The sequence below is a fragment of the Lactobacillus sp. C449L genome (assembly GCF_059900815.1).
Genome location: NZ_JBWXGA010000003.1, coordinates 115,343 through 173,013, shown reverse-complemented (window position 1 = coordinate 173,013; position 57,671 = coordinate 115,343). Strand labels below are relative to the sequence as shown.

Annotated in this window: 59 protein-coding genes (2 of these 59 running past the window's edge); 10 read left to right on the top strand and 49 right to left on the bottom strand. The window is 35.8% G+C overall.

Going from position 1 to position 57,671, the window contains the following annotated elements:
* From AC2JF9_RS06545 to AC2JF9_RS06485, 13 genes are all read right to left on the bottom strand, one after another.
* Positions 1-114: the beginning of a serine hydrolase gene (locus AC2JF9_RS06545; RefSeq protein ID WP_500726183.1), read on the bottom strand. Its footprint begins 807 nt before the window's first position; only the first 114 of its 921 coding nucleotides appear in the window; it begins with the start codon at positions 112-114; the stop codon falls past the left edge of the window.
* A gap of 13 nt (positions 115-127) precedes the next feature.
* Complete coding sequence (locus AC2JF9_RS06540; RefSeq protein ID WP_500726181.1) at positions 128-1,045, bottom strand: magnesium transporter CorA family protein; 918 nt, start codon at positions 1,043-1,045, stop codon at positions 128-130.
* A gap of 137 nt (positions 1,046-1,182) precedes the next feature.
* A complete protein-coding gene (locus tag AC2JF9_RS06535; RefSeq protein ID WP_500726179.1) occupies positions 1,183-2,484 on the bottom strand; it encodes an extracellular solute-binding protein in 1,302 nt (433 codons plus the stop codon).
* Between the two features lie 274 nt (positions 2,485-2,758).
* On the bottom strand, positions 2,759-4,066 hold the full coding sequence (locus AC2JF9_RS06530) for an extracellular solute-binding protein (RefSeq protein WP_500726177.1): 1,308 nt from the start codon (positions 4,064-4,066) through the stop codon (positions 2,759-2,761).
* Between the two features lie 49 nt (positions 4,067-4,115).
* Positions 4,116-5,411, bottom strand: a complete 1,296-nt coding sequence (locus AC2JF9_RS06525) for an MBL fold metallo-hydrolase (RefSeq protein ID WP_500726175.1) — start codon at positions 5,409-5,411, stop codon at positions 4,116-4,118.
* Entirely contained in the window at positions 5,395-6,219 is an 825-nt protein-coding gene (locus AC2JF9_RS06520) for a carbohydrate ABC transporter permease (RefSeq protein ID WP_500726173.1), read from the bottom strand. Before AC2JF9_RS06520 ends, AC2JF9_RS06525 begins: the two co-directional genes overlap by 17 nt.
* On the bottom strand, positions 6,220-7,086 hold the full coding sequence (locus AC2JF9_RS06515) for a carbohydrate ABC transporter permease (RefSeq protein WP_500726171.1): 867 nt from the start codon (positions 7,084-7,086) through the stop codon (positions 6,220-6,222).
* A complete protein-coding gene (locus AC2JF9_RS06510; protein WP_500726169.1) occupies positions 7,086-8,171 on the bottom strand; it encodes an ABC transporter ATP-binding protein in 1,086 nt (361 codons plus the stop codon). Before AC2JF9_RS06510 ends, AC2JF9_RS06515 begins: the two co-directional genes overlap by 1 nt.
* Positions 8,172-8,506: 335 nt before the next feature.
* The gene (locus AC2JF9_RS06505) at positions 8,507-9,379 is read right to left on the bottom strand and encodes a DNA/RNA non-specific endonuclease (RefSeq protein ID WP_500726166.1); all 873 of its coding nucleotides are present in this window, start codon (positions 9,377-9,379) and stop codon (positions 8,507-8,509) included.
* A 103-nt stretch (positions 9,380-9,482) separates the two neighbouring features.
* Positions 9,483-10,436, bottom strand: coding sequence for an exonuclease domain-containing protein (locus AC2JF9_RS06500; RefSeq protein ID WP_500726164.1), 954 nt, complete (start codon positions 10,434-10,436; stop codon positions 9,483-9,485).
* 9 nt (positions 10,437-10,445) lie between these two features.
* A complete protein-coding gene (locus AC2JF9_RS06495) occupies positions 10,446-11,270 on the bottom strand; it encodes an SIR2 family NAD-dependent protein deacylase (RefSeq protein WP_500726161.1) in 825 nt (274 codons plus the stop codon).
* Between the two features lie 18 nt (positions 11,271-11,288).
* Complete coding sequence (locus tag AC2JF9_RS06490) at positions 11,289-11,924, bottom strand: DUF421 domain-containing protein (protein ID WP_500726159.1); 636 nt, start codon at positions 11,922-11,924, stop codon at positions 11,289-11,291.
* A gap of 13 nt (positions 11,925-11,937) precedes the next feature.
* Positions 11,938-12,387 (bottom strand): DUF3290 domain-containing protein, encoded by a 450-nt coding sequence (locus AC2JF9_RS06485; protein WP_500726217.1) that lies wholly within the window; start codon positions 12,385-12,387, stop codon positions 11,938-11,940.
* A 230-nt stretch (positions 12,388-12,617) separates the two neighbouring features.
* Here AC2JF9_RS06485 and AC2JF9_RS06480 point away from each other — a divergent pair, with 230 nt between their 5' ends.
* Entirely contained in the window at positions 12,618-13,532 is a 915-nt protein-coding gene (locus AC2JF9_RS06480) for a proline-specific peptidase family protein (RefSeq protein WP_500726157.1), read from the top strand.
* 108 nt (positions 13,533-13,640) lie between these two features.
* The gene (locus AC2JF9_RS06475; protein WP_500726155.1) at positions 13,641-14,888 is read left to right on the top strand and encodes a glycosyltransferase family 2 protein; all 1,248 of its coding nucleotides are present in this window, start codon (positions 13,641-13,643) and stop codon (positions 14,886-14,888) included.
* A gap of 185 nt (positions 14,889-15,073) precedes the next feature.
* On the opposite strand, the gene AC2JF9_RS06470 is transcribed toward AC2JF9_RS06475, so the two are convergent.
* Together AC2JF9_RS06470 and AC2JF9_RS06465 are read right to left on the bottom strand one after the other, a co-directional pair.
* Complete coding sequence (locus AC2JF9_RS06470; RefSeq protein WP_500726152.1) at positions 15,074-15,628, bottom strand: hypothetical protein; 555 nt, start codon at positions 15,626-15,628, stop codon at positions 15,074-15,076.
* Positions 15,629-15,759: 131 nt separating this feature from the next.
* A complete protein-coding gene (locus AC2JF9_RS06465; protein ID WP_500726150.1) occupies positions 15,760-16,692 on the bottom strand; it encodes an SLAP domain-containing protein in 933 nt (310 codons plus the stop codon).
* Positions 16,693-17,150: 458 nt separating this feature from the next.
* Between AC2JF9_RS06465 and AC2JF9_RS06460 the strand changes: the two genes are divergently transcribed.
* The gene (locus AC2JF9_RS06460; RefSeq protein WP_500726147.1) at positions 17,151-17,396 is read left to right on the top strand and encodes a type II toxin-antitoxin system HicB family antitoxin; all 246 of its coding nucleotides are present in this window, start codon (positions 17,151-17,153) and stop codon (positions 17,394-17,396) included.
* Positions 17,397-17,513: 117 nt separating this feature from the next.
* Here AC2JF9_RS06460 and AC2JF9_RS06455 read toward each other — a convergent pair whose 3' ends face one another.
* The 5 genes from AC2JF9_RS06455 to AC2JF9_RS06435 form a co-directional block, all read right to left on the bottom strand.
* Positions 17,514-17,849: a hypothetical protein gene (locus AC2JF9_RS06455; protein WP_500726145.1), complete on the bottom strand. Its 336-nt coding sequence runs from the start codon at positions 17,847-17,849 to the stop codon at positions 17,514-17,516.
* Between the two features lie 243 nt (positions 17,850-18,092).
* Entirely contained in the window at positions 18,093-18,314 is a 222-nt protein-coding gene (locus AC2JF9_RS06450; RefSeq protein ID WP_500726143.1) for a type II toxin-antitoxin system mRNA interferase toxin, RelE/StbE family, read from the bottom strand.
* A complete protein-coding gene (locus AC2JF9_RS06445; RefSeq protein WP_500726141.1) occupies positions 18,304-18,534 on the bottom strand; it encodes a RelB in 231 nt (76 codons plus the stop codon). The genes AC2JF9_RS06450 and AC2JF9_RS06445 overlap by 11 nt, the downstream gene beginning before the upstream one ends.
* A gap of 322 nt (positions 18,535-18,856) precedes the next feature.
* On the bottom strand, positions 18,857-19,468 hold the full coding sequence (locus AC2JF9_RS06440; RefSeq protein WP_500726139.1) for a hypothetical protein: 612 nt from the start codon (positions 19,466-19,468) through the stop codon (positions 18,857-18,859).
* A 29-nt stretch (positions 19,469-19,497) separates the two neighbouring features.
* Positions 19,498-20,406, bottom strand: a complete 909-nt coding sequence (locus tag AC2JF9_RS06435; RefSeq protein ID WP_500726136.1) for an L-lactate dehydrogenase — start codon at positions 20,404-20,406, stop codon at positions 19,498-19,500.
* Positions 20,407-20,614: 208 nt separating this feature from the next.
* Here AC2JF9_RS06435 and AC2JF9_RS06430 point away from each other — a divergent pair, with 208 nt between their 5' ends.
* On the top strand, positions 20,615-21,556 hold the full coding sequence (locus AC2JF9_RS06430; protein WP_500726134.1) for an aldo/keto reductase: 942 nt from the start codon (positions 20,615-20,617) through the stop codon (positions 21,554-21,556).
* 15 nt (positions 21,557-21,571) lie between these two features.
* On the opposite strand, the gene rpoN is transcribed toward AC2JF9_RS06430, so the two are convergent.
* On the bottom strand, positions 21,572-22,846 hold the full coding sequence (rpoN, locus tag AC2JF9_RS06425) for an RNA polymerase factor sigma-54 (RefSeq protein ID WP_500726132.1): 1,275 nt from the start codon (positions 22,844-22,846) through the stop codon (positions 21,572-21,574).
* Positions 22,847-23,321: 475 nt separating this feature from the next.
* Here rpoN and AC2JF9_RS06420 point away from each other — a divergent pair, with 475 nt between their 5' ends.
* The 4 genes from AC2JF9_RS06420 to AC2JF9_RS06405 all read left to right on the top strand — a co-directional run bounded on the left by AC2JF9_RS06420 (position 23,322) and on the right by AC2JF9_RS06405 (position 27,390).
* Positions 23,322-24,296: an ABC transporter substrate binding protein gene (locus AC2JF9_RS06420; protein WP_500726130.1), complete on the top strand. Its 975-nt coding sequence runs from the start codon at positions 23,322-23,324 to the stop codon at positions 24,294-24,296.
* 399 nt (positions 24,297-24,695) lie between these two features.
* Positions 24,696-25,664 (top strand): ABC transporter substrate-binding protein, encoded by a 969-nt coding sequence (locus AC2JF9_RS06415; protein WP_500726127.1) that lies wholly within the window; start codon positions 24,696-24,698, stop codon positions 25,662-25,664.
* 27 nt (positions 25,665-25,691) lie between these two features.
* Complete coding sequence (locus AC2JF9_RS06410) at positions 25,692-26,609, top strand: ABC transporter permease (protein WP_500726125.1); 918 nt, start codon at positions 25,692-25,694, stop codon at positions 26,607-26,609.
* Positions 26,587-27,390 carry an ABC transporter ATP-binding protein gene (locus AC2JF9_RS06405; RefSeq protein WP_500726123.1) on the top strand — a complete coding sequence of 268 codons (804 nt, stop codon included), beginning with the start codon at positions 26,587-26,589 and terminating at the stop codon, positions 27,388-27,390. The genes AC2JF9_RS06410 and AC2JF9_RS06405 overlap by 23 nt, the downstream gene beginning before the upstream one ends.
* A 29-nt stretch (positions 27,391-27,419) precedes the next feature.
* Here AC2JF9_RS06405 and AC2JF9_RS06400 read toward each other — a convergent pair whose 3' ends face one another.
* The 13 genes from AC2JF9_RS06400 to agaB all read right to left on the bottom strand — a co-directional run bounded on the left by AC2JF9_RS06400 (position 27,420) and on the right by agaB (position 40,177).
* Positions 27,420-27,884 carry a TetR-like C-terminal domain-containing protein gene (locus AC2JF9_RS06400; protein ID WP_500726121.1) on the bottom strand — a complete coding sequence of 155 codons (465 nt, stop codon included), beginning with the start codon at positions 27,882-27,884 and terminating at the stop codon, positions 27,420-27,422.
* Between the two features lie 95 nt (positions 27,885-27,979).
* Positions 27,980-29,338, bottom strand: coding sequence for a DHA2 family efflux MFS transporter permease subunit (locus AC2JF9_RS06395; RefSeq protein ID WP_500726119.1), 1,359 nt, complete (start codon positions 29,336-29,338; stop codon positions 27,980-27,982).
* A gap of 726 nt (positions 29,339-30,064) precedes the next feature.
* On the bottom strand, positions 30,065-31,123 hold the full coding sequence (locus AC2JF9_RS06390; RefSeq protein ID WP_500726117.1) for an SIS domain-containing protein: 1,059 nt from the start codon (positions 31,121-31,123) through the stop codon (positions 30,065-30,067).
* Between the two features lie 20 nt (positions 31,124-31,143).
* The gene (locus AC2JF9_RS06385; RefSeq protein ID WP_500726115.1) at positions 31,144-31,953 is read right to left on the bottom strand and encodes a PTS system mannose/fructose/sorbose family transporter subunit IID; all 810 of its coding nucleotides are present in this window, start codon (positions 31,951-31,953) and stop codon (positions 31,144-31,146) included.
* Complete coding sequence (locus tag AC2JF9_RS06380; protein WP_500726112.1) at positions 31,946-32,749, bottom strand: PTS mannose/fructose/sorbose/N-acetylgalactosamine transporter subunit IIC; 804 nt, start codon at positions 32,747-32,749, stop codon at positions 31,946-31,948. Before AC2JF9_RS06380 ends, AC2JF9_RS06385 begins: the two co-directional genes overlap by 8 nt.
* A 3-nt stretch (positions 32,750-32,752) precedes the next feature.
* On the bottom strand, positions 32,753-33,238 hold the full coding sequence (locus AC2JF9_RS06375; protein ID WP_500726110.1) for a PTS sugar transporter subunit IIB: 486 nt from the start codon (positions 33,236-33,238) through the stop codon (positions 32,753-32,755).
* Positions 33,231-33,647, bottom strand: coding sequence for a PTS sugar transporter subunit IIA (locus AC2JF9_RS06370; protein WP_500726108.1), 417 nt, complete (start codon positions 33,645-33,647; stop codon positions 33,231-33,233). The genes AC2JF9_RS06375 and AC2JF9_RS06370 overlap by 8 nt, the downstream gene beginning before the upstream one ends.
* An 82-nt stretch (positions 33,648-33,729) precedes the next feature.
* On the bottom strand, positions 33,730-36,414 hold the full coding sequence (locus AC2JF9_RS06365; protein WP_500726106.1) for a sigma 54-interacting transcriptional regulator: 2,685 nt from the start codon (positions 36,412-36,414) through the stop codon (positions 33,730-33,732).
* 147 nt (positions 36,415-36,561) lie between these two features.
* A complete protein-coding gene (locus AC2JF9_RS06360) occupies positions 36,562-37,629 on the bottom strand; it encodes an SIS domain-containing protein (protein WP_500726104.1) in 1,068 nt (355 codons plus the stop codon).
* An 18-nt stretch (positions 37,630-37,647) separates the two neighbouring features.
* A complete protein-coding gene (locus AC2JF9_RS06355) occupies positions 37,648-38,082 on the bottom strand; it encodes a PTS sugar transporter subunit IIA (RefSeq protein ID WP_500726102.1) in 435 nt (144 codons plus the stop codon).
* Positions 38,083-38,098: 16 nt separating this feature from the next.
* The gene (gene agaD / locus AC2JF9_RS06350; RefSeq protein ID WP_500726099.1) at positions 38,099-38,890 is read right to left on the bottom strand and encodes a PTS galactosamine transporter subunit IID; all 792 of its coding nucleotides are present in this window, start codon (positions 38,888-38,890) and stop codon (positions 38,099-38,101) included.
* The gene (gene agaC, locus AC2JF9_RS06345) at positions 38,880-39,677 is read right to left on the bottom strand and encodes a PTS galactosamine transporter subunit IIC (RefSeq protein ID WP_500726098.1); all 798 of its coding nucleotides are present in this window, start codon (positions 39,675-39,677) and stop codon (positions 38,880-38,882) included. The genes agaD and agaC overlap by 11 nt, the downstream gene beginning before the upstream one ends.
* Positions 39,678-39,700: 23 nt before the next feature.
* Positions 39,701-40,177, bottom strand: coding sequence for a PTS galactosamine transporter subunit IIB (gene agaB / locus AC2JF9_RS06340; RefSeq protein WP_500726096.1), 477 nt, complete (start codon positions 40,175-40,177; stop codon positions 39,701-39,703).
* A gap of 154 nt (positions 40,178-40,331) precedes the next feature.
* Here agaB and AC2JF9_RS06335 point away from each other — a divergent pair, with 154 nt between their 5' ends.
* Positions 40,332-41,069, top strand: coding sequence for a GntR family transcriptional regulator (locus AC2JF9_RS06335; protein ID WP_500726094.1), 738 nt, complete (start codon positions 40,332-40,334; stop codon positions 41,067-41,069).
* Between the two features lie 208 nt (positions 41,070-41,277).
* On the opposite strand, the gene AC2JF9_RS06330 is transcribed toward AC2JF9_RS06335, so the two are convergent.
* Genes AC2JF9_RS06330 through AC2JF9_RS06300 form a run of 7 tightly spaced genes read right to left on the bottom strand, consistent with a single transcriptional unit; the run spans position 41,278 to position 46,897 of the window.
* Positions 41,278-43,122: a BglG family transcription antiterminator gene (locus AC2JF9_RS06330; RefSeq protein WP_500726092.1), complete on the bottom strand. Its 1,845-nt coding sequence runs from the start codon at positions 43,120-43,122 to the stop codon at positions 41,278-41,280.
* Positions 43,123-43,134: 12 nt separating this feature from the next.
* Positions 43,135-43,677 (bottom strand): 6-phospho-3-hexuloisomerase, encoded by a 543-nt coding sequence (gene hxlB, locus AC2JF9_RS06325; protein WP_500726089.1) that lies wholly within the window; start codon positions 43,675-43,677, stop codon positions 43,135-43,137.
* Complete coding sequence (locus tag AC2JF9_RS06320; protein WP_500726087.1) at positions 43,670-44,266, bottom strand: SIS domain-containing protein; 597 nt, start codon at positions 44,264-44,266, stop codon at positions 43,670-43,672. The genes hxlB and AC2JF9_RS06320 overlap by 8 nt, the downstream gene beginning before the upstream one ends.
* Positions 44,259-44,783: a YjbQ family protein gene (locus AC2JF9_RS06315; protein ID WP_500726085.1), complete on the bottom strand. Its 525-nt coding sequence runs from the start codon at positions 44,781-44,783 to the stop codon at positions 44,259-44,261. The genes AC2JF9_RS06320 and AC2JF9_RS06315 overlap by 8 nt, the downstream gene beginning before the upstream one ends.
* Positions 44,780-45,070 (bottom strand): PTS sugar transporter subunit IIB, encoded by a 291-nt coding sequence (locus AC2JF9_RS06310; RefSeq protein WP_500726083.1) that lies wholly within the window; start codon positions 45,068-45,070, stop codon positions 44,780-44,782. The genes AC2JF9_RS06315 and AC2JF9_RS06310 overlap by 4 nt, the downstream gene beginning before the upstream one ends.
* 2 nt (positions 45,071-45,072) lie before the next feature.
* Positions 45,073-46,425 (bottom strand): PTS galactitol transporter subunit IIC, encoded by a 1,353-nt coding sequence (locus AC2JF9_RS06305; RefSeq protein ID WP_500726080.1) that lies wholly within the window; start codon positions 46,423-46,425, stop codon positions 45,073-45,075.
* A gap of 13 nt (positions 46,426-46,438) precedes the next feature.
* Positions 46,439-46,897 carry a PTS sugar transporter subunit IIA gene (locus AC2JF9_RS06300; RefSeq protein ID WP_500726078.1) on the bottom strand — a complete coding sequence of 153 codons (459 nt, stop codon included), beginning with the start codon at positions 46,895-46,897 and terminating at the stop codon, positions 46,439-46,441.
* 180 nt (positions 46,898-47,077) lie between these two features.
* On the opposite strand from AC2JF9_RS06300, the gene AC2JF9_RS06295 reads away from it, so the two are divergent.
* The gene (locus tag AC2JF9_RS06295; protein ID WP_500726076.1) at positions 47,078-47,722 is read left to right on the top strand and encodes a ribulose-phosphate 3-epimerase; all 645 of its coding nucleotides are present in this window, start codon (positions 47,078-47,080) and stop codon (positions 47,720-47,722) included.
* A 268-nt stretch (positions 47,723-47,990) separates the two neighbouring features.
* Here AC2JF9_RS06295 and AC2JF9_RS06290 read toward each other — a convergent pair whose 3' ends face one another.
* The 8 genes from AC2JF9_RS06290 to AC2JF9_RS06255 all read right to left on the bottom strand — a co-directional run.
* Positions 47,991-48,737 (bottom strand): aspartate/glutamate racemase family protein, encoded by a 747-nt coding sequence (locus tag AC2JF9_RS06290; protein ID WP_500726074.1) that lies wholly within the window; start codon positions 48,735-48,737, stop codon positions 47,991-47,993.
* A 16-nt stretch (positions 48,738-48,753) separates the two neighbouring features.
* Positions 48,754-50,322, bottom strand: coding sequence for a UDP-N-acetylmuramoyl-L-alanyl-D-glutamate--2,6-diaminopimelate ligase (locus tag AC2JF9_RS06285; protein ID WP_500726072.1), 1,569 nt, complete (start codon positions 50,320-50,322; stop codon positions 48,754-48,756).
* 44 nt (positions 50,323-50,366) lie between these two features.
* The gene (locus AC2JF9_RS06280; RefSeq protein ID WP_500726068.1) at positions 50,367-51,521 is read right to left on the bottom strand and encodes a sensor histidine kinase; all 1,155 of its coding nucleotides are present in this window, start codon (positions 51,519-51,521) and stop codon (positions 50,367-50,369) included.
* A gap of 4 nt (positions 51,522-51,525) precedes the next feature.
* Positions 51,526-52,212, bottom strand: coding sequence for a response regulator transcription factor CroR (croR, locus tag AC2JF9_RS06275; protein WP_500726066.1), 687 nt, complete (start codon positions 52,210-52,212; stop codon positions 51,526-51,528).
* A 176-nt stretch (positions 52,213-52,388) separates the two neighbouring features.
* Positions 52,389-53,360 carry an ABC transporter ATP-binding protein gene (locus AC2JF9_RS06270; protein ID WP_500726064.1) on the bottom strand — a complete coding sequence of 324 codons (972 nt, stop codon included), beginning with the start codon at positions 53,358-53,360 and terminating at the stop codon, positions 52,389-52,391.
* Positions 53,360-54,889 (bottom strand): ABC transporter permease/substrate-binding protein, encoded by a 1,530-nt coding sequence (locus tag AC2JF9_RS06265; RefSeq protein WP_500726061.1) that lies wholly within the window; start codon positions 54,887-54,889, stop codon positions 53,360-53,362. Before AC2JF9_RS06265 ends, AC2JF9_RS06270 begins: the two co-directional genes overlap by 1 nt.
* A 332-nt stretch (positions 54,890-55,221) precedes the next feature.
* Complete coding sequence (locus tag AC2JF9_RS06260; protein ID WP_500726215.1) at positions 55,222-57,051, bottom strand: ABC transporter ATP-binding protein; 1,830 nt, start codon at positions 57,049-57,051, stop codon at positions 55,222-55,224.
* A 43-nt stretch (positions 57,052-57,094) separates the two neighbouring features.
* Positions 57,095-57,671 carry the end of an ABC transporter ATP-binding protein gene (locus AC2JF9_RS06255; RefSeq protein WP_500726059.1) on the bottom strand. The gene runs 1,148 nt beyond the window's last position, so only the last 577 of its 1,725 coding nucleotides appear in the window; the start codon falls outside the window, past its right edge — the gene reads right to left on this strand; its stop codon occupies positions 57,095-57,097.

Here is a 57,671-nt window from a genome sequence, read left to right as displayed (position 1 = left end):
CTTTTGACCCACAATTTCAACATGTGCGTTCTCTACTCGCCTAAGGTTTACTGAATATAATGCGAAGGCAAGTAAGGTAGTTATTAACGAGCCAATAAGAACTTTGTTTTTCATAAATCCGCCTCAATTAGAAAAAGTGATGCCGTTTCATCAAAATAATCAGCCAGGCCATTAAAGCGATTGTGATTACCATGATGGCAATCCAGTCTAAAGAATTGTGACCAACTGGTAGGCTGACATTCATCCCATAAAAACCAGTTAGAATAGTTGGTATGGTTAAAACTAAGGACCATACGGTCAAAAACTTCATCGTGTCATTTAAATTATTATTCATCATATTGTTAGAAGTTGCCGACAAAGTTTGGGTTACCTGCTGCGAAATTTTTACCATTTCGGCAGACTGATTGGACTCAATTAACACATCATCCAACCGTTCGCGGGCTGGCTTAGTAAAATCTAATTCTGACAGTTTCAAACTATGCAACATCATCAGGTTAGTTTGAATTGAGCTAGACAAGTATACTAAACTTTTTTCAATCGTCGATAATTCCACTAAGTCATTGTTAGAAATATCATCCGATAATCTTTGGTCTAACGTGTTGCGCTCAACGTCTAATTGTGTGACGGCACGTTGAAAATATTGCGATAAAAACAGCAAAAACTTCATCAATAGTTCGGTAACATCCTGGGCTTGCGAGAGCTCTTTTCTCATGGCTCGGTCATTAAATTCGTCAAAGACATAACTAGTAGAATCAGTATGAAAAGTGAAAATATTTTCACCAGAAACTAAAAACGTGACTGGGTGAGCAGTAAAATGTTTAATAGTTTTTGAGGGCCAGATAGGCACATCGTAGACCAACAAGTGGATATGAGTGTGTGTATCGTAGTCATAGTGCGGTCGTTCATGGCGGTCAGAAATATAAGAAATCATATCGGGCGTAAAATTAAATTCATCTTGAAGCTTAATACTATCGTCTTCACTTAAATTACTGATGTCATACCATCGGTATTGAGTTACCACCGGAAACTTTTGTTCTTTAATCACTTTTTTCACCCCTGAGCTAATGAGTTAAATTGGCCAATATCAATCGCTACGCCTATATTATCTTACCATTCATGTGAAAAACGATAAATAAAAAACAGGTGGTAAAACCTGTTTTTTAAAAAATATAAATTTAGAGCCTATTGTTTCCAAGCAGCATCGAATTTAGTTTTACCAGTGTCAATTGCCTTATCAACATTTCTGTTCTTTTGGGCAGCAGATAAAATTGTCTGCATAATTGGCGTTAGCTGACTATATGTTGCACTAGAATTTTTTATTACAGGAACACTGTACAGCGAATTAGTCGCCATAATATCTTCTAATTGTGCTGGAAGTTTAAATTGCTTATTAGCCTTATAGGCAGCAGATTTAGTTGCACTTTCATTAACAGGAATGTAGCCTGTCTCTTTAGCCCATTTAATTTGGCTTTCTTTTGATGATAAAAACTTCATAAACATAAACGCAGCTGATTTTTGCATTGCAGTTGCATGACTGAACATATAGATATCAGTCCCTTGCTGCATTGTATATTGGCTAGGACGAGCTACAACTTGGTAAGAAAAGCCTTTCTTAGCGGCTTGCTTAATCCAGGTTTCAGTCGAAGATGAAGTAACGAACATTGCTAATTTTTTATTGGTAAATGGAATATACAAGTATTTATCTGAACCAGGCATTCTGAAATAACCGGCTTTTTCACCGTCAGTGTAATAGTTCAAAACGCGCTTAGATTGTTTACCAGTAAAATCAATTTTGCTTGAAAAGTTTTGACCTTCGTTTTTCATACCTAAAACATAGTAATTATCAAGGTCATCAAAACCAGCACCGGTAACTTGATGATTACTCTTTTCATAAATTGTTTGTGCGGCTTCTTTTAATTCAGCCATAGTTGTCGGGATCTTGGTGATACCGTATTTTTTCAACATGTCCGGATTGTAAATTAATACCTCAATTGATTTATTAAAAGGTATACCGTATTGGGTACCATTAATTTTAGCGCCATTAAGCATATCTTGCTTGATGCCTGAAGATTCTTGGTTTCCCCAACCAACCGTTTTGTTATTAATGTATGGAGTTAGGTCGGCCAACATTTTGTTCTTGGCTGCACTTTGAAGCCAACCCGGATATGCTTGGGTAATAGTTGGAAGATTCTTAGGCGATTGCAGTGTCGAATTTAATTTCGCCTGTAAATCATCGTAATCGCCTTGCTGCTCGAGCTTGATTTTAATGTTTTTATTCTTGGCTTCAAATTCTTTTGCCAGACTCTTTAGACTAGCTTCTTGAGCTCCCTGCATCCCATGCCAGAAAACAACCGTTGTCTTCTTTGTAACCTTCGGAATCTTCTCAGAATTAGATGATGAAGAATTATTGCTTGAGCAAGCAGCAGTTCCAGTTAAAGCAAGTCCAGCCACCGCAATAGCAGCAAGCTTTTTACCAAGTTTCATTATTTATTTTTCCTCCAGAAAATAGATTTATTTGGTTAGCAATAAAGAGTTAACCTTTTAATTCTTATTAATTGTATAGCAGTGAAAGTGAGATTACAATAAAAAATAGCCTAAAAATTCGGTTTCTTTTAACTTATTAACCTCAAAAAGTATAATAGTTCGGTTTTTATAAGATAAATGGAAGGTATCAATTTTTTCGTTCTATTTCAAGATAATAAAAAAAGACCTGTCTTTTCCAGACAAGTCTTTTTTAAATAATTTTGCTATTTAGTTTTTATTGTTTCCAAGCAGCATCAAATTTTGATTTACCTGAATTAATGGCACTGTTAACATCTTGCTTCTTTTGTGCAGCGGCAAAGATATTTTGCATGATTGGATTAAGTTGACCATATGCAGCACCAGCATCTTTAATAACAGGAACACTATACAGATTCTTCATAGCATCTTCAAGTTTAGCTGGAAGTTTAATCTTCTTATTATCCTTGTATTCAGCAGAATCAGCAGCAGCATTGTTAACTGGAATATAACCAGTAGCATTAGCCCATTTTAGCTGACTTTCTTTTGAAACTAGGAACTTAATATACATGAATGCAGCCGATTTTTGATCAGCAGTAGCATGCTTAAACATGTAGATGTCAGTACCTTGAGACATAGTATATTTGCCAGGACGAGGAGCAACATCGTAAGTAAACTTGTTGCCTACACCTTGCTTAACAAAGCCTTCACCAGCTGAGGTACCAATGTACATTGCAACTTTTTGGTTAGCAAACGGACCAGAAAGGTAGTGCTCTGAGCCAGCAACTCTAAAGTAGCCTGCTTTGATACCGTCTGCATAGTAATTAATTACTTTTTTAGAAGTATTACCGGCGAAATCAATATTGCTTGAGAAGTTAACTCCTTCGTTCTTCATGCCTAAAACATAGTAGTTTGAAAGGGAGTCAAAACCCGCACCAACAACTTTGTGGTTACTCTTCTTGTAAATAGTCTCAGCATCCTGCTTCAATTCTTCCATTGTAGTTGGAGCTTTTTTAATACCATACTTCTTAAATAAATCAGCGTTATAGGTCAAAGTTTCAATTGACTTGTTAAACGGGATACCGTATTGGGTACCTTCAATCTTGGCACCATCCAATAAAGCAGTTTTAATGTCGGAAGCTTTAGCACTGCCCCAACCAACTTCTTTATTATTAATGTACGGTGTCATGTCAGCTAACATCTTGTTCTTAGCCGCAGTATGGAGCCAGTCCGGATATGCCTGGGTAATTGTTGGCAAATTATTTGGTGACTGCAAAGTAGAATTGATCTTAGCTTGTAAGTCACTATATTGCCCTTGATATTCCAATTTGACCTTAACTTTCGAATTGTTTTTTTCAAATTCCTTAGTCAATTCTTTTAAGGTCTCTTGCTGAACACCTGTCATACCATGCCAGAAAACAATTGTGGTGTTTTTCTTCACCTTGGTAATCTTTTCCGAACTACTTGATGAAGACGAAGACTTATTTTCGCCATTAGAACACGCAGCAGTGCCCACAAGTGTCAAGCCAACAGCAAAGGCTGCAGCAAGCTTTTTACTAAACTTCATTTTGGTAAACCTCCCAAAAATAAAAACTAAACAACATTTTTTTGATTAACTAAAGCGTAATTGTTTGGTTGCGCTCCGGTAAAATCCGTTCTCCAAAAGGGTTCTCTTCCAGCTCCGGATGCAATGTGTGCACCGGAATGAGTGTTGCTGGCTGAACCTCATTAATAATTTCCTTGAGTTCTTTTTCATCTGCATGACCAGAACAACGCAGTGGCTTAAACTCAATATTTCTATCTGCTAAAGCTTGCAAGAAAGGCTTATAGGCTGGATCAAAATCACCCAATGGTTCAGCATTGGAATGAATGTACAAGCCGCCTTCTTGCAAGTCAGTGTAATGACTAACTGCTTGCCAGAGGTATTCGCATCGATCATTTAGCAACTCATCGTAATGAACTGCTAGTTCTGGTTTTAAATCTGCAAATATTTCTTCCCCTGGCAAGTAGTAATACGGATAGTCCTCGCCTATACTCTGCTTAAGTAAGTGCGCTCTTTTAGCATGTAAAACAACGCGACGCGGCGAATCAGCAATAATACGCAAGAGCCGCTCTACATTAGTAGGATAGGTATTGAAAGTGATTTGACGGTCAGGATTGTCGCGTTGCAATTGAACAATTTGTGCTGTCAGTTCTTTTTCATTCCTAGGACCAGTGAATTCCTCACTGTTTTCATCATGTTTTTCTTCTGGCCAAGAAACCCCGGTACCTTCAATGATTAAGGCATCACATTCTTTGACTGCGCCCAAAAATTCATGCACCCAATCAGGATGATAACCATGAAGGCGAATATCACCAGTATAGGCAATCTTTTTATCCGGAGTATTAATAACTAAACCGGTCGCACCATAGGCATCGTGATCACTTGGCCAAACTTCAAGCGTAATATCCCCAACTTGGATTGGTTTGCGGTATTCAGCAGCGATAATTGGTCGAACATAATTAGCATCGTGACCCGCAGCTGGCAAAAGAAAATCGCCATGTTCATTTAAAGCTGGCATCATTTTAGCAGTCAGGGGGCCAGCATAAAGTGGAATTTCTGGGGCTAAAAAATTCATTGCTTTACTGTGATCCAGATGCAAGTGAGACATATATGCAGCCGAATGTTCCCAGCGTTCATGGTCAATAGGCTGACCAGTGATTTTAGAATCATAAAAATTAGGTACATCCCCAATTAGTTGGTTCGCCACTAAAGTTTTATACTTTTCATCCGGTAAATCTAGTTCTGGACGATAAACTTCTCCCAAGTCAAACAATACATGCGACTTTCTATAAGCTATTTCAATCATTGGTCCGCCAATAGTAGTTAGACCATTATAAAAAGTAATTGTCGTTTTATCCCTTGAGGTCATTGCGCACTACTCCTTTGATAATCTGCCTTCTAAAAATAAAGTACAAAAGCAAAATCGGCAAAACCGTTAAAGTTGCCGCAGCCAGTTGCAATTGGGTTTCACTACCGGCATCAGAAGCAAAGGCTGACAGACCGTTGTTAAGAAGCCGCATTGTATCTTCGTTAGTAACCAATAATGGCCACAAAAATGAATTCCAGCCCGAGATGAAACTTAAAAGCCCAACTGTGAATAACCCGCCTTTGGACATTGGTACAAGAATTTTCCAGATATAGTCCCAATCGCTTGCACCGTCAATCATTGCCGCTTTATAAATAGTATCCGAAATTGAACCAAAGTAGCTTTGCAAATAGTACATATAGAAGATTGAAGTTAAAAATGGTAACACCAAGCCAATATAAGTGTTGAGTAAACCCATGTGTGCAATCGTATTGTAGTTCGTAAAGATAATTGCTTCGCCCGGAACCATCAGTAAGGACAGCATCACCATTTGGATAACGCCCTTGCCTTTAAAACGCAAGTTAACCATTGCAAATGCCCCTAAAAGCGAATTAAATAAGCTGACTACTGTAGTGATTGTAGCGGTTAGTACAGTGTTAAAGAAGTAACGTGCAAACGGTGCTCGTGCAAAGACTTTGGCATAATTTGACCACTCGAAATGATGTGGAATTAATGTTGGCGGAATCGAAGTCGTTTCTTGAAAACTCATCAATCCACCCAAAATCATGTAAATAAACGGAAAAACCGTAATGAAAGCAAAGATGAATAGAATAATGTAACTGAAGATAACCCCTAAGCGAATTCGTTTCATTTAGTTTTCTCCTATCTTATTCATCATTTTACGTTGCAAAAATGTCGCAAACAAGATGATCAAGAATAAGATCACCGTTGCCGCCATTGCTACCCCCGGAGTGCCAACAGTTTGGAACTTGTTGTAAATATAAAACACAGCCGTGGTGCCTGAGTTTCCGACTCCAGCTGCGCCATTGAACAGTGCATAAACTGAAGTATAAATTTTGAAAGCTCCAATAATATTCATCGTTAGTAAAAAGGCAATCGTTGGAATCAGCTCAGGCATTGTTATTCGCCAAAACTTATCCTTGCCACTGGCACCATACATGTCAGCAATCGTATAAAAGTTAGGGTCAATATTTCTGAGAGCCCCCATTAAAATAACGATATTAAAGGCTAACGAAGTCCAAATCCCAAAAATAATGATAGTTGTCAGCGACATAGCTGGATCGTCAATCCAGTCAGGAGCAGGCAAATGTATGCTCCTAAGTAAAAAGTTCAACATCCCATAGTCACCATTGAAAATGTATCTAAAAACGATACCAATTGCGATAGTTGAGGTAACATATGGCATAAAAAAAGTCGTTTCAAACAAAGACTTATGCTTTACCTTGTCAAAAATAATCCAAGCAAGCATAATCGAAATTGCCAAACCAACTGGAACAGAAATAATTGCATATAAAAGCGTGTTTTTAATTGCTAGCCAAAATTCCGGATCATTAAAAATATACTTATAATTGTTAAAGCCAGTCCAAGTTAAGTCAATTAAGGAACCGCTTTGAAAGCTCATCCCAAAAGCTCGTAGAATGGGATAAATACTAAATAGAGTTACAAAAATGATTGTCGGGGCTAGAAAAAGCCACGCTTTTTTTTGGTTAGTTTTCATTAGTAAACCCGCTCCCCATCAGGTGTAAACAGAAATACTCGGTCAAGTTTTAGTTTAAGATTGACCTGATCACCATGTTTAATTGATGTTTCAAGGTTAATGAGCGAGCGAGCTTGAACCTGATCATGCGTGAACTTCAAAACTCGTTCACGACCAATTAGTTCAATATCATCAACGGTTACAGAAATATTCCCTTCTGGAGCCGGTAATATGTTCTCGGGACGAACGGATAAAGTATATTCGCCATCAGGAAGTGATCGCTTGAAACGGGTTTGTTCTAAAGCAGACAATGGAATTGTAAAGTCGCTAGCTCGCAACTGATCACCAGTTTTAGTTACTTTAAAGTTATCGATTACGGGATTGCCTACAAAATTAGCCACAAAATAATTATTAGGCTCCAAATAAAAGTTCTGACCCAAATCATCTTGCTGAATAACTCCATCATTGAATAAGATAATCTTGTCGCCTATCGATAATGCTTCTTCTTGATCATGCGTGACAAACAAGGTGGTAATTCCAACCGACTTAACAAGTGCACGTATTTCTTCACGGATTTTCAGGCGTAACCTAGCATCTAAATTACTCAGCGGTTCATCCATTAACAAAATTTTGGGTTCTTGAACAAGTGCCCGGGCAATTGCAACACGTTGCTGCTGGCCGCCGGATAAATTGCCCGGCTTTTGGTCAGCAAGCTCAGTAATTTGGGTCAATTCCATATATTTTTGAGCAATTTTTTGAGCATCAGCTTTGGCTTTCTTATTTTTGCCAACTATTAACGGAAACATTACGTTTTGCAAGACAGTCATATGCGGATACAATGCATAGTTTTGAAAAACGTAGCCAATATGCCGATCCTTAGGCTCGACATTTACTACTGACTTTCCATCAAAGAGAATTTCACCTGAAGTGGGACTAAGCAAACCTGCTAAAATATTCAAAATAGTTGTCTTCCCACAGCCCGAAGGTCCTAGTAAACATACCAAATCGCCTTTTTTAACTGAAAAGTTAACATCTTTAATGGCTTCATGACCATTATCGTAGACTTTTTTAAGATTTTTCACTTCAACGAATTTGCTGTTATCCATTAATTAGCACCACTATATTATATATTTGTCTTTTTACCTCTTTAATTTTATGATAAAAATCGCTTGAACACAACTTAATTCACTTAATTATAATTCGGATTTTACTAATATTATTGACGCTTCAATATTTATAGTTCGGATTTATAGCTATATTAGTTAATTTTAAACCTTTGTTTTTTATTAATGTTCTACTTTAGCAAAAGTAGTTTAAGTAAATAATCGAACTCTTAGCCAGTTTTAAACCAGAATTTCTGATTAAATAACACTAGTTTTATCCGAACAATATTTTTTGCTTTTTTCGCTAACCATTTTTCCGTGATATTTATTAAGCAAACTTAGTATTGTCCCTTAACCGTTAACTCCCGATCTACTTTTACGCGACCGTTGCTATAATTAAAAGAAAAACCAGGCTGAATATTAAATAAGTACACGTTGAAGTCTAAACTGCCATCAGTTGCTACAGCTTGAAGGTTGATTCCTCTTGCCATTAACTCGTTATCCCGAAAAATAGGTGTTGCTTGATAAATAACTCGTTTATCTTGGCGCAAGGCATTGCGCACCCTGCTTTCAAAAATAGTTTGAATTCTTTGATTAGAAAAAGCAGACTGCGTAAAGAGATTCTTGGGATTGTTTTGATCACCCGAAAGATTTTTCGGATTAAAGTCACCAGCCTGATCAATTCCCGCCGAAATCGAATAAGCAATTAAGTGGCCTCGATTGTAAATTTGAGTACCGTTGCGGTGATTGTAGTGCCAACCGGTCGGCTCAACAAATTGCCGTACACGCAGACTATCCTTTGCCACATTACGCTTTTGTAAAAAAGCCGTATTCGAATGCGAAGTTCTATTTAAATCATCAAGGTTGGAATAAATAACGCGGTTAACGCGCCAAGCGTTTTTGATCAAGGTTGACTTGTTGTTGTTAACTGTAATGTATGCAGCATTACCACTTTTAAAATTTAGTTTAGCCAACTGCTCATAATCTTGTTTTGACAAGCCACCATATACCTTAGCTGCGGGCTTAGCTTGCTTAAGCTTGGTTTTATGTGCCGGCTCGGTTTGTGTAACGCGGTTAACTGCTTGCTGACCATTTGGATCAGTACCACCTTTTGTTGAAAAAAACCATAGCAAAAATAAAATGATAATGACTATCGCCCAAAAGTCACTAACATTTGCACTCCTGCTTCGTCTTCTTCGCCTGCGTGCCATCAAATTCGCCCCTTAAATAATAATAACTAAGTATAGCTAAACGAACTTTTGTTTGCAACCGGCACTAAAAAAGCAAGGTAAGTTTACCTTGCTAACAAACTAACTAATTTCTGGCCCATTCATCAAGCATATTTAAAAAATAGCTTTCAGATAAGCGTTTAATTTTACTGCCGCGTTGGTTAAATTCTTGCGCTTGCTGCCAGGCCGCGTTGCTTTTACTAAAAAACTTCGCATCATCAATGATTAGGTAATCAGTGTCTGGCGCAACAATTTCTTGCGCTTTACCACCCATATTATTGACCATCAAACTGGCTTCCGCATTATCCATACCAATTTCATCAACAAAAGCGATTTTTTTATTATTTACAGGGTTGCGAACGCCAAGCTCCCAAGCCTCAAGTTCAGCTTCAAGCAAGTCAAAGTTCTTAACTTTATTCTGGGCTTTTAGCAACAATTCAGCAGTGAAGTTTGCCCGAAAGTCATCATAAACCTTCTTGGTGTCAATGGAATCATCTAACCCGTGATGCTGCTCAATTTCTGCAATTCCTGCCCTTTGCATGCAATCAAGCAAGCGATTATGCTGTGACGGATAATAAGCGCGAGCCAAACGTAAAACATCAACATAGTCATTATTTAACTCAGGTAACTTAAATTTTTGGGCTAAGTCATACAAAAAGTTCAAATCGAAGTTAACATTATAGCCAATAATAATATCGTCACCAATAAAGGCACGAAACTGCGTCATTGCCTCTTTAACCGGCACTCCTTCACTAAGAAGTAGTTCTTCCGTAATTCCGTTCAGCTTAGTAATAAAGGGTGGCACCTTATTTGATTTTGGATAAACCACTAACTTGCTAAACTGATCAATAATTTGGTTGTTTCGGACTTTAATTGCGCCTAATTCGGTCACATGGTCACGATATGGATTAAGACCAGTGGTTTCAATATCTAAAAGGGTATAATCATCAATAAAACCCGGCTGTTCTTCACCCTTAGCGCGGAGTTTATCTTGAGCTCCCGTGACATGAAGAACGCCATTTTTAATATAAATACTCATTGAAAGTTCCTATTTTTTGACCAATTCTTGAATTAAAGTAGTTGAATCAGCATTTGTTCCCGCAGTTCGTACTTGTATATCCAGCGGGAAAGTTTCCTGTTGGTAATCAGCTGCCACATACGACCATAAAGGAAATTCCTGCACCAGATGAATAATAGGATCAAACAATTGCGGGCTAGTTTCATCAACACCCAGTTCTAAGAAGACTACCTTTTCTTCTTCATTTCCCGTTAAAAACCAACGAAAACGAGTGTTAGCATCAGTATCTGGGTAAAAATGGTCGTTTAGCGGTAAATGGATTTCCATTGGTTGACCACATTTCTGACACTTGGGTACAAGCTGATCAATATCGTGTCCCTGTTGAACGCTTTGCAAGATTTTACTTACAGTCTCGCGATCATCACGATAGCCGTGATTAACACCACTTGAACACTGCATTCTCGTCCAATCGCCAAAAACATTAAAAATCCGCTTGTCATTAAAACCTGCAGTTTCAAAAAAATGTCCAAAGCACGTCGTGGCAATAAAGAATTTCCGTTCGCCAATTATCTTACGTAAATTGCGCATAGTCTGGCTAGGCTTGTAGTCAAGTGAATATTTTTGAATTAGCTTACTCCAAAAAAGCCACTTTTCAGCTGGCGAAGCTAATTTTTTGTCAAGGGCATCACCAACTGAATGCACATCATATTTTTGCGCAATATCAGGAAAGCTCTGATCAAAACTACTTTGACCGAGAAGGTCAAGACCCTCGCCCTTTGCAAAACCGGCTCCGGTGGTCACAATCACAACGTCTGCTTCATTTACAAGGCGCTTGGCCTTACTCAAATTTTCCATCTACCCCAATTACTCTTCCTATTTTTGGTCATAACTAGTAAAAGAAATCTTGCCGTCTTCAATGTCAGCAAGAAAAATATTGCTGATATCATTGTAGCCGGCATCCTTAGCTTCTTTTCTTAGCCATTTTTCGTCCTTATCAATAAATTCAAGCACTTCTTGGTTGATTTGACCATCGTTTATTAACGGAAAACGCAAATTTTTTTCATCTTCTTGAATAACAGTTAGTTGACCATTTTTTTCAAAAATACAGTTTTTTACTTCGCCAACTGAGTAAACTCCTTGACTACGCAATTTGAACATTAACTCATTAGCAGAAAGCCCCGCTGACAGGCAGTTTTTCACCAGAACGCGACCGTTTTTAATAATCTGCACCGGCTTACCGTCAATCATCACGCGTACAAAGTTACTGTGTTCACGGGCAAATTTCAAGATAAAGACCACTAAAGTCCAGACAATTAAAACAAGGAGAAATTGCAACACCGTAATGCTGGAATTATAGATAACACCGCCGATAATGCCACCAAGAACATAATTTTGCAGTTGATCAAGGGCGGTTGTTGGTGCAATGTTGCTCTTACCAAAGACATTAATTTGAAAAATTAATGTTAACACACCTAAAACGAATTTAATAAAAAGTTGAGTATAATCCATTTTATTTCCTCCCTTAATCCTTGATGTTGACTTGGTGATTAATCACGTGCGCCTGCTTTAAAGTATAGCTATTGTTATCATCATTTAGTTCCAACTGATAATCAATATCTTTAGAATGAAGTCTGACAATAAGTCCATTTTGCAGTGTGGTGGAATTTACCATAACGTCTTTAGCTGGTACTCCATAGTCTTTAGCAACAGACTTAATGAACGGCACAATCTGCTCGGATTGTGATTTCACAACGTTAGTTTGTACATATTTTTCATATTGCGTACCAACGAACAAGAGTAAAAATAATAAGGCAATGATTCCTAAATCACGGTAACGCGTATTAAAACGATGTCGTAAGTAAAGTACTGTAAAAGCAATCATAGCTAAAGCCGCGATTGCAATTAGCACATATAAAATTGTTTTGCTCGTATTTTGATTTTGTTCAATATACTTAAGCGTGTAAAAAGTCATATTACTCATCACCTCTAGATAAACTTCTGTTGCACCGGGTAAACAGGACGATGCAGTTTTTGCTTTAAGTGTAGCTTAATTTGCTGTGCTTATAAGTCTACTTAATATCAGTATAACAAAAAGTGGTCAGAACCTGCTTAAACACTGCTTGGAAATATTATGCATAAATAGTGCTATAACGAGAATGATAAGTTAAAATAGAAGATAGTATAACTAAAAAGGAGAACAACATGAAAACTGGCTCAAAAATAATCACTTTAGATAACGGTTATCACTTATGGACAAATACACAAGGCCAAGGGGACATTCATTTGCTTTGTTTACATGGTGGGCCTGGTGGTAATCACGAGTACTGGGAGGACACTGCTGACCAATTACAAAAGCAAGGCTTGAACGTTCAAGTAACAATGTATGATCAGTTAGGCTCACTGTACTCAGATCAACCTGATTATTCTGACCCAGAAATTGCCAAAAAATATCTGACTTACGAGTATTTTTTAGACGAGGTTGATGAAGTCAGAGCAAAGTTAGGCTTAGACAATTTTTATTTAATTGGTCAAAGCTGGGGTGGTCTTTTAGTCCAAGAGTATGCCGTTAAATACGGACAGCACCTAAAGGGTGCAATTATCTCATCGATGGTCGATGATATTGATGATTATGTTCAGGCAGTCAACCGGCGTCGCCAGGAAGTTTTGCCTCAAACCGAAATCGACTTCATGCATGAGTGCGAACAAAATAATGATTACGCCAATGAACGTTACCAAGAAGACGTCAATATTTTAAACATCAATTTTGTTGATCGCAAGCAACCTTCCAAACTCTACCACTTAAAAGACATTGGTGGTAGCGAGGTTTACCAAGCTTTTCAGGGCGACAATGAATTCGTTATTACTGGTAAACTAAAAGACTGGCACTTTAGAGAGCAGTTAAAGAAAATAAAGGTGCCTACACTTTTAACCTTTGGCGAAGACGAGACAATGCCAATCACGACCGCAGAAATTATGCAAAAAGAGATACCAAATTCTCGTTTAGTTACTACTCCTGACGGAGGACATCATCACATGGTAGACAATCCCGATGTTTATTACCGACATCTAGCTAACTTTATCCAACAAGTTGAAAATGGTACTTTCGCAGGAGAATAGCTTTTTTTGAAATTGCTTTTTTTATACTTTTAGAACTATAATATTTAAGCACAATTGTGCACGAATTACTAAGTAAAGAACATTTTTAAATAACTAGGAGTTGATGTAATGAAGATATTTATTGCAGCTATGCTAATTATTAATAGCTGTGCTTTTATCTTTAATATGTGCTTTGGACTTTATTTATCATTTAGTCCTAAAATTAAACAAGAAGAATATAATGGAGATTCCCGAAAATTTCGTAACCTAGTCTTGTTAATTCCTGCTATGAACGAATTTTCTGCTTTAAAGCGTAGTTTACCAAAACTGCTCAAACTATATAATCAATGCAAAAATTTTATTAATTTAGAACTTGTACTTGTTGATGACGATTCTTGTGATGGTACGACAGAATTGCTAAAGAAATATGCTAATTTTAATAATGTACATGTTATTCACCGTGTAAAGCCGAACGCCCAGCTTGGTAAGGGGCCAGCTTTACAGGATGCTATCAACCAAGTTGTACAAATGAAATTTCCGATTAATGATACATTAATCGGAATTATTGATGCTGACAGTCATTTTGACCGCGATTTTCTCGAAAAAGTTGTTGATGTGTTTCAGAATTCTTCCTATGACTTAGTTCAAACTCGAGTAGATATTTATAATACTGTTAACAATTTAACCATTATGCAAAATTTCGAATTATCAATTTACAATGGCTTATCGCAAATGGCGCGAACAAATTGGGGATCAGCATTAGCGTCTGGTAATGGTCAATTTACTACTTTGAAAATGGCAAAAGATGTAGGTTGGTCGTCTTCACTACTTGAAGACTGTGAGTTTTCGCTAAAAGGCCTTTTGAAAGGTTATTATGGAACTTTCTTAAATACCGTTAGCATTAGGCAAGAAGGAATTACTAGTTTAAGCAAGTTAATCCGGCAACGTACTCGTTGGTGTCAAGGCGGTCTACAGTGTCTCAGAATTTACGGGGGACAAATTTTAAGATCTCGGCAACTTTCAATTATTGTAAAAACTTTTATTTTACTATTTTTATTAGTTCCTTACTTCTCGCTGTTGATTACGCCATCATCGGTTATTTCTATTTTAGTCTTGCTTTGTTACGCTTGCTATAATCCATTAATTAGTTTGTCAATTATTTTGGGATTATTACTGATTGAGTACCTTGTCAACGGCCTAATGATTCGAAAACAATGGCGAGAATCAAATACTAAATCGCCTACGAACCGCTTTGAGATTTTTAGAATTATTTTTAGCTTTTGTTTTTATCGGTGGATACTAGCCTTTATTCCTTATCTAGCAATCGTTAGAGAACTACGGGGAGATACCTCGTGGACAAAAACCAAGCACAACTAATTTGAACACTCAAAAAGCCCTAGCGTCTATACACTAGGGCTTTTATTTGCTTTTAAAATATCAAGCAGTTGTAGTCTTATTAATTATTAATTTTCTTAAACTCATCTTTTCCAAAAAAGTTCATTCTAGTACTCACTGATTTAACAACCATCTAAAACGCTTTAGCTTATTTAAATCAATTATTATTACTTACTAGCTTTTAATTTAGTGGGTTCTGGTTGCTTTCCCCACATAATCTTTGTATCAGAGACTTTTATGTAGCATTCATTACTCTTCTTTTTATCAATATCTAAATATTGATCGGCCAAACGATAGAATGATGCAGTTTCACCCGTTGCTTTATCCGCAATATAAACCATAGAAGTTACTGTAATGCCATCCCCTTTATGATAATATGGCTTATTATTTTTCTCTATTACTTTTTCACCCTTTGCGTTATATAAATACGCATCATTGACAAATATCACCCAGGTATAATTAGTGTACGTCGGTAGGAAGTACTTAACATTTTTGACATTATTCCTATTGATAAAATCATTTGACCCTTTCAGTCGATAAAAATTAGTGCCTCCATTGTATCCGTCACCTTTTTCAGTAAGATCAAAAATATTTGCTTGTCTATCTAGGGTAACTTTTTGACCAATTTTTAGCTTTTTAGAAGTTTTATTACCTTGATTATCGTAAATCAGAATATAATTCGAATTACAATAATATCTATAATGAAAAAGCTGATAATGCAACGTTTGAGCAACGAAGGTTATCAGCTTTTTATATATTCAGACTTTTTCCAAAACGCATAATTTATGGTTACATAAATTATGCAAGCGAAAAAGAAAATTTTTTTACTTTTCATTTAAATCAACTTATAAAACTACTTAACAGCGGTTGGAAGTTTTGGCCCTGTAAGGTATTTTACATCAGTTGCTTTTACAAAGTCACCTTTACCACCTATAACTTTATAAAATAGTTCTTCTTTATGAGTATCAGCGTTAATTATCTTGACAGCTTTTGATAATCTTACCATTTCTCCTTTTTGACTAGAACGTTTTTCTACTTTGGCATTTTCATCATAATAAGGTGCGCTCTTCACAAAACATGCTTGAGTATAAGCACTGTAAAGCGGCAATTTCTGCCTAACAGGTGATTTAATAGTATTATCACCGATAAATTCACTTGTACCTTTAATGCGATATAAATTTCTTACTACTGGTGGGGTTTGAAGGTCCCGACCAAAGTCACTTACAGTAGCCATTTGGTCGACAACCACTTTTTTACCATTCTTTAAAGAGTATTTCTGCGGTAACTTACCATGATTATCATAAAGAGGCACTGTCTTATTGATCATCCAAATTTGTGCAGTTACTGTTACCTCGTTAGTATACAAATCATTTCCATTAATCTTGTCAACATTAATAGCTTTGATATAACCGCCGTGACCTATGCTATAATATTCTTCACCTTTAATCGTTTTATACGGCAAATAAAACCAATTCCAATCATCGTCATGGAACGAATATCGTTTAGTAGTTACATTAGCTACTGACTTAATTTTACTAGCATATTGAGCTGTAGAACCCTTTTTAAGTAAGCCATTACTTTTTAAATAAGAGTATTTTTTTTGCCCCTTTTTGTTATAAACGCGGGTTTTATGATTTAGCTTTAGCACACCTTCTTCGAGACTTGGAGTTTTCTCTGTGGTCTCTACTGCATGAACTTGATTTGTGGTAGTTGCCAAAGTAGCTACGGGGGCTGTTGTCAATAACCCGGCTGCTAAACTAATAAGTACTTTTTTAATCTTCTTCATGATATACCTCATATAACTTAAAACATCAATAAGTATGTTCTTTAGTATCTAATTTTAATAGTTACTTTTCTTAATGTCTAATAACTTTTATAGACTACCTGAAAAAGCCAAAAAATGATGTTTTAAAAGATCATGGCCAATACCTTAATGCAAACGGAAGTTTAAAAAATGCACTTCCTGAAGAATTCAAAAAAAAAAGACGTTAATATAACGTCTTTTTTTATCCATTCACCACGTATAAAAATTTAAACTTGTCAGAATGTTGCTCTCAACATTTGAAAAATTGCTGATTTCTATTTTTCAAATGAGATGACTGATCTTAAAGGCTGGACTTATCAAAATGGTATTTTTGGTATAGAGCCAAACCTTGAAACAAGAAGGCACGGAACGAAACATATTAAAACAAGCAGAGCTTAAATAGTCTTACTTACTATTTAAAAAGATGATGGAGTATAAAGATGTCAAAACTACTCGTATATTCAGTAATACTGCACAAAGAAGATAATGGCTATTCAGTAACTGTACCTGATACTTCAGGGACTTTTACAGAAGGAGATACACAAACAGAAGCGATCAATATGGCTGCTGATGCTATTGGTTTAATGCTAGAAGATGAAACCAATTATCCAAAAGCCACACCTTTAGAAAATTTAAAAGTAGGCAAAGACGAAATGGCGACCTTAGTACCAGTTAATATGGATTAATTTCGCCGAAATAATTCTAAAACTGTTCGTAAAAATGTTACAGTTCCACAATATTTGGCAACTCTCGGACATAAAAAGGCAGCTTAAACGTGGAAAGCTGCCTTTTTAGATGTGCTATTATTCATTAATTTTTTTAATATAAATTAATTTTGCTTTTCTTAATATGCCACGATCTTTAAATAGAAAGCCATAATACTTATTATTAATCTTTCCGACATAATAAAGCATATCTTTAGATCCTTGATTATCAGTAGTTATTTTAACAGAAGCAATTTTTTTATTATGTAAGCATTTATATGTATCTAAGTTATATGAATATTTCCTTTCACTAGCACTATGATAAACGGTTTTTTCTAAAGAATTAATTCTATAATAATGTACAGAGCTTATTCCAATGCCTATAAAGAGAAATATTAAAAAAAATACAGTTATTGTTTTTTTTGCTTTTTTCATTTTCGCACACAAATAAAAGATGGTAGGAAGAATTGATTTTAAATCGGCCCTTAGTATTATGGACAATCATAATGGAGAATCTGACAATAAAAATGGCAATATCTTACTGCGAAGCTATCCTTTTTTACTTTAAATCACTTTATTTTTTATTAAATTGTTTGGCTGTTGATCAAGGATTTCATGAGTACTTGTTGCTAACAATACCAAAACTAATTCATCATGCTCTATGTAGTAAATAACAATTCAGCTATCGTAAGTTTTACCATAGTTTCCATATCTTGCTGGGTGAAATTCACGATAGCCGCTCCATTTTACTTTTAAAGCATGATCCTTAATCTGCTTTAAGGTTCTGCTATCTTGCTCAACCACCGCTTTCAAGCATTGCTTTAATAACGAAATTGGGTAATGCTTCTTAGCCAGTTTTTTTAATTGACGTTCAAATGACGGTGTTTGTTTAATTTTCATCTAACTGATCAACCAAATCATTAAAATCGGCTAATGAACCAATCGTTTTTACTTGTCCATTTTCGGCTTCTTTTTTGGCTGCTAATGCCTCTGGGGAATCCAAAAAGCTAAGCAATTGAACTTCGTTATTTGCCGCGTCTAGCTTTGCTATTATTTGGTATAGCCTAGAACTGCTTAATCCAAGTTCACTAACTAGCTCTTTAGCTGTCAAATTACTCATCGCTATACAGTCTCCTATTTATACGTATTGTCTAACATTTACTAGTTACTTAGCTTTATTTTAGCATTTAATTTTAGTAGTTATTTCTCTAATAAATAGCTTTTACAAACTACGTTTATTTATTAGAAAAAATCTTGCTAAAAAATGATATTCTAAAAGAGCATGGCAATCCCTTGGTACGCGCGGAAGTTCATTTTTTGAACTTCCAAAAAACCCTTGAGCCACAATGAAGTGCAAAAAATGCACTTCCAGAAGAATTCAAACAAAAAAGTGAAAAAAATATCTACTCACTCTTCTTTTAATTCGCTAATAAGTCACCCGACTACTTACCAATTAGAAGTACCGGTGTTTCTGATATATCTCTATGCTTTAAGTAACGTTTTAATTGTTTAAGTGAAGTATCAGCTATTTGCTTATTCTTACCAGTCAACTCGCTAGCTAATGTTTGCGCTTGCTCTAATAAAGCAGAAGTAGGTTCATTATTATCTTTAGCATCCATTACTTTTAGTTCAGCATTAATTAGTGGTTGCAAGTCCTTATTAAATAGGTTTTTGTTATAAATACCATTCACATAATTTGTATAACCTTTATATTTTCCATCCTTAGAAATCAAATCAACGGAAATGCTATTTTTAATGGTTGTCAGCTTTCTGACCTTAAATAGTGTATGATTCTTAACAATCTTCTTTAATACCTTTCGGCTGTATGATTTACCACCCTTGGCTGCTGTATTTTTATATAATGCACCTTTACCAGCATGAGGTAATACAAAAACATACCCAGCTTTAGCTAGCTTCTTAGTCCAAGCTTTATTAGTTACACGCTTAGGTTTTTCTATTTGCGCAGCTTGGACTGTAGTATTACTTGTGGTAGCCAACAGTTGTCCCGTCGATACTATCGTTAAAACAACCAAAACTTTAACTATTTTTTTCATATGCTTTTCTCACTAGTTATTCTATAAAGCTATTTTTGTGATTTTTCCTTAATCGTTTCAGCTGAAGCTTGTAACAATTTTTCTTCTTCCTCGGTTAAAGACAATTCTACATGTTGGACAATTCCGTCCCGACCGACGATTGCTGGATACGATAAATAGGTGCCATATTTTTCTTGGTAGTTGGAAACTGGCATTTCCGTGTGCGCATCACTTTCAATTGTTTCAACCAGACGAGTAACAGCAGCTGAAATACCATAGTTAGTATATTGCTTGCCCTTGTAGACGGTTTGACCACCAAATTTAATTTCATCATTTAAGTCTTCAAGTTTCCATGGCTGGTCTTTTGCCAATTCAGTAATTGGTTTTTCCAGCACCTTCACAGTTGACCAAGCAGTGAACTGGGAATTACCATGTTCACCCAAGTTAAAGCCTTCAACTGATCTAGGGTCAACGTTCAAACGTGAACCAACTGCACGTTTCATTCTTGAAGTGTCGAGTAAAGTCCCTGTTCCAATAACGTGCTTTTTCGGTAAACCAGTCAGTTCTTGGTACATGCTGGTAATCGCATCAACTGGGTTGGTAATGGCAACTAAGATGCCATCAAAGCCACTTTCTTTAATCGACTCGGCAATACCACCAATTCGTTCTCGGTTGTAATTCAGTTCAGCAAACCGCTCGCCGCCTGCTTCAAGTCCAATGTTTCCAAAAGCGCTAATGATAATGTCCGCATCTTTTAGAGCAGAGTAATCGTTAATAACAATATTTACATGATGTTTCAGGTTAGCCATCGCGTCTTGAAAATCAAGTTCATCAGAGGTTACTTTAGCTTCGTTAGTATCAATCATAATCAAGTCATCAACTAAGCCTGAAATGATTAATTGGTGCGCAACTGTACTGCCAACATGGCCATCTCCAATAATACCGATTTTATTACTCATAATATTCCCTCCTACTTATTATTTTTAGGGTCTGCCCTAATTAATGAAAAATTATGTAACTTTTATTATATACGTTTTTTAAATAAAGTGAATTTATCTTTAAAAAAATATTAGTTATCTCTATTTTTATTTCAGTATAAACTCAAAAACAAGCGGTTTCATTACTTTTTTACTAGAATGACTTATACTAAAAAGAGGAGGTAACACAATGAAACAAATTAGAATTGGCAATACAAGCTTCACTAGTTCCGCAATTGCGCTGGGAATTATGCGCATGAATAAATTAACGGTTGATGCCGCCAAGCAAGTATTAGAAACTGCCCATGATACTGGAATTAATTATATTGATTCTTCAGATATTTACGGGCATGGTAAATCAGAAGAAATTTTTGGTGCTGCTTTTGCAAAATCGTCGCTTAAGCGAGATGACTTTTACATCCAATCTAAGACTGGGATATACGAAAATAAAAACTTAGATTATAAAACCACTCGCTATGATTTTTCGAAAAAGCACATTATTAGTTCAGTTGACGGTATTTTGACTCGAATGAAAATTGACTACTTAGATAGCTTGCTTTTGCACCGGCCAGATGCACTAATGGATCCAGCAGAAGTGGCTGCTGCTTTTGATGAATTACAAAAAGAAGGCAAAGTTCGGCACTTTGGCGTATCTAACTTTAATCCAATGCAAGTTGAGCTATTGCAAGCCGGATTGAGTCAAAGACTATTGATTAATCAACTCCAAATCAGCGTGATGCACACAGGGCCAATTGATTTCAATATTCATACTAATATGACTGATGCCCGTAGCATTGACCATGATCGCGGTATTTTGGATTATTCTCGCTTGCATCAAATGACCGTTCAAGCTTGGTCGCCCTTCCAATATGGTCAAATTGAAGGTAACTTCATTGGAAATCCCAAGTTTCCAGAAGTTAATGAAGCTTTACAAAAGCTAGCTGATCAAAAAGGTGTTTCCAAGAATGCAATTGCTGCAGCTTGGATTTTGCGCCATCCAGCTGTTGATCAAGTAATTATTGGTACAATGACGCCTGCGCACCTCATTGATAGTGCCAAAGGAGCTGACATTTCATTATCGGCTCAAGAATGGTATGACATCTATCTGGCTGCCGGAAACGATTTACCTTAAAAAACAGCTTTTTGTCTACTGGCTATCAACTACTTTTTTCCTGGCATAACTATTAGGAATATTAAGCTTTTGACGGTATTTAGCAATTACTCGCCGGCTCAATTTTACTTTTTGTTCAGCAAAAATCTCAACTAACTGTTGATCACTCAACGGTTTTCGCCCATCTTCGTTTCTTATTAATTGCTTTAAGTCATATTCGATTCGTGCTTGGGATAAGTCCGTTGTTACTTTTCGCGGAAATAAAACTTTTAAACTAAAAACTTTATTTTGACACTGGATATACTTGTCCTTAATTGCCCGACTAATCGTGCTGGGAGCTAGATTTAAAGCTTTTGCTGTTTCCTTGAGTCCCAAAGGCTTTAAATCTTGTTTTTGCAATGTCGACAAAAAAGTGTGCTGATATTCACCAACGTATTTTCCTAATCGCAAGATCGTTTGTTGGCGATGTTCAATTGCATTTTTCATTTCGGTATAGCGTTGGCGCTGCTCGGAAAAATATTGACTTTCCGCTGACTGATTCTTCAATTCACTGTATGTTTGCTCATCAAACAGCAATTCAGGTATTTGTGACTGAAAAGTTTCGATTGTCAGTCTTTCATCTTCAACTTTAAAAATTAAATCTGGCAGTAGATATTGTGTGTTATTTTCTACAACATATTCACTTGCCGGTGTTGGGTCTAAAGTTTGAATACTAGTTAAAGCTGCGGTCATTTGCTGAGAGGAAAATTCGGTTTGATCCCATTTTTGCGGATCCGCAAGTATCTCTAATTTATTTTCAATCAGAATTTTCATTGCTACCTGATTAAAATCCGTTTTTCCACGAGCTTGGATTAATAGACATTCAGTTAAGTCCTTAGCGCCAATGCCAATGGGATCAAGGCTGTGTAGCAAAGGGAGTGCTTTAGCTAAATCTTGCTTGGAAAATTCTGTCGCCTCAGCAATCTCAGTAAGTTCAGTCCGTAAATAACCGTCATTGTCTAAGTGATAAATAAGTAGTTTAACCTCCTTTTTTTCTTTATTGCTCCAATCACTCAGATTCACTTGCAACAATAAATGATCAATTAAGCTTTCGCCGTCGGGAGTACCAATCCACTCTATGCCGTGCGACTCGGTCTTAGGCTCACTCAAAGTGACAAAGGGATCACTCTCGCTTAGTTCTTTCATCGCATTGACAAGGTCATATGTGCTGTACGACAACACCGTCAGGTTTTGCTTTAATTTTGGCGATAAGAAAAGCCGTGTCACTAGTTGCTCTTTCGGTTTTAAGACCATTTTCTGCAATCGTGCCATCAGCTTTTCTCCCTATATTAAATCTACTAAACTTGTCTATTTCACTCTCACTATCATTATCTTTAATTATATACAATTATAAGAACGCTTTCTATAAAATTTATTGCTACAGTTCAAAGACGTACGCGCTTTTGAATCAATCAAAAAAATTATCAACTTGACTTTGCTTTTTTAGTATTTTATAATTTTCTCATCAAAGGTTAGAGGTGTTTTTTATGATTACTATGAAGAATCAAAAATTACAGCAGAATAACCGTTATTACTATAGCTACTATAGATAAAGTTTGAGTTCATCTAGGTGAATTCAAACTAAAGCAAGTTTGAATTTATCTATGATGGCTATAGCTTTTTCAGTATGTTTAGCCACGTAGGTTTCTAAGTGGCTAATCGTACTTCAATAAATATGATTACTTTGCAAAGTAACTCTTGTGATACCCACTTAGAAATAGGTGGGTATTTTTTATGGAGGCATCAGATGCATTTAAAGAAGTTTTTAGCAGGAATTAGTTTGGCCGGATTATTATTATTAGGTGGTTGCAGCAACAATAAAAAAGCCGACAGCAATTCAGAAGTCAAGCACGTCGGTGTTTTGCAGGTAGTTCAGCACCCTTCCCTTGATAAAGCATATCAAGGTTTTAAAAAGGGACTAAAAGAAGAAGGCTTTATTGAAGGTAAAAACCTGAAAATCGATTATCAAAATGCCCAAAACAGTCAAGATAACCTGAAAAGTATGAGTGACAAGCTAGTCAAAGAAAAATCGGACTTGATTTTAGGAATTGCTACTCCTGCTGCCCAGAGTGTGGCTAATGCTACTCAAGACATCCCAATCGTCGTTACCGCAGTGACAGACTTGAAAGCAGCTAAATTGGTTAATTCCAACGCTAAACCTGGTCGTAACGTTACTGGAACAACCGACATGGTTTCAATTAAGCGGCAAATTGATTTACTTCTATCAATTGTTCCAAAGGCTAAAACAATCGGAATTATGTACAATGCTGGTGAATCAAATTCCAAGATTCAAGCTGATATGGCAATTGCAGTACTTAAAAAAGCCGGCGTAAAAGTTTTGGTTAAGACAGCTAACAGCACCAATGACGTACAACAAGTTACTGAAACTCTAGCCTCTAAAGTCCAAGGAATTTTCGTTCCAACCGACAATACCTTTGATTCCGCGGCTTCGGTAGTGGGCAAAGTCGTTAAAGAAAAGAAAGTTCCTTTAGTTGCTGGCTCAACTGACCAAGTCAAAACTGGCGGTCTGGCTTCAATTGGCATTGATTATGAATTACTTGGCGAGCAAACTGGTAAAATGGCTGCTAAAATTTTAAAAGGTAAGGCAAAACCTGCTGACATGCCAGTTGAAAGAGCACATGACATGAAACTAGTTATCAATAAGGATATGGCAAAAGCTTTAGGAATTGATCCAAAATCCATTAAAGCGCCAAAAGATTAACCTTTTTACTACAAAGCAATTCTATTTTTCTTCAAAATAACAAGTTACTTTACCTTTTAAGCACTTCCTAGTGAGCAATAATTTCTTTTTTCCTTGACTTTAAATTCTTAGTATTTTATAATTTTCTAATCAAGGTTGGAGGTATACAGATTATGAATATAAATCGATCTTCAAAACTGAATAACCGTTATTACTTTAGCTACTTTAGATAGCGTTTGGATTCATCAAGGTGAATTCAAACGGAACGCAAGTTTGAATTTATCTATGATGGCTAGAGCGATTTGATTACGGTTAGCCACATAACTTTTAAGTGGCTAGTCGCAACTAATTAATTTGCAAATTAATTTTTGTAATACCCACTTGAAAGTAAGTGGGTATTTTTTTATGGAGGAATGCAAAATGCATATCAAAAAATTATTAACAGGTATTAGTTTAGCAGGATTATTGTTACTGGGCGGATGTAGTAACAATAAAGCTGACAGTGGATCAGAAGTCAAGCATGTCGGTGTTTTACAAGTAGTCCAACACCCTTCGCTTGATAAAGCATACAAAGGCTTCAAAAAAGGACTAAAAGAAGAAGGCTTTGTTGAAGGGAAAAATTTAAAGATTGATTACCAAAACGCACAAAATAGTCAAGATAACTTGAAGAGTATGAGTGAAAAGCTTGTTAACGAAAAATCAGATTTGATTTTAGGAATTGCCACTCCTGCTGCTCAAAGCGTAGCCAATGCTACCCAAGACATTCCTACTGTGGTAACTGCAGTTACGGATTTAAAGGCTGCTAAATTAGTTAAATCAAATGCTAAACCTGGTAGAAACATTACAGGAACGACTGACATGGTTTCAATTGACAAGCAAATCGAATTGCTATTATCAATTGTTCCCAAGGCTAAAACAATTGGCGTAATGTACAATGCTGGTGAATCTAATTCTAAGATTCAAGCTGATCTAGCAATTGCTGCTTTAAAGAAAGCAGGCGTTAAAGTTCTAGTTAAAACGGCAAACACTACTAATGATGTTCAACAAGTAACTGAAACATTAGCTGGCAAGGTACAAGGAATTTACGTTCCAACCGATAACACATTTGCTTCTGCTTCATCAATCATTGGTAAAGTAGTTAAAGAAAAGAAAATCCCATTGGTAGCTGGTTCAACTGATCAAGTTAAAACTGGTGGTTTAGCCTCAATTGGGATTGACTACGAGTCACTTGGAGAGCAAACTGGTAAGATGGCTGCTAAAATTCTAAAGGGCAAAGCTAAACCAGCTGATATGCCAGTTGAAAAAGCTAACGAGTTGAAATTAGTAGTTAATAAAGAGATGGCAAAAGCATTGGGTATTGATCCTAAGTCGATCAAAGCCCCTAAATAATTAGAAAGGTAGCGTGAACGCAGAACTATGCTAAACACTTTTTTGGAGTTATTTCTTTCGGCAACCTCACAAGGTTTGCTTTGGTCATTAATGGCGATTGGTGTTTATTTAACTTTTCGTATTCTAGACTTGGCCGATATGACCGCAGAAGGTAGTTTCCCTCTAGGCGGAGCAATTGCCACTATGTGTTTGATCAAAGGAATTAATCCAATCTTGGCTACATTAGCAGCTTTTGGTGGTGGAATGATTGCTGGCTTTGTAACTGGATTTTTAAATACAAAACTGAAAATCCCATCATTACTTGCAGGAATCATTACTATGACTGGTTTATATTCCATCACTTCTCGGGTTATGCAAAATGCTGCCAACGTTTCTCTCTTAGGTAAAGATACGATTTTTACGATAGCTCAAAACTGGGGACTATCGCGTAACAATGCGGTAATCGTTATGGGCTTAATTATTTCCTTGCTGGTAATTGGAATACTAGTTGTTTTCTTCAGAACAGAAATCGGCTTAGCAATGCGTGCTACCGGCGACAATCCAGAAATGAGTGCTGCAAATGGAATTAAGACCCAGAGAATGCAAATTTTAGGTTACATGATTTCTAACGCCTGCATTGCCCTTTCCGGAGCGTTGCTTGCCCAAAATAATGGTTTTGCGGATTTAAACTCTGGTGTGGGAACGCTAGTCATTGGTTTAGCTTCTATTATTATCGCCGAAGTCTTAGTTCGTCACTTACCATTAGGCAGTCGCTTACTTACCTTGGTAATAGGAGCCATTATTTACCGCTTGATCTTAGCATTAGTTTTCCAAATGAACGTTGAACCAACTGATGCTAAACTAGCTTCTGCCCTAGTTCTGATTGTTTGCTTGACGCTACCTAACTTCCACTTGCCACGCAATCTAAAAGGAGGAAATAAAAATGCCAGAAGTACTAAAAATTAAAAATCTCCATCAGACATTTGAACGGGGAACCGTTAATGAAAATCCGGTGCTACGTGGGATTGACCTTGATTTAGATGCTGGTGATTTCGTGACTATTATTGGAAGCAACGGTGCTGGAAAATCAACTTTGTTAAACAGTATTGCCGGAACTATTCCTGTTCAAGAAGGACAAATTATTTTAAACGACAATGATATTACTAAGCTACCAGTTACTAAACGAGCAAAGAATATCAGTCGCGTCTTTCAAGATCCAAAAATGGGAACTGCTGTAAGATTAACCGTTGAAGAAAATCTAGCTTTGGCTATGAAGCGTGGTCAACGGCGTGGCTTTTTACCGGGAGTTAAAAAACAAGATCGCAAGTTCTTCAAAACGCAGCTGGCACAATTGGGATTAAACTTAGAAAACCGTCTGGATACCGAAATTGGGCTGTTATCTGGTGGACAAAGACAAGCAATAACTCTTTTGATGGCAACTCTGCAACGTCCTGATTTGATTTTGCTTGATGAGCACACTGCTGCTCTCGATCCCAAGACTTCAATAACAGTAATGGAATTAACCGAAAAACTAATCAGTGAACAAAAGCTAACAGCTTTTATGGTTACTCATAATATGGAAGACGCCATTCGTTACGGAAATCGCTTGATAATGCTACATCAAGGACGTGTTGCAATTAATCTAGCTAGTGAGGAAAAACAAAATCTAACAGTTCCAAAATTAATGGAAATGTTCCAAAAACAAGTTGGCTCCGGTGTCGGTGACGACGCTATGCTACTTGCTTAAATCGTAAACAAAAAACAATCTGAAAAAGTTCAGATTGTTTTTTTATGTTCTTTAATTTCATTTTCGCCATTAATAGCATTCATGCAATTAAGGTGCGCCTCAATTACACACACTATTTTTTCCACAGGTTCTTCACAATTATCGCTAAGCCATTCGCCAATCACTGCAACAATGCCACTGCGAAAAAAGACCTGGTGATAGTGATTTTGCTGTTGTTGATTAGCAGCAAATTTTTCTGCTAATCCTTTTTGTAAATTCAGTTTGAAAAACAAGCGATACAAGTCTTGATGATCTTTGACATGCTGCAAAAGTTTGGCAAAGGATGGTGGCTTAATGTCAGCCTGCATAGTAATATATTCGTCTACTAGATATTGGCGTAATTTATCCGTTAAATCATAAATATCAATGTAATTATCATAAAAGGAAGAGCGGTTAACTTGTGCTTTTTGACAAATTGTTGTGACCTTCAAATCATGCAATTCATGGTCTTTCAAAAGTTCGATTACCGCGTCCTGAATTTTTTTCCGTGAAACTGCCCGGTTACGTTTATTTCTCATGAGATCATTATGACATAAAAACTATTTTTTGTTTATCGCTTTCTAAATTGCAACAGGCTAATGATTACCTGAACCAGCGCAAGTGCAGTCATTGCCTTAAAAGAATACTGAATACCTGTATAGCTTGCCGTGGAATGTGGATTTGTTAAATGCGTACCGTTAGTCATTATTTCCATAAAAACCGTTGTGCCTAAAGCGCCGCTTAAAGTTCGCAAAGCTGTCAAAAGTGCTGTTCCGTGGGCTACTTCATCAGTAGGCAGATTCTGCATTCCCCAGGTAACAATTGGCATCATTAAAAACCCAACACCTAACAGTCGTAAGAGGTATAGCACTCCAAGTACAATAACCTCTTGTGCTGAGTCAATCATTGTTACTCCCCAGCAACTTAATACCATTAAAAGGCCACCAGCAAGTGCCAGTTTACTAATTCCAAAGCGATCATAGAATCTTCCGGTCACCGGATTAATAAGCGCCATTGCCAATGAACCCGGAAGCATGATCAGTGCGGAAACTACCGCAGATTTTTTCATCACCGTTTGAATTAAAATCGGGTAAATGGTTGAGCTGCCCATCATTACGGCATATAAGAGCATACTATTGACGACTGCTATTCGAAAATTGTTCCTTTTTAAAATGCGCAAATTCAAAAATGGTTCTGCCATTTGTAATTGTCTTTTGGTAAAGAGAGCAATTAAAGTGATTCCAATTAGCAATGTAATTATGCTTGCTGATATATTGCTATCCAAACTGCTTAAGCCAATCAACAGACCGATTAAGCCACCGCTACATAGCATTAGAGAAAGATAATCCAGCGGAATTTTTGCAGTTGGCGTAACATTTTTAACGGTTAGAGAAGCTAAAATGATTATTATTATGGAAATTAGGCCAGTAATCAGAAAAATACTGCGCCAACCCCATGAATCAATAACCATTCCGGTAAATGTTGGTGCAATAACGGGAGCCACACCAGAGGCTAGCCCTAAAATTCCCATTACTGTTCCTTGCTTTTCAGTGGGGTAGAGCGTCATAATTACAACTTGCGTTAATGGCAAGATAATTCCGCTGCCCAACGCTTGAAAAACTCTGCCAACAAGTAAAACACTAAATGATTTCCCCCACCAGCTGATTAACGAGCCAAAGGTAAACAAAGCCATTGCTGATAAGAAAATCTGCCTAGTGGTAAACCGTTTGATTAAGTAAGCAGTTGTAGGTACCATAATTGCCATTGCTAAGCTAAAAGCACTGGTTAGCCATTGCGCCGTTGACGCGGATAACGACAGTTCATACATGATTTGTGGTAAAGCCGTAGTCAAAGATGTCTGCAATAATGAGGTAACAATTGCACCAGTGAGTAATGTACCAAAAATTAAATTGGCCTTTTTATTAGTCATACTTTCCTCTTCTTTCGTTTTGATTTTCTTTATTATAGATAACTGTCAAAACCAAACAACCAACAATTTGAGTGAATTTGTTGGGAAAAGAAAACTAAAAGTAATAAATAGTACATAAACTATACGGCTTTTGTATAAAAAGCTTTTCTAAATTTTTGTTCACAATATAATTACTGAACGATAATTTAATGACCTAGATGTCGTTTGTATAATCTCATATAATTTATAAGAGAGCAGCATATAAACAAAGTTTTTCCTTTTGCCACAGTTTTCCTATTTTCATATAAGACATAAAAGCTGACTTTGAAGTCTTTTTTTAAGCACTTCGTGTAGTGCCATTTATCTTACTAATTTAATTTGTCATCTCCGACTCAATGTAATTGCATGACAAACTAAAAAAAGCGAAAAGAAAATAATTTACACAATTAAAAAGGCATAATTCCAAATAGAAAAATGAGGATTATGCCTTTTTTAATGTTAATTTTTATATTTTAGTCTGCAAAACACTTTCGCCTTGTTTAACCTCACCGGTCGTTAAGAGCTTAACTTCAGCATAGTCATTTGTATTAGTAACAATGACTACAGTTGAGCAATCATAGCCAGCCTTCTCAATTGCATTTAGATCAAAGTGCAGTAACTTCTGTCTCCGATTAAATTGATTGTTCGCAAAAAAGCCAGAAACCTATGAGATTTCCTGCTTTTATATATGATTAGTACGAAGATTTTTTAGTGATTAAATTTCTTACTGCCCAATTTCATGTGAAAATTTGGATCCTTTGGTGAGTTAGGGTCAAAGCCTAAAACTGTTGGAACGATTGATGCCATTACTTGAAGAATGAGTGGGAAAATAAAAGTTTCAAAGTCTTGTGGAACATTGACATCATAGCCAAAATGGTTTCCACTATTAGCATCTGAAGTGTCAATTAAGTAAAGGTTGTTTGTCCAATCACCAAGAACTTCTATCATTTTTTCACAGCGAGGCTCAGTGCCATTATCAAAAATAAGTACTGATGCCTTGTCGTTCATAGCATTATAAATTCCGTGAATAAACTCATCAAAATCGTATCCTGTTATAGGCATTCTACATGTTTCTAGTACCTTTAGTGAGCCTTCGAGTACATCACCGTATAACATGCCTGGGCCAACAACTCTTAGATTGTCCATCTTAGCAAGCTTTTCTTTGTGCTCTTCTACCCAACTAAGTGCGCGTTCATATGCATGTGGGAATTGCTCAAGAGTTACGTTCAAATTATTGATATCTTGATCAAATTGATTCTGGTTAATTGTTCCATTAGCAAGACCAATATAATCTGCCATTAATAGCAAATTCAACTTAGTCGAATAGTATCCTTTAGTTTTTGCACCAGCTTTTTCTTCACCAATGTTAACAGTCATTACTTCGTCTGCTATTTGATCAATGTATGCATCTTTTTCACCAGCCATTGTTCCAATAATACAGCCGGCTTCTTTAGCCGTCTTCATCGCATCGAATGTACTAAAACTACTACCTCCCTGAGAAATTCCAATGACCAAAGTACTAGAATTATTTCCAACAAAGAAGTCAGGTGTTAACATAAACGGGTAAAAAGCTAATACTTCAATACCTGAGCGTTTGCGCATAAGTGATTGCATCTGTAGGCCAGAATGATAACTAGTACCTGAACCGGTAATAATCACTTTTTTAATATTTCTTTTTGCAACACTTGCAAACAAATCTTTACTTCCTGCAACAATCTTCTTTAATTGATCTGGTGTACTTGAAATATATTCTTGAATTAAGTTCATTTTTTCCTCCAAATTAAATCTTATAGAATTCCAATTGCATGTAAGGCAATTCCTAAAACTAAAACTCCGATAGTTAGTTTTGAAACACTAACTTTCTTTCTGATTAGCCAAAAAACAAGTAAGGTTACCAACAATGGCAATAAGTTAGGCATAATTTGGTCAAAAATTGTTTGCAATTTAACCGTAGCACCTGTCATAGAAAATTTAAGTGGGGTAGTAACTGGCAACATGGTAGCAACCATACCACCAACAACCATCATTCCAATAATTCCCACGACTTGCATTATCTGATCCATCACGCCGTTTTTCTGCACTTCGTCTAGGGATTCTACTCCCCATTTATAACCATAAGTTAAACCAAAAACTCTGATTAAGGTTGCTGGAAGGTTGTATAAAACTAAGAACAAAATAGGGCCTAAAATACTGCCTTGTTTAGCAAATGATGCTCCTATACCTGCTGCAATAACACGGAAGGTACCAAATAAAAGTGAATCTCCAATGCCCGATAGTGGTGCCATTAACGCCGCTTTAACTGAATTAATTGAGTCCGGGTCCAGTGAATCAGGATTATTAGAATATTGCTCTTCCATAGCAGAAGAAATTCCCATAATCATTGGAGTCATTGCCGGAGTACAGTTAAACAATGCTAAGTGTCGTTTTAATGCATCAGAGCGATCTTTTGTATTTGAGTACAGCCTTTTAATAACAGGTTCCATTGCATAAGCATATCCAAGATTTTGCATTTTCTCATAGTTGAACCCACCTTGTAAGGCAAAACCACGCCAAAATACTGATCGCAGGTCTTTTTTAGTTACTTTTTTCTCATTCAAAATCAATTTCCCCCTCAGTTAAATTATTTTTATTAGCGTCTTCTTTAGTTTTTTCTTGTCCACTCGATTTACCACTATTACCGCCAAACAAAACAATAATAATTGCAAGACATACTGCAATGACTGCAATGCCAGTTACATTCAGTTTTAAGTATGAACATAATAGAAATCCTAAAAAGAAGAAAACAAACATTTTCTTTGAGAACAGCATATCAAGTAACAGCGCAAATCCAACTGCTGGAAGCAAATTACCTGCTACAGTCAGCCCTTCTAAAATAACCTTTGGAATCGCATTAATGATTAAGTTTATCCTTGACGCTCCCAAAAGCATTGCTAAAAATGTTGGAATAAATGCACTTAAGAAGAACAAGAATGTTGTAGTAAGCAGCATTAGGTTGATTCCTCTAAAGTTTGCAGTTTCTGCATACTTGTCTGCTCTATGCGCAAACCATAAATTAATAACTCTTACCAAAGTACCCAAGTTAGCTGCTAAAACTGCAACTGGTACAGCAATCGTCAGAGCAACGCCGATTCCCTTATGCGAAATAATTGCAAGTGCTGTGCCTATAACACCGCCAGTAACATAATCTGGAGGAGTTGATACACCAATGCCGGCAATTCCCATCCAAATAAGTTCTAGTTGCGCACCAATAATAATTCCTTGTCTAATATCGCCTAAAACTAAACCAACAAAAACGCTTAATACAATAGGTCTTCCAAACAAAGTTGCACCAAGTACACGCTCATCTAAAATACCTATTCCAGCTACTAAGCCAACTAATAAAGCTTGAACCATTAATTATCCCTCCTTAAGTAAGTCATTAAGACTTGCCTTTTTATCTCGAGGTAACATTCTAAAGTCTAGCTCAACGCCTAATTCCTGAATTGTTTTCAGGTCAGCAATATCCTGATCAGTTACTGCAACATAATCATTTAACTTCTTTTTGCCATCCTCGTATTTCAGTCCACCAACATTTAATTCTTTAATCGAACCATTAGAGTTCATAATTAGCTTTAACGCATCTTGAATGTTTCTGACTAAAACAAGCACTTTGGCCTTTTTAGCAGCAGCGAATTTTTCAACAATTGGTCCGGATTCCTCAACACTTCGTATATAGAGCTGAACTCCAGTTGGCTTAGCCAAATCTAAGGCCATTGCTTTCACTTTATCTTGTTGCGCTTCATCGTTTGCAACCAAAATAGTGTTAGCATCTGAACTTGATGTCCAGCCAATCGCAACTTGACCGTGTAATAGTCGCTCATCAACTCTAACTAATTTAAGCATTACTAATTCCTTCCTTCACTTTTTCACCTACATCAACAACTCCAGCTATTCCAGCATCTTTCAATTGAGCTATAAGTTCAGCTACACCGATACTATCTGAATCAGAAGTGAGTAACGTTAAAAGCATTGGTAAGTTCAAACCAGAAATTAATGAAAAATGATGTCCTTGCAGCAACAACTCCATGCAAATATTAGTTGCACTGCCACCAAACAAATCAGTTAATATAATCAAATTAGATTCATCGGAAGTACTTATTAATTCTTCTAGTTCTTTCTTACCTTGAGCATTAGACTTTTCTTTAGTCATGCCAAAACAATTAACATTTGAAATTTCACCAACAATTAACTCAGCAGTTTTTTTGAACTCATAACTCAAATTGCCATGAGTAGCTAAAATTATATTCTTCACATAAAGTCCTCCTTTATATTTTGCCTTTTAACTTATGTTCAACTACCTTTTAGCAAAAAACATGCCATGCTACTGTGTAAGATCAACTATGCATGATTAGATCCCTTATATAAGCAGTTTCCGGATCGGTAATTTTAATTGAAAAACTATTTTCTAGCACACTATTGTATTTTTTTAAAACACTAAAACAATGATCTCTAATAATTTCTTTATTGTTGCCATTATATTCTTTAATTTCGTTTCCTCGAATGATTCGCTCAATCATATTTGCAATATGAACATATAGCGATATTTGAACACGATTAGTTAGCTTTTTACTGAGATCAATCTGTATTTCTTGAATATATTTGCCAATGACATTGATTACTTTATTTGGTGAAATAACTGTTAAAGAATCCAGAATTCGGTCTAGCGAAAAGTTCTTAATCAATTGCTTTTCCCATGAATCCAAATTTACTTTTGAAGAAAAAGGTTTTAAAATCTCTTTTAAAAATTTGATTTTTTCACCTGTCATTATTTCTTCGAGTCCAAAATATGGAATCCCCTCAACATCCGGATTATCAATTCCAACGATTGCTATTACATTTTTACTTGTCAACATATCCGAATCATGGTAGTTAACCAACTCCTTAAAATCGAAGGCCTCTACTTGAACATTAACCAAATCACGAAAACTCTGACTCAAAATATTCTTAATTCTTTGCGCACTACCCATCCCTGTCATACAAGTCGTGATAATGGTAGCTGGGGACGACAGTTGTGGAATACACAGCTTGCTTTCGATAATATCTTTTGGCAAATGGTCCTGAATAGTTTGTAAATCTTTTTCTAATAGTAATTGATTACCAATTTCGAGCATAACCGACATGCTAACATTGTTAATTACTAATAAATCACACGAGCATTCATTTTGAATAGGCTCAATAATTGAGTCCAAAGCACCCATATCCATCAGAATTACTAATCCTTCACGCGGATTAATTCTTTTTATTAAGTCTCTTAGATAAGTAATCATTTCAGACCTTGATACATCCGGTTTCAAGTCCACAGGAGTAAAAATCGAATTTTGTAGAAAATGATTGCAAGTGTCAGTCATACTACTAGCCGTAGCATAACCGTGTGCAACTATAATTGCTGGTATTCGTGGCAAAACGTTTAGATTATCATTTGAAATTAAAACTGCTAGCCACAAGCGATCACACTTTTTTATGCTTACTTCAAAATGCATCTCTATCAATGGCACTAGTTTGTCAACTATCTGTAATTCCTGTTCAAATAACTGACTAATTAGTTCAAGATTCTTGTCAACAGTATAGTCTGCCACAGTGTCATTTCGCATTAAATAATAAATATAAGTTGCTAAATCATAAACTGAAGCATTTTGAAGGTTTAACGAGTCAATCTGTGCAACGCTAAAAATACTCGTAATAACATCGCTGTAATCAGCAATCAAAGAGCGCTCTGTATTATAAGCTGAATACAAAATTTCATGCGTTTGTTTTTGAACAATTTGATAATACATATTTTTTTGCTTTGCCTTATCAGCTTGTAATTTTAATAAACTTTTCCAAGAAAATGTCATTTTTGAAACAAGCTCACTACTATCTGAATAAATCAGATTCTTGTATACATCTTTTGGAGAAAAGGTCATTTTGGTTTTATCCGGAATTATTGAAAAGTTATTTGCACGCATCTTTTCTAAAATGTTATTAGGTAAGTCACCAATTTTTATTTCAATTTTGTGTTCACTAGATTTAAAAGCGTATTTTTTAGCTACAATATTCTGAATAAGATTTTTTAATTCACCAACATTTGATTTAAAGTGATAGTGACAAATTAAACTGATACATTGTTTTGAAATTTCAATCTCACATTTTGTTCTTTCTGCTTGTTTAAGAAACATTGTATAAGTTAATATTCTTTTTTCATATGCTCCGCGTTGGTCTAATGAAGGTAGTTTAATCTTGATTGGAATTCGACGTAAAAAAGTATTTAAAAAATCTTTTTCTTCTTTAGTCGTAGCAAAAAACAGCCTAGTTTTGCTTGTGATTTTTCTAGCATCATTTCCTACAGGAGAAAACTCCCCAGTGTCCAAAAAAGTAAATAGTTTCTCCTGACCTTCCGCACTTAAGCGGTGAACTTCGTCTAAAAACAAAATTCCGTTGTTTGTTGCTTGAATGGCACCTTCTTTGTCAGAATCAGCACCAGTAAAAGCGCCCTTTACATATCCAAAAAGCACACTCGAGAGTAATTCCGGATTATTAGCATACTGGGCACAGTTAATAACAACTAGTTGAGCATCAGGTTCTAAAATATTTTGTGCTTTTGCGAACTCAAATAATTTTTTTATCAGAAAAGTTTTACCGGTTCCCGACTCGCCAAAAATAATCGCTGGCAATCCTGAAGGGGGATATATCAAAGATGCTTTTAGTTGTTCAATTACATCTCCTAAACTACCATTCCAACCTATTATTTCTCTCCATATATCAGATTGACTTGAATTTTTAAAATCATCAACACTAGCATAAGCATTATTAGAGCGCCCTTTTTCATCTGACCTTAAATAAATTACGGGCCTAGTATTAATCTTAATCAATTCCTTTTCTTTAAAAAGCTGATTAAGTCTTTTACTCACTACCGAACGGTCAAAACCAGTTTCTTTTGTAATAAAGTTAGTCGTTGGCGCTTTGCCAACATCATAGTCTTCCAAGAACTTTTTTGTTTGTTGATTTATTAGCTGTAATATTTTATCATCTTGGTTTTTCATAGTATTATAATTCTCCTTGTCTAAAAGATACCACATATTCACAAAATTAATATACATGGCTATATATTGAAAACTAAATAATGCAAAATTTAATTACACAAAAGGCCTTACTCAAATGATATTCAAGTCCAGGCCTTAATTTATTAGTTAAATTTTTGATTTTGTTATCTCATCGAATTCTGGATAAGGTAAGATCTCCAAATCAATGTTCTTGGATTTGGATAGTTTATATGCAAGCAAATGAACCGGAATAGTCATAAACAATGCTACTAGCAGTTCACTCACATTAGTATTTAAGTTTAAAATATCTACTTCTGAATTATAAAACTGATTTTTGCCAATTACAGAAACATGGTTCGAATGTAACTTTAAGAAGTTTTGCAATTTTTTAGCTCTATCTTCTAGCCTGCCTTGCGGTTCAATAAAGACAAAACGATCTGAATTATGCAATCCTAAGTATGGACCATGCATATATTCTTCCAATTCTTTTCCTTGCGCTGTAATATGAACTGTTTCAGTAACTTTAGTTTCTCCTTCACGAGCAACTCCATAAGCTGCACCATAACCAATAAAATATACCCTCTTCATGTCACAGCTTTGGATTAAATACTTGTCAGTCCATTCCTCTGATATTTCAACAATTTTTGGCATATTTTCAATAACTAGTTCAATTTCTTTTTTATCCTTTTCGTATATTGCTGAAGAAGTTTTTTTGATTCGATATGCAGCCTCGCTTGCAAATAAAATCAACAAAAGAACAGTAATACTATACCCTAATGTCACATATGGCATCTCTTCAACTTCCATTCCCATTGGAATAATAGTTGCTCCGGTCTCAGCAATTGGACTACTAAGATCACTAGTTAAGACAAAAATATCAATTTTCTTATGCCTAAGCTCGTTAACTATTTTAATAGTTGAGGCGCTATGCCCCCCTTGGGAGATAGCAATATAGAGAATGTCCTCTCTAAAGTTGCTGTGATAATTTGCTGCTATTGATGGCTCTTCGACATATACCGGAATTCCAAGTCTTTCAGTCATGAACGGAACGGCACCAAATGCCGCATTTGAGCTAGATCCTGTTGCAAATAACACAATTGATTTGTATTTTGCTTCGTTTTCTACGTACTTTTGAATAATTTGCTTCAACAATTCAACGTAATTTAAGTATACACTCCGATAATTTTTAGCTTCTGAGCTAATATAATATTCCATGCTCTTCATAGTGCTTTTTTATATCCCATCTGAAAAACCATTTACATCTTCTTCATTTTCACTTATATTATCTTTTTGAAAAATTTGTGCTGTACTTTTAGTTATCTTGACCAGATCATTCATAAGCTCTTCCTTATTTTCATAGTCTTTATATGTAGTTTCCAGTAATGAACTTAAATTACATCCAGATATCACGCCAACATTGTCATTATTGAACGCAATCTCTGCTGATTTTTTATACGGGGTGCCGCCCAATATGTCCGTAAACAAAACTGTATCTTCGTCATGGTCAATTTGTTCAATAATCCTGTTTCTTAAATCAACTTCACTCATTCCTCTAGTAAAATCAATAAAGTTGGATTCATTTTGTTCACCTATAAAAAGTTCAAGAGAGCTTCGTATTCCCGACGCAAACTTGCCGTGACCAATTACAATTATTCTAGCTTTACTCAAATATAATTCTCCTTATTTACATTATTCCTAAAAATGAACATGCAATACATAAAGCAAATACAACAACAATCAAGACAATAGGTGAAACTTCTTTCCTTTTGAGAAGCCAATATAAGAAGAATGTAAATCCTAGTGGCAAAAGATTTGGAAAAACTTTGTCCAGAAAGTCTTTTTGTAAAGAAACACTTCCGATTTTTACCTTTAAAGATAAAGTAACATAAGAGCTTATTAAAGCACCAATTACAGTAAGGCCCATAATTGAAGCTGACTTGGAAATGATTTTTGAATTTTCTTGAATAACATCGATTGCCTTTGTTCCCATGTCATAACCTAAATGAGCAAATGGTATTCGACATAAAAAGATTGCTAAGTAAACTAAAAAGAAAATTATTGGACCAAGTGGATTGCCCTTCGACGCAAAAGAAGCACAGATTCCACCAACAATAGGCATAACTGTAAACCAGTAAATCGCATCACCAATACCTGCCAGTGGGGCAAAAAGTGCATTCTTAAGACCGCTAATTGTATTTCTATCTACTCGTTTTTCTTCCATACTAGTTAAAAGGCCAAGTAAAATAGGTACCAATGGTGGGCTTGTATTGATAAAGTTCATGTTATCAACCATTGCTTCAGACATTGCCTCTTTATCATCTCCAAAGATCTTTTTCCATATTGGAATTTGAACCCAGGTCCAGCCCGGAGCCTGCATTCTCTCATAGTTAAATCCTAGTTGGAACAATGACGATCTTAAACCAAGCTTGGTAATATCGCTTCTATTTAACTTTGTATATTTTTTGTTAGATTCCATCTTCGCTACCTCCGTTTTCTTTAATTTCATCTATTTGATCTTTTAGCTTCTGATTCTGTCTCGTATTGAAAAAATCAATCATTGCAAAGACCACACCAATTACCGCTGCAGGTAATACATTGGAATAGTTTATGAAACTCGCAATTACAAAACCTAATAACAAATATGGTACATAGTTAACACGTAGCAATACCTTTAATAACATTGCAAATCCAACTGCCGGAAGCGCACCACCTGCCAATTCAAATCCATGAATCAACCATTTTGGCATTGATTTAACAAGAGTTGCCATAGGTCCTTGAGCTGCATATGACGATAAAAAAATAACTATAAAGAACGTTGCTGCTATAACGATAGCCGAGAAGCCAATAAAATTATTAAACTTTTTAACATCTGCATTTTCTGCAGCATTGTCCATTGCGGGCATGAAGCCTGAAAACAGCGAATAAAACATTAAAATAATATATTGCATCAGCATTGCAAATGGTAATGAAAGCCCAACTGCCGTAGCAGGTGCAACACTAGTTGTATGAGCAATAACTACGGTCATAATCCCACATACAGCGGGGTTTGGTGGCTGCGTACCACCAGCATTAGTTAGACCGGCAAAAGTCAGTTCAGCTACACCACCTGCAAGCAAACCAGTCAATGGATCTCCAAGTATTAGCCCAGTTACTGCACAACTAACTATTGGCCTAAAAATATACAGAGCTTCAGTATAAGAGTCCACACCTGCAATTGCGCCAAAAATACTAAGCAAAATTCCTTGCCACAAAGTAATTTGCATTTTTTCCTCCAGTTTCTACTTAATTAAAAGTTAACGTTTGTTTTTTTATCACCAGGTACGTCTTGGATATAAATATTGATTCCAAAATGAACAAGTCTCATTAAATCATCTTTATCTTTTTGATCTACATATACCTTATCAGTAACTTTTTCTTTTCCAGAGGAAAAGTGCATGTTTCCGACATCAATTTCCTTTATTGGCACTCCACCTTCAACTAGCCTGACAGCGTCAGCTGGTGTTTTAACAATTATAAAAATCTTTTGACGTGGAGCAGCTTTTCCAATAATATCAATCGTTTTTTGAATTGAAAAAAATCTTATTTGTGCTCCAGATGTTTCAGAGGTGCTTTTCATTAATTTTTGCTGTAACGGATCTTCAGAAACATCATCATTTGCTACTAAAAGTAAATTTGCGCCAATCGAGCTAGTCCAGATAACACCAACTTGACCATGAACAAGTCTATTATCAATTCTAGTTAATAAAATATTCGGTTCACTCATATTCTTACCTCCCATTTTCATATGGTCCATACCACTAATCAAATCAATAATAATAGAAAGCGATTACACTGTCAAGTTATTTGAGTAGTCATACCTGATTTATCTGGTATAATATTTTTGAAAATATTATTTATTATGATGGTATGTACCTTAAATGGAATTTGAAATGAACAAAAACTCGAAAGAACCAATTTACCTAAAACTTGTAAGTTTTTTGAAGTCATATATTAAAAAAAATATGGAAAAAGGACAAAAACTTCTTAGTGAAAGAGAAATAGCGGAACGTTTAAATATAAGTCGACATACCGTGCGTCAAGCTCTTGATGAACTCGAAAAAATGGGATATATATATAAAATTCACGGTAAAGGTACCTTTGTGTCAAGAAAATCTGTTCCAACTGCTTTAAATGAAGTTTATAGTTTCACACAGCAAATGAAACTGCTAGGAAAAAAACCCGAAACAGATTTATTGGAATTTAAAGTTTTTAACCCCGACGAGTTCTTAGCCTCAAAACTCGACTTAAATAAAGGAGATAAAATAATTAAGCTTAAGTGTATACGTAAAGCTGACTCTATTCCAACGATGGTCGAAAGAACATATTTACCTTTTTCAAAATTTTCAGCGTTGACTTTAGGCGATCTAGAAAAAAACTCATTGTATAAAATTATGAAAAACGATTTTAACCAAAGCGTGCATATAGTTAGTGAGGAAATTAGAGCTAGTCTTATTTCACGCGGAGACGCAAAGATACTACAAATTGATGAAAGCTCACCCTGCCTTAAAGTAAAAAGAACCTCTTATAACAAAAAACAGGAACCAGTTGAGTATACACTTTGCGTAGCACGAAGTGATCAATTTGTATATAACTATAAATATATTCATCGGGAATAAAATTAATGATGTAAATATATAGCACTTTTTATAGAAAAGACTATTGGGAAGCCAAACACCAATAATATACTTATCAGGAATTTCGAAATTTTCGTTTTTTAACACAGGCAACTAAGATTCAAGTTGAATTGCATTATAGCCATTAACTTAACCATTTATTAATTAAATAAAACTCATTGACAATATTAATATCAATGAGTTTTTATGTTTATTCAATTTTTATTATCTCGTCTACGAACTCCTGATAAGTATTGCATGCTGTTAATTTAGAAACTTTGTTATCATCAATAATGACTTCAGAAAGTTCGTCAAATACTTGCCTAAACTTTTTTTCATCTTTTTGACTTGAGGCTAGAGCAATAATCAAATATACTAGCTGATTACCCCACTTAATTCCTTTAGGGTTAATGTAGATAAACCACTGGCTCTTTTTAGCATCATAATCAATAGTATGTGGAATTGCAACCGAACCAAATGCCGTGCTGGAAAGTTTTTCTCTTTCCAAGACTTTATTTTCAAAGTCAATTCCGACAATCTTTTCTTTTAAAAAGTGCTCAGAAATATGATGGATAACTTCTTTGGCCGTTCGATTATAGCTTTCTTTAATAAAACTATTTTTTGACGTAAACCTATTCAATCCTTTTTTTAATTCATGTGATAAATTCATAGCCTCAATCTGCTTAATTGCTTTTTGAATTTTAGTAATATCATTTGGCAAAAGAAAGCTAGAAACTTGAACAAAATTATGTTTTTTAATTATTTGCTTTGAATTCACAACAATTACAAGTTGGGTTTCTTCTAAAATATCTCCTTCATCGGAAGTAGCATTTAAAATTACCATTTCATTACCAAATTTTTGTTCTAGAGAATCAATGGTATCTTTAGAATTATCATTATAATCAGGCATAAACAATTGACTAATTACTTTATTCTCGTTTCTTATTTGTTCAGTAACTATATTACCAACATGAAGAGCAATAAATGCAATTTCTTCCTCACTAACTGAAATACCAAGAACATTTTTTATTTCATAAGCAATCAAGGTTGCACATTCATAAATTGTAGGAGAAGAATTTTTAATGTTTTTTGCAAGAGGATTATGTATGATATTGTTGTTTTTAAAACGATCAATAAGTCTAAGCAAATGCGGCAAAAACCTTTTTTTAAAAAGCTCTTCGTCCAAGTTTAAATCATAGGTTTTTCGAACAAAAAGAACTATTCGCTTAAATAATTTATTAATTTGTGAATCAGCTGGAATCTCAACTTTATGATCATCCAGGATAAGATTAAACATTTTTGTTAGTTGTTTGATATCATAACTTGATAAAAAATAGTCAGTTTTTTGGCTTAGTCCAACTAGAATTCGATTGACCAATTTATTATCAATATTTTTTTCAGTGGGTTGGTCTTCTGTTTTATCGAAACGATCAATCATTATTATTAGATGCAACAGAATATTACTAAAATTAAAAGAATCAATTTTTATATTAGATTTATTTAAACTCTGACGTAGAATCTGACTAACCGTTTTTACTTCCACCTCAGGAAAATATTTTTGAATGGCTTTCTCACTTAAAAGTGTCCCATTTAATTCATGATAAATGATAGACGACAGAATTTTGCGTTTGTTTTCCTCTTTTCCTACTACTTGATAGAAATCTCCTTCATGTTTTAGCTCTAGGTCAAAATTAACAAACTCATGTTCTAATTTTTTTAATTCTTTTCGCAACTCTACGTCATTAATATATAGTTGACCGGATAAGTCATAAACATTAACCGCTTCTGGTGCTTTAATTAATTTTCTTATTAGCCAAGAACTTCGTTGACTAGCTGTATCGGGTAAATACTCTTTTGTTCCCTGAGTATCTATGTTGATTTTTATCTTATATCCCTTGGATCCACTTTCAATTTCAACATTATTCGCACGCAATTGTGCTATTTTACTTTTTACTGTTCGCTCCGACATAGCCAACTTCATCGCAAGAGTTTTAGCAGTGACCCAAGATTCGTTATTTTGTCGTAAAAAATCAAGTAAATCTCTGTTATCACTCATGGTTTTGTCTCCTTACTCTAAATTAGAGTGTGCAGATCGTAGTTGTTTGTTAGTTACTTTTCCATCTTTAATTGCTTTTAATATCAGACTATCAAAAAGCAACAAGGTGGCTTGTTCGTATAAGCTTCCCATTGGCTGAATCGACCCTCGATTTTCATCTTTTGATTGAGCGTCAATAAGAGTAACTACATCACTTTTTTGGCTAAGTTCGGACTCCATATTAGCAGTAAAAGTAATAACTTTTGCACCCAAGTCTACTGCGCTTTTTGCTTGCGAATTTAAAAAAACTGAATTACCACTTGCAGAATTAAATATCAAAATATCATTTTTACTAATTGCTGGTGCAGTAACTTCGGTTGCTACATGTACTTGCAGACCAACTTGCGTAAGTCTATTTGCAAGTGCTTTAATCATTAGTCCGCTTCTGCCTTCTCCTGAGAGAAAAATTTTTCTAGCATTAAAGATCAGTTCTAAAATCTTTTCTGCTTTCTTGTCATTCAAGCTGCTATTAACTGAATTCAGCTCTGCACATATTTTGGCATACTCCTTAATCACTGTTAACGTCCAATGCTAATCTTTGCCCGACTTTGCCAGAAGGATGATTTAATAAGAACTCTTTTTTGGAGAATTTTTCTTCTTTCATAAGAACTGTTGCAACAACATCAAACAAGGATATTACGGCCATAGTACTTGTAGTTGCAAGCATATCAAATTCATCTAGCTCTTTATCAACTTTGACTTTAACCGCTAAATTAGCTTTTTTTGCTAAAACTGATTCCAAGTTTTCTGTTACGACGACAATTTGGGCATCTTTATCACTGCAATTGCTAACAAAACTAGTCAATTCTTTAGTAGAGCCACCTTTTGAGATGAAAATAACAATATCATTTTGTTTAACTTGCCCAAGTCCCCCATGAACAGCATCAGAAGGATTAAGATAAAACGCACTAATGCCAATTACATTAAAGGTATGAACAGCTTTTCGCGCGGCCATTGCAGATGTACCACAACCTGTTATAAAGATATTATTCATACATTCACTCAATAATTTTATCAAACTATCTAACTGCTTAAAATCGACGCTTTTACCTAACTTTTTAACTTCCTCACCTTCAGCTTGAAAAAGCTGAGAATAATTATTCATTTGTTTCTCCTACTATAACGACTTCTATTTTTCTTTTGCGTTTCCTTGTTTGATCGAAATCAACAAAGAATATTTGACCAACAGATCCCAAGAGCAAGTTTCGTTTGCGAATTCCCAATGAAATGCTTGAACCAAGCATGTCTGACCTTAAATGTCCGTCTGTATTCAGCATTGTCCACTTAATAGCAGGATAGTTTGGATCGTTTTTTGCCATACCGTAGGAAATATGTTCAGGACCTGGGCTGAGATAAGGATAGTTCTCGGAAGTTTGGCGAGGAATTATTTTTTCAAAAACATTATTAAGATCAACCTGTAAAAAGTCATCTTCGTAATAGTTTTTATCATGCATGTATTCGTCAAAGTAAATTGAACAAGTGGTATGTGTTGTTTGAATTAAACAAATTCCATTTTGAATATTGCTTTTTGTAACTATCTTTTTAATCTCATCCGTGATCATATGATAAGATGGACGACCTTGAACCGTTTCTAATTCTATTTCATCAAAATAAAAGCTCATGATTCAATAGCCGCTTGCACTTCATTCCAAACTTGGTCTGTTCCTATACCAGTTAAAAGTGCTACTCCATTAATTACCTTGTCCTTAATATCGTCTGGAACAATTGTTGTAGAAATTACTACATCATAAAAACCATTTTTGATATTTTCAACCTCTTGGCTAACAGCAGATTGTTTAATCTCTACTTCATTATCATAACCATTTTCTTTGAGCCAATCATTGACTTTAGCGTGAACAATTGTTGAAGTTGCATGACCTGCTCCACACATAATTAACATTTTTTTCATGATTATTTACCTTCCTTTACGATTTCATCAGAATTAAACTTCTTGATGACATTTAAGTAATACAGAAGTCCAAGCAATACCACAACCATAATGCCTAAACCGATAACTCCCATATTTTGAGCCATCCAAACAAATATTGAGTTTGTCCATAATCCAGACAATTCAAACGAAAAGGCGCCCTTCGTATTAATACTATAATTAGCCAACTTAAAACTCTTCATTACTAACGGCGATAGCCATGTTGACAAATAGAGCATTGGAATTGAGTAGATGGTAGCACCTATTAAGCTTCTTATAATATTTCCCTTAAAAGCTCCAACTAATAAAGTAAATACATAAACATAAAGAGTTAGATCGCCAAGTGGAAGTACTTTATTGCCTGGCAAAATTGTAGCCAAAAATAATGAAATAGGAATCATTAAAACGCTTGTAGCAATAACAGCTGGGTGACCAACAGTTAGCGCAGCATCCATACCAATATTGACTTTTTTACCACGCAAGTGCTTTTTTGTGAATTCCTGCGTTGCTGAAGAAATAGGTGTTAGGCTTTCCATAAACATAGAAATCATTTTTGGCATAATTTTCAAAGTTGCACCCATTTCAACTCCTAATTGCAAAATTCCTGATAGGTCAAAACCAGCAAGAAGTCCGATACCGATGCCGACAATAAATCCAATTACAAGTGGGTCACCGAGTACACCAAAGCGCTTTTGTATTTTTTCTGGACTGGCATCTAATTTGTTAAACCCTGGGATTTTATCAAATAGCCAGTTCAAAGGGACTGCTAGTACTGTTGCAGAAAGAGCCATAGTATGAGTAACTGCAATACCTGGCAAATTAAAGAATTTTTCGGTAATCGGCTGCATCAAATCCGCTAGGAGTAGCTCGAGTAAGAAGCCTCCACAAAGTGCAATGATACCGTATACGTAATTACCAGTAACGGCCCAAACAAGCAAACCAATAAAAGTTGGTTGCCAGAGGTTCCATATATCAACGTTTAAAGTTCTTGTTAGGCCAATCCAAACCAATACTAAGTTAATTAAAATGGTTAACGGAATTGCCAGAACTCCTAAAGAACTTGAAAATGCCAGAGGCCCACCAACACCACATCCAACGTCCATAATGCTTAATGATAGGTGATAGCGTTCAACCATTAGCTTAATAGCTGGTTGCAAATTAGTTGCCATCATATTAACAACCATATTCATTCCAATAAATCCAGCGCTTAAAGTTAAACCTGAAATAAGTGCTTTAGACGGTTTTAGTCCAACAATCAGGCCCAGTATAATAATAATAATTGGAATACCTACAGTTGATCCTAAGTTCAAAAACCAATGTATCGCTTGTACAAACATAATCTATACTCCTTCAATTCAAATCATATTTTGTTAAAATTTCGTATGCTTTTTCAACATCTGTAGCGGTTAGCAACTCACTAACTGCCTCTTTGTTTTGACAAAATGTCATCAGATTGCTTAGCAGACCAGCCTGTTCGTGTGGCTCGCTCATTGCAATCATGAACACCAAGTTAACTTTTACATTAGCTGATTTATTTACCATACTCTTAAACAAAACAGGCTTTTTTAAAGTTGCAAGTGCAATTTGGGAAGTACTAACATATTTAGAATCCGTATGAGGAATAGCAACTCCAATCCCGTATTCCAACTGCAACCCTGTTGGAAAATTATCTTCTCTTTCCAAAACATGTTTTAAATAATTTTTTTTCACTATACCTTCTTGTTTTAGCACATTAGCCAATTTTCTAATTACTTCTGTATTGCTTTGTGCACTTACTCCAAGTTCAATTATTTTTTCATCAAAGAACATTCCTCATCCGCCTCTCTACGATTTAATATTAAGCGCTATCAACTTATAATTAAAAATAAAAATTGCACGGTGGGGTGAAATAATATGTTTTTAAATTTGCACTTATACCGTGCAATTTTTGTTTTGCTTACCTAAAAGGTTTATTTAAAAGTTATTTTATTAATTAAGGAGGAATTTTAAATGACTAAAATATCAGTTTCTTTACATAGCGGACCAAAAATCAATTTAGAAAGGACCTTAGGTGAACTATCTAATTCCGGAGTTGACTTTCTTCATATTGATGTAATGGACGGACATTTCGTTCCCGAAATTGATTTTGGTGAAAAATCAGTTAAAGAAATTAGTAGACAAACCTCAATACCACTTGATATTCACATGATGGTTGAAAATCCCGAAAGATTAATTGGAAATTACAATTTTTCTACAACAAAAAATATTGGCATTCACCTCGAATCAACGCCTCATATTCATCGAGCATTAAATATAGTCAAAGCTTTAGGAAAAAAGTGTGAAATAGTTATTAACCCGGGTACATCAATCTCTGCAATTTTTCCAGTACTTGATTTTGTTGACCAAGTGATGGTAATGTCAGTTAATCCTGGAACTAGTGGCGCTGCATTTATTAACTCTACCGTTGAAAAAGTTAAGCTACTAGATGAAATAAGGAAAAAGAATAATTATCATTATCTAATTGAGGCTGATGGAAGCATTGATGATGAGAATATTAGAAAATTAGCTGACTCAGGTTTAGACATTGCCGTTTCTGGATCGTTCATTTTCAAGGATAACTTTAAAAAACAAGTTCAAAAATTAAATAGTAACTAAAAAGCAGGACATTCTCCAATAGGAATGTCCTGCTTTTTTGCACGCTTTATTATATTTTTAATTATAAAATGTAATCACTTTGATATAAAGAATGCTAGAATAACCAAGCCAAGTTTTAATGATATCAGTTACCGCATTTTTTCCATTATATTAATTTAATCAGATAATAGCTTTTCTTAAAGTCGTTTTTAAAAAATAAAACTGTTGCCTATCTCATTTGTTGGTTCAGCTGACTTCTAGATATTGCTTTATCTATAGTAATGACTTTTTAGTATAAGTACTTCTTAACGGCTTCTCTTGGATCCATGCCCGTGCGAATTTTTAGTTCTAATTCAATTGCCACATCCGCAATAATTGACTGTGGATCAATCACGTTATACGGGTGATCTGGTGCTTTTTCTTGTGCAAGCGATAATTCTGTACAACCAAGTAAAATCACATTACAACCATATTTATCGTGCATAGTGCGCAAAATGCGGTGATAAAGTTCTTTGTCAACAACACCTTTTTGCTTAATATTGGAATAAATTAATTCTGTTACCATCGGTTGGATCTCAGGTCCACCTAATTCTGCTTGCCGGCTAACCAGATTAAGTTCGTCAACATAAAGATGATCATAAATTGAACCTTCCGTGGCAATTAGCCCAATTTTTTGCTCATTTGGATATTCTTGCACAAACTGATGCACTGCAATCCGCATCATATGCAAAAATGGCACATCAGAGAGTTTAGCCATATCATCATAAAAATAATGAGCAGTATTACAAGGCATAATAAAAAAGTCTGGTGATAACTGCGCTTGCTGCAATACATCTTCTCGCAAACTATTATAAAAATTTGGCTTAGAATGGTCTTTGATATAGGCTGTACGATCAGGAACTTGCGCATCATTAACTAAAATATAGTTTAAGTAATCCTGATCCTTAGTGATTTTAACCCTATGATTCAACTGTCGAGCAAGGCTTTCAGTTGCAATCGTACCCATTCCTCCAAGAATAGTAAAAAAATTTTTCATATTTCTGCTTTTTCCGCTAATTAAAGTGTTCGCTTTGACCTTCCAAATCGTTGATTACTTGTTGGGCAACATTAATATCTGAAGGGTATGGCGTGTTAACGCCACGGATCTTTTGAAAACCGTCTTCACCCTTGCCGCAAATTAATACTACATCACCTTTCTGGGACATACTAATAGCATCGCGAATAGCTTTTTTTCTATCTAATTCAATAGTTACATTCACTTTTGAATGATCGATGCCCGCATCAATTTCCTGACAAATTTCCAGCGGATCTTCAAAACCCGGATCATCAGTAGTCAAAAACGCTTGATTAGCATAGGTACTGAGACTTTTGCTAAAACCAGGTCGGCGGGAAATCCCCTTATCTCCAGGAGCGCCAACAACCACAATGATATTTGGGTTATCAAATTCACGCTGCATAAAGCTCATGAGCGCCATCATTGAAGCCTCATTATGAGCATAGTCAACAACCACAATGCCATGATTCTTAGTAACTTCAGTCTGCATTCTGCCCGGAACAGTAACTTCATTAATTCCTTTAGCAGCAGAATCATGGTCCATTCCGGCTAAACCAGCACCAATCACAGCGGCAGTACCATTTGATTCGTTAAAATCTCCCAGCATTTTTAACTGATAATCTCCACCAATTTTTAGCTGCTTAGCCTTATCACTAACGCATGAAACTTGGAATTCAGTTCTTACCATATCAATTTCTTCAGAAGAATATCGGAAATCAATAGTCTGCTGCAAATCAGGGTTAGAAAACTTTTCTTCGGCAAACAAATATATACTATCAGGATCAGTAGTTGTCGTGGCTGCCGCATATACTTCATTGAAGTGGGACGTTTGCGCATTAATAATACATTTGCGCGCATTGACCAAGAGTTGTAACTTGCAGTGCAAATAATCCGCGAAATTTGGATGCTCATTTGGACCAATGTGATCTGGCGAAATATTTAAGAAAAAGCCTAAATCATAAGTTAAACCAAATACTCGGTTTCTCTTATATGCTTGACTAGAAACTTCCATTACCAAATGCGTCATCCCATTATCAACAGCATTACGCATATCACGGAATAAGTCGAGTGACTCAGGGGTAGTCAAGCTTGACTTAAACGTATCCTCTGGATTTTGACCGACCACATTATTAACCGAAGAAATAAGTGCAGTCCGGCCACCGTTAACTTGATCTAGCATCCCTTTTAAAAAGTAAGCTGTTGTTGTTTTACCTTTAGTACCGGTAACCGCAATGACAAATAAGTCATCCTGCGGGAAGCGGAAAAAGGCTGCAGATAATAAAGCCATTGCTTTTGAAACGTCACGCACAATTAAAGCATGCATCCCTTTTCCTTCCGGAAATGGTTGTTCGGCAACATAACAGTTGGCGCCATTATCTTTAGCCATTGACAAGTAAGTCGGTCTAAATCCCGCCCCCTTGCAAAAAAACAGCGTGTTTGTTTCAATGTCACGCGAATCATATGACACATATTCCATTTTGGTTCTGACCGTGTCTTGAATTGCACTTGATTTAAGCAGGTGGTGTTCTTTTAAAATTAAAATACAGGTATTTAAAGAAATACTCATGCTATACCCCTTCGTTTGATATCTCAGTCAAAATTATAACACAGCTAGGCGTGAGTTTTTGCATTCTTTGGGTCCAGTGGCAGACAAATAATGAAACGGGTCCAATTATTATCAGATTCACAGTATATCTTACCGTGATGCAGTTCAACAATACTCTTGCAAATCGATAAACCTAGCCCAGTTCCACCAGTTTTGGTATTACGAGAAGTTTCCACGCGATAAAAACGATCAAAAATTTTCTTCAGTGATTCTTTTGGAATTTGCGAGCCATTATTTTCAACCCTTAGCTCAACTTCATTGTTATTGACTAAATTGGCAATTAAGTTGATTTGCGTCGCTTCAGCGCCATATTTAATCGCATTAGTAATCAAGTTGTTATATACCCGCACTAGTTTTTCTGGATCAGCCTGAATCGTTAAATCCTTAGGTCTTGTTTCAATGTTAAAAGTTATCCCCTTTTCTTCAGCTTCAAACTCAAAACCAGCAGCAACTTGCTCTAGCATTGAAAAAATATGAAGCGAAGATAACTTCAATTTAGTATCGTTTGAATTAATTGTTGTATATTCAAGCAGGTCATGGGCCAAAGACTTCATTTGTTCAGCTTTCATATATGCAATGTCAAGATAGCGCTGCTGATCTTCAGGATTCGCAACACCAGCTTTTAGTAAGCCTAAATAGCCAATGATTGACGTTAAGGGCGTCCTAATATCATGTGACACATTGCTAATTAGTTCATCTTTAGATTTTTCGATTGCTCGTTCTTCTTCAATAGCATTTACTGTACTATCAACTAAAGAATTAATTGAATCGATTACTTTCTGTAAATCGGTTTTTACTTTAAATGAAATAGTGTGATCAAAATGGCCTTGAGCAATATAATGTAATTCAGAAATGACGTGACGCAGTTGCATTTGATGATAGCGCCGAATCAAGCGCCAATACAGCACGATTAAATCGCCAATTCCCATCAAAATCAAAAAAGTATTCTGCCACGACCACAAATGGCGCCCACCAGCAAAGGTAATGGTCTTTTTTAAAAAGTAAATACCATTGATGAGGTTTTCATCTTGTAAAATTGTCAAATTGATTAAAATAATCACTGACAAGTTTAGTAAAAGCAATAAAACAATAGTAATAACGCCTTCAGCAAACAACTCACTTTTTTCGGCAGCCGTTAGTCGAACATGGTCTTTTTTCATTTAGTTAAGCCTCAACTTTATAGCCAACTCCCCAAACTGTCTGAATGACATCTTCGCCATCAGTTGCTTTTTGAATTTTATCACGCAAATGCGACACGTGAACCATTACGGTTTTAGCTGAAACAATCGACTCTTGCTGCCAAACACGTTCAAAAATTTCATCCGCTGAAAAAACACGGTTCGGATGACTTGCAAGTAAATATAAAATACCAAATTCTAACGCGGTTAATTGAATATCCTTACCATCAATTGTTCTGACTTCGTGCGAATCGCGATTGATAATCAATGGCCCAATTTCTAAGACATCTGGTTCATCATCTTTAACTTGCTTTTGACTGCGACGTAAAAGTGAACGAACCCGCGCCATTACTTCAAGCGGATTAAACGGCTTAGAAACGTAGTCATCAGCCCCGGTAATTAAACCCTGAATTTTATCCATATCGCCGGTTTTAGCCGAAACGATAATAATGGGAATGTCTGAATCCTTGCGAACTTCTTTGATAACATCAATACCACTCATACTTGGCATCATTACATCTAAAATCATTAAGGCAATGTCAGGAGTGGTTGTGAGCTTTGTCACAGCCTCCTTACCACTATATGCCACCACAGGTATATAACCTTCATTTTTAAGATAAATGCTTAATAATTCGACAATTTCTTTATCATCATCGACCACCAAAATTTTCATAGGGCTGTTCCCTTCTTTAAATACTATTAATTGGTTATTTTTTAGTTTATCTCTACCGAACACAATCTAGTAGAATCTTTGATACCTATTTTAGCCAATTTTATGAAAATCACCTAATATTCAGTAATAACTTTATCTTTTTATTAAAAAAATAAACAAATTCCACTAAGACGTTATTAATTAGGGCCGTTAACTTTTGCTAGATATTTAATTACCCATTGGCGATCAAGATAGCCAAGCAAATTTTCATTTTTGTCAGTAATGGCTAATTCTTCTTCATCACTCAAAAGTTGCAACACTTGGGCAAACTTAGTTTCTTCACTAATTGTCTTAATTGCTTGTAGTTGCTTTTTAGTCTCATTCAGCTGATTAAATAATCTGGCTTCATGAAGAGTAGTTTCATAAAGATCGCTTCCTAAACTGCCCCCGAAAAACTCTTGCACAAACTGATTAGCTGGGTGATGCAAAACTTCTTGTGGCTTATCAACCTGAAGTAGATTTCCATCTTTCATAACACCAATTCTATCTGCCATCTTAAGTGCTTCATTCATGTCATGCGTAACAAAGACAATCGTATTCTGCATTTTTTGATGCAAGGCAATTACCAAGTTCTGCAAGTTAGTGCGTGACAATGGGTCAAGTGCACTAAATGGTTCATCCATTAAAACAACTGGTGGATTCGAAATAATTGCTCGCAGAATGCCAATTCGTTGTTGTTCACCACCAGACAGCTCGCTGGGGTAACGATTATAATAGGTTTTTGGATCAAGTCCAACTTCATACAACCGCTTTTCAATCATTTTCTGTTGGGCTTTATCTTTCTTTTCACCTTTAATTTCAGGAATAAGTCCAACGTTTTTACCGACCGTCATATTGGGAAAAAGAGCAATTTCTTGCAGCACGTAACCAATATCCCAGCGTAGTTTTTGTAAATTGTATTCATTAGTTGGCCGCCCATTTATAAGCACTTGACCGGAACTAGGATCTTCTAAACGATTAATCATTTTTATCGAAGTAGTTTTGCCACTGCCAGAGTTTCCCACCAGCACAAATAGCTCACCTTGCTTGATTTCAAGATTAAGGTTATTGACTACAAGACTATCAGCAAAAGTCTTGTTGACATGATCAAATTTAATTGCTGTTGTCATTATTGTTTCCCCTTAATCAAGTGGTGCTGAACCAAGTATTTGTGAGCTACAAGCGCCGGAGCGGCATTTTTTACATTGACCTCATAATTCATTTCCTGCATTTGCTCCTCAGTGATTTTACCAGCTAACCGGTTTAGGCTCTTCACAATTTCAGGATGCTTACGCGCAAAGTCAAGACTCATCAGAGGAGCACCTTGATAAATTGGGAAATTGTGTTTATCATCCTTTAAAATACTCATATGATACTGCCGCAATTCGCTGTCAGTTGAATATGCATCAACTATATTGACTTTTCCTTGTTGGATAGCCTGATAGCGTAACGCCGGCTCCATTGACTTAACTGGGAAATTTAGGCCGTAAAGTTTCTTGATTCCTTTAAAACCATCACCGCGATCAATGAATTCCATTGTCATTCCGCCTTTTAATTGCGGTTCAATTCCGGTCAAATCACTAATTTTATTTAACTGATGCTTTTTCTTAAAATCTGTTTTTACTGCTAAGGCATACGTATTGTCATAAGCCATTGGTTTTAAAAGAGCTAATTTATCTTGATTTTTCATCAATTCACGTGCTTTTTGATAAGTCTGTTTTTCGTTAAGACCTGCTGTGGCAACTGGCTTTTTGGCAAAGGTTTCTAAAACTGTCCCTGTAAACTCAGGATAAATATCGATTTTGCCATTTTTCAAAGCGCTATATAAAAAAGTTGTTTTGCCAAAATTAGGCTTTAACGTCACTTTAACATGCGCATTACTATCCTCGATTAATTCTTTGTACATATTAATTAAAATTTCTGGCTCGGATCCAAGCTTACCCGCAATTGTGACAGTTTCAGTTTGATTGCCAACAGCCTCATAAATTCCCGAACCAGCTAAAAAAATGATGCAAACGCCTAAAACGCTAATTGCACTTTTAACCGAAGCATGTTCTAACCACTTGATTAATGCACTTAAACTGATTGCTAAAACTCCAGAACATACCGCGCCAATCACAATCAAAGCAGTATTATTACGGTCAATTCCTAGTAAAATAAAACTGCCAAGACCACCTGCACCAATTAAAGCCGCCATTGTTGCCGTGCCAATAATTAAAACCAGTGCTGTCCGAATGCCGGATATTATAGTTGGCATTGCCAAAGGGAGCTCAACCTTGCTTAGTTTTTGCAGCCGCGACATACCAAAAGCATCAGCAGCTTCTTCAAGTGCTGGATCGATTGTCGTCAAACCGATATAAGTATTTTGAAAAATCGGCAGTAAAGCGTAGACAATCAAAGCAATAACGGCCGGAACTGTGCCAATTCCAACTAATGGAATTAACAGCCCTAGAAGAGCTAAAGATGGAATTGTTTGCAAAATACTAGTTACTTGTAATAAAAACTCAGCAGCTTTTTTATGTTTAGTTGCCCAAAAAGCTAATGGCATAGCAATTATCATTGCTAGCAAAAGCGATAGTAACGAGATTTGCATGTGCTGTAATAAAGCAATCCATAAATCTCCTTTACGTTCGCTTAGAATTTGAAAAATCTGATTCATTATTTAATTCCTTTATGTTTAGCTCTGAACACGTCAAAATAGTGCTAATTTAGTCTTCACACACTTATTTTATTTTACCATAGGACAAACTGATGTTTCCTTTTAAGGATTTGAATGTGCTTTTACATATGTATTGCCTATGGGTTTTGTTAGCTTAACTGGAAAAAATCGATTTTTTTACAAAGCATGATCCAAACCAGCAATATGCCTCTATGACGAATCGCCAAGGTGGAACTAAAACTCTTGGCTATTGTGTCAACGAAAAATGATACCCTCAACAACAATAAAATATTCCTAGTACTCAATGAATACTAGGAATATTTTATTTAATACTATTCAATTTCTTTCTTACCGGTATATAGCTCGTAGTAGTAACCTTTTTCTTTTAAGAGTTCTTCGTGACTACCTGCTTCGATAATATGACCATGATCGAGAACTAAAATTAAGTCTGAGTTAACAATTGTCGACAAACGGTGGGCAATTACAAAACTCGTCCGGCCAGCCAGGAGGTTGTCCATTCCAGCTTGCACCAGCTTCTCAGTCTGGGTATCAATACTCGAGGTAGCCTCGTCTAAGATCATAACTGGTTCATCTGCAATCATTGCTCGAGCGATACTAAGTAATTGCATTTGCCCTTGCGATAAGTCTCCGCCATTACCGTCAATAACCGTCTTATAGCCCTCATCTAGATGATGAATAAACTCATCAGCATGAGACAAATGTGCAGCTTGATAAACATCATCGTCACTTGCATCTACATTACCAAAACGGATATTATCCATTACTGTACCTGTAAACAAGTGAGTTTCTTGCAAAACAATTGACAAAGAACGACGCAGATCGTCTTTTTTGATGCGGTTAATCGGAATGCCATCATAGGTAATCTTACCTGAACCAATTTCATAAAAACGGTTAAGCATATTCGAAATAGTTGTTTTACCTGCACCGGTTTCTCCAACTAAAGCGACCTTCATACCCGGCTTAGCATCAAGCGAGATGTTGTATAAAATTTGCTTATTTGGAGAATAACCAAAATTAACGTTATCAAAAACAATGTGTCCCTTAACTGTAACCTTTTTAACGGAGCCATCTTTTTGAGGAACATTCCAATGCCAAGCACCTCTAACGTTTTCGTCTTTGGTAATGGTTACATCACCACTATCAACTTCAATTGGTTCATCTTCAAGGTCAAAAATTCTCTTTGCCCCAGCTAGAGCCATTACGATAGAATTTAATTGCTGCGAAATCTGCGCAATTGGCATGGCAAACTGCTTGGAAAGTTGCAAAAAGGCTCCAATTACACCAAGTGATAGCGGAGCAATACGGTTAATCGCAACTGCTCCACCAATAATGGCAATTAAAACATACAATAAGTTACCCATATTACCCATAATCGGAAATAAAACGGTTGAATAGGTGTTAGCTTTACCGGCAGCGTCTTGAAGTGCCTTGTTATAAACGTCAAATTCCGCTTCTGCTTGCGGCTCATGACTAAAAACCTTAATGACTTTTAAGCCATTGAGCATTTCTTCATTGTAGCCATTAACTTGTCCCAATTCTCTTTGTTGTAGCTGAAAGTAATGCGACGAACGTGTTGTCAAGAAACGAACCACACCGATTGATAATGCAAAGATGACTAATGTAAAAATCGTTAATTGCCAGCTCAAGCTAAACATTGCTCCTAGAACAAAGACAATATTTAGCATTGAATTCATAAATTGCGGAATTGACTGAGAAATCATTTGCATCAGTGTGTCGATATCATTAGTATATCGACTCATAATGTCCCCGTAGTCATTTTCATCAAAATAAGCAATTGGTAATAGTTCCATGTGAGCAAACATTTCGTTACGCACTCTATACTGTACTTTTTGCGCTAAAATTGCCATTAATACCGCAAAAAGGTAGTTGGATATAAAACCGATAGCATAGAAACCAAACATAATGACAATTGCTTGCCAAAGAGGACCGTAATTTGGATGAGCCTGCTTGGTTAGCGGAATAATATAAGTATTAATCAAACGCTCAATAAATAATGACCCTACCACATTCGCTGCAGCCGCTAAAACAACCGCAATTATTGACGTAATAAGCATCCACGGACTAGTGCTTGCAATTAATTTAAGTAAGCGAGCAAGCGTTGAGACGCGGTGTCCTTTCATGCTTGCCTTCTTATTTTCTACTGCTTTATCCAAAACTTCTCACCTACCTCTTTTGTTCTTCTTGGAACTTAGCAATTGAACTATATAAGTCGTTACGCTTGATTAGTTCATCGTGAGTGCCAATATCCTGAATTTTGCCATCATTCATGACAATGATTCGATCTGCATCCTTAATTGAAACAATTCTCTGCGAAATAATAATCTTGGTCGTGTCGGGCATTTTTTCCGCCAGGGATTCTCTAATCTCGCGTTCAGTATGCGTATCCACAGCAGAAGTAGAGTCATCCAAAATCAAAATTTTTGGATTTTTCAAAAGCGCACGAGCAATTGTAATTCTTTGCTTCTGGCCACCAGATACATTGTTACCACCTTGTTCAATTTTGGTATCATACTTGTCGGGCATTTCACTGATAAAGTCATCAGCATGGGCGATTTTAGCTGCGGCTAAAATCTCCTCATCGGTTGCATCTTCATTACCCCACTTCAGGTTTTCTTTAATGGTTCCCGAAAACAGCACGTTGTTTTGCAAAACTACTGCCACATTGTCACGTAAAGTTTTTAAATCATATGATTTAACATTATGACCAGCAACTCGGACAGCACCTGAGTCAGCATCGTAA

Coding starts and splice junctions, on each gene's coding strand:
- AC2JF9_RS06280 (WP_500726068.1), bottom strand. CDS start 51,521: ATGAAAAAAGACCATGTTCGACTAACGGCTGCCGAAAAAAGTGAGTTG.
- AC2JF9_RS06475 (WP_500726155.1), top strand. CDS start 13,641: ATGAAGATATTTATTGCAGCTATGCTAATTATTAATAGCTGTGCTTTT.
- AC2JF9_RS06510 (WP_500726169.1), bottom strand. CDS start 8,171: ATGGATAACAGCAAATTCGTTGAAGTGAAAAATCTTAAAAAAGTCTAC.
- AC2JF9_RS06495 (WP_500726161.1), bottom strand. CDS start 11,270: ATGGAAAATTTGAGTAAGGCCAAGCGCCTTGTAAATGAAGCAGACGTT.
- agaB (WP_500726096.1), bottom strand. CDS start 40,177: ATGAGTGAACCGAATATTTTATTAACTAGAATTGATAATAGACTTGTT.
- AC2JF9_RS06455 (WP_500726145.1), bottom strand. CDS start 17,849: ATGAAAAAAGCAAAAAAAACAATAACTGTATTTTTTTTAATATTTCTC.
- AC2JF9_RS06430 (WP_500726134.1), top strand. CDS start 20,615: ATGAAACAAATTAGAATTGGCAATACAAGCTTCACTAGTTCCGCAATT.
- AC2JF9_RS06305 (WP_500726080.1), bottom strand. CDS start 46,425: ATGTTTGTACAAGCGATACATTGGTTTTTGAACTTAGGATCAACTGTA.
- AC2JF9_RS06500 (WP_500726164.1), bottom strand. CDS start 10,436: ATGAGTATTTATATTAAAAATGGCGTTCTTCATGTCACGGGAGCTCAA.
- AC2JF9_RS06390 (WP_500726117.1), bottom strand. CDS start 31,123: ATGAACTTAATTCAAGAATATATTTCAAGTACACCAGATCAATTAAAG.
- AC2JF9_RS06330 (WP_500726092.1), bottom strand. CDS start 43,122: ATGAGTGATAACAGAGATTTACTTGATTTTTTACGACAAAATAACGAA.
- AC2JF9_RS06365 (WP_500726106.1), bottom strand. CDS start 36,414: ATGAAAAACCAAGATGATAAAATATTACAGCTAATAAATCAACAAACA.
- AC2JF9_RS06485 (WP_500726217.1), bottom strand. CDS start 12,387: ATGACTTTTTACACGCTTAAGTATATTGAACAAAATCAAAATACGAGC.
- AC2JF9_RS06395 (WP_500726119.1), bottom strand. CDS start 29,338: ATGACTAATAAAAAGGCCAATTTAATTTTTGGTACATTACTCACTGGT.
- AC2JF9_RS06295 (WP_500726076.1), top strand. CDS start 47,078: ATGACTAAAATATCAGTTTCTTTACATAGCGGACCAAAAATCAATTTA.
- AC2JF9_RS06480 (WP_500726157.1), top strand. CDS start 12,618: ATGAAAACTGGCTCAAAAATAATCACTTTAGATAACGGTTATCACTTA.
- AC2JF9_RS06450 (WP_500726143.1), bottom strand. CDS start 18,314: ATGAAAATTAAACAAACACCGTCATTTGAACGTCAATTAAAAAAACTG.
- AC2JF9_RS06460 (WP_500726147.1), top strand. CDS start 17,151: ATGTCAAAACTACTCGTATATTCAGTAATACTGCACAAAGAAGATAAT.
- rpoN (WP_500726132.1), bottom strand. CDS start 22,846: ATGGCACGATTGCAGAAAATGGTCTTAAAACCGAAAGAGCAACTAGTG.
- AC2JF9_RS06270 (WP_500726064.1), bottom strand. CDS start 53,360: ATGACAACAGCAATTAAATTTGATCATGTCAACAAGACTTTTGCTGAT.
- AC2JF9_RS06410 (WP_500726125.1), top strand. CDS start 25,692: ATGCTAAACACTTTTTTGGAGTTATTTCTTTCGGCAACCTCACAAGGT.
- AC2JF9_RS06440 (WP_500726139.1), bottom strand. CDS start 19,468: ATGAAAAAAATAGTTAAAGTTTTGGTTGTTTTAACGATAGTATCGACG.
- AC2JF9_RS06335 (WP_500726094.1), top strand. CDS start 40,332: ATGGAATTTGAAATGAACAAAAACTCGAAAGAACCAATTTACCTAAAA.
- AC2JF9_RS06520 (WP_500726173.1), bottom strand. CDS start 6,219: ATGAAACGAATTCGCTTAGGGGTTATCTTCAGTTACATTATTCTATTC.
- agaC (WP_500726098.1), bottom strand. CDS start 39,677: ATGCAAATTACTTTGTGGCAAGGAATTTTGCTTAGTATTTTTGGCGCA.
- AC2JF9_RS06525 (WP_500726175.1), bottom strand. CDS start 5,411: ATGACCTCAAGGGATAAAACGACAATTACTTTTTATAATGGTCTAACT.
- AC2JF9_RS06515 (WP_500726171.1), bottom strand. CDS start 7,086: ATGAAAACTAACCAAAAAAAAGCGTGGCTTTTTCTAGCCCCGACAATC.
- AC2JF9_RS06445 (WP_500726141.1), bottom strand. CDS start 18,534: ATGAGTAATTTGACAGCTAAAGAGCTAGTTAGTGAACTTGGATTAAGC.
- AC2JF9_RS06380 (WP_500726112.1), bottom strand. CDS start 32,749: ATGGTTCAAGCTTTATTAGTTGGCTTAGTAGCTGGAATAGGTATTTTA.
- AC2JF9_RS06465 (WP_500726150.1), bottom strand. CDS start 16,692: ATGAAGAAGATTAAAAAAGTACTTATTAGTTTAGCAGCCGGGTTATTG.
- AC2JF9_RS06360 (WP_500726104.1), bottom strand. CDS start 37,629: ATGGAATATTATATTAGCTCAGAAGCTAAAAATTATCGGAGTGTATAC.
- croR (WP_500726066.1), bottom strand. CDS start 52,212: ATGAAAATTTTGGTGGTCGATGATGATAAAGAAATTGTCGAATTATTA.
- AC2JF9_RS06420 (WP_500726130.1), top strand. CDS start 23,322: ATGCATTTAAAGAAGTTTTTAGCAGGAATTAGTTTGGCCGGATTATTA.
- AC2JF9_RS06375 (WP_500726110.1), bottom strand. CDS start 33,238: ATGCTTAAATTAGTTAGAGTTGATGAGCGACTATTACACGGTCAAGTT.
- AC2JF9_RS06320 (WP_500726087.1), bottom strand. CDS start 44,266: ATGAATAATTATTCTCAGCTTTTTCAAGCTGAAGGTGAGGAAGTTAAA.
- AC2JF9_RS06315 (WP_500726085.1), bottom strand. CDS start 44,783: ATGAGCTTTTATTTTGATGAAATAGAATTAGAAACGGTTCAAGGTCGT.
- AC2JF9_RS06405 (WP_500726123.1), top strand. CDS start 26,587: ATGCCAGAAGTACTAAAAATTAAAAATCTCCATCAGACATTTGAACGG.
- AC2JF9_RS06285 (WP_500726072.1), bottom strand. CDS start 50,322: ATGAGTATTTCTTTAAATACCTGTATTTTAATTTTAAAAGAACACCAC.
- agaD (WP_500726099.1), bottom strand. CDS start 38,890: ATGGAATCTAACAAAAAATATACAAAGTTAAATAGAAGCGATATTACC.
- AC2JF9_RS06260 (WP_500726215.1), bottom strand. CDS start 57,051: ATGAAAGGACACCGCGTCTCAACGCTTGCTCGCTTACTTAAATTAATT.
- AC2JF9_RS06530 (WP_500726177.1), bottom strand. CDS start 4,066: ATGAAGTTTAGTAAAAAGCTTGCTGCAGCCTTTGCTGTTGGCTTGACA.
- AC2JF9_RS06435 (WP_500726136.1), bottom strand. CDS start 20,406: ATGAGTAATAAAATCGGTATTATTGGAGATGGCCATGTTGGCAGTACA.
- AC2JF9_RS06535 (WP_500726179.1), bottom strand. CDS start 2,484: ATGAAACTTGGTAAAAAGCTTGCTGCTATTGCGGTGGCTGGACTTGCT.
- AC2JF9_RS06505 (WP_500726166.1), bottom strand. CDS start 9,379: ATGGCACGCAGGCGAAGAAGACGAAGCAGGAGTGCAAATGTTAGTGAC.
- AC2JF9_RS06300 (WP_500726078.1), bottom strand. CDS start 46,897: ATGTTCTTTGATGAAAAAATAATTGAACTTGGAGTAAGTGCACAAAGC.
- AC2JF9_RS06490 (WP_500726159.1), bottom strand. CDS start 11,924: ATGGATTATACTCAACTTTTTATTAAATTCGTTTTAGGTGTGTTAACA.
- AC2JF9_RS06415 (WP_500726127.1), top strand. CDS start 24,696: ATGCATATCAAAAAATTATTAACAGGTATTAGTTTAGCAGGATTATTG.
- AC2JF9_RS06310 (WP_500726083.1), bottom strand. CDS start 45,070: ATGAAAAAAATGTTAATTATGTGTGGAGCAGGTCATGCAACTTCAACA.
- AC2JF9_RS06265 (WP_500726061.1), bottom strand. CDS start 54,889: ATGAATCAGATTTTTCAAATTCTAAGCGAACGTAAAGGAGATTTATGG.
- AC2JF9_RS06290 (WP_500726074.1), bottom strand. CDS start 48,737: ATGAAAAATTTTTTTACTATTCTTGGAGGAATGGGTACGATTGCAACT.